Source organism: Trichocoleus sp. FACHB-90 (genome assembly GCF_014695505.1).
GTDB classification, from domain to species: Bacteria; Cyanobacteriota; Cyanobacteriia; order Cyanobacteriales; family FACHB-T130; genus Funiculus; species Funiculus sociatus.
Genome location: NZ_JACJOK010000032.1, coordinates 1 through 56,878, shown reverse-complemented (window position 1 = coordinate 56,878; position 56,878 = coordinate 1). Strand labels below are relative to the sequence as shown.

The window sequence follows — 56,878 nt, the reverse complement described above, 5'->3', positions numbered from 1 at the left end:
GAATTTGAAGAACGTCTCAAGAAAATCATTGAGGAAATTCGCGCCTCCGGAAATATCATCTTGGTAGTTGACGAAGTTCACACCTTGATTGGTACTGGTTCGGCTGAAGGTGGCATGGATGCTGCTAATATCATGAAACCTGCTTTGGCGCGTGGTCAGTTGCAGTGCATGGGGATGACGACTCTGGATGAGTACCGCCAGCATATCGAACGGGATGCAGCTTTGGAGCGTCGCTTCCAACCGATTATGGTAGGTGCGCCCAGCGTGAGTGAAACTATCGAGATTTTAATTGGTCTGCGCGATCGCTACGAGCAGCACCACAAGGTTAAAATCTCTAATGAGGCTCTAGTTGCAGCCGCAAGCTTGAGCGATCGCTACATCTCAGATCGTTACTTACCAGATAAGGCAATTGACCTGATGGATGAGGCTGGTTCTCGCGTCCGTCTGCGAAATACTAAACCTTCTGCAAATGGGGAACTCAAGCGCGAACTGCGTCAAGTTACCACAGCCAAAGAGGAAGCAGTCAAGGCGCAAGATTTTGACAAAGCGGGAGTATTACGCGATCGCGAGTTGGAACTTGAGGCACAATTGAAAGCAACCAAAGACAACAAAAAGTCTGAGGTTATCGCCGCAAACGCCCCTGTTGTTGACGAGGAAGATATCGCTCAAATCGTTGCTTCATGGACTGGCGTACCTGTCAACAAACTCACTGAATCCGAGTCTGAGTTGCTGCTGCACTTGGAAGACACTCTGCACCAGCGTCTCATCGGTCAAGAGGAAGCTGTCACCGCCGCCTCGAAAGCCATTCGCCGCGCACGAGTTGGTCTAAAAGATCCAAATCGTCCTATCGCCAGCTTTATTTTCTCAGGGCCTACCGGAGTTGGTAAGACGGAATTAGCGAAAGCTTTAGCAGCTTACTTCTTCGGTTCTGAAGAAGCCATGATTCGACTTGATATGTCAGAATTCATGGAAAGCCACACCGTTTCTAAGCTGATTGGTTCGCCTCCCGGCTACGTGGGATACGACGAAGGCGGTCAGTTAACCGAAGCTGTGCGTCGTAAGCCTTACACGGTGGTACTATTCGACGAAATCGAAAAAGCTCACCCTGATGTTTTCAATATGTTGCTGCAACTCTTGGACGATGGTCGATTGACTGATTCCCAAGGACGTACAGTAGACTTCAAGAACACTTTGATCATCATGACCTCGAACATCGGTTCTAGAATCATTGAGAAAGGCGGCGGCGGTCTAGGCTTCGAGTTCTCTGACAATCAAGCCGAGTCTAACTATAATCGGGTTCGCGCTTTAGTGAATGAAGACCTCAAGCAACACTTCCGTCCAGAGTTCCTGAACCGTCTCGACGAGATCATTGTCTTCCGTCAGTTGAGTAAGGAAGAGGTGAAGCAGATTGCAGACATTATGATTCGCGAAATTTCCAGTCGCTTGACCGAACAAGGAATTACTCTGGAAGTAAGCGATCGCTTCAAAGAGCGCGTAGTAGCAGAAGGTTATAGTCCTGCTTATGGTGCGAGAAGTCTCCGCCGTTCCATCATGCGACTCTTAGAAGACAACTTAGCTGAAGCCATGCTATCTGGTCAAATCAAAGATGGAGATACCGCCATCCTTGACGTTGACGATGACAATCAGATTCAGGTAGTCAAATCTGAACAGCGAGAGTTACTTCCTGTAAGTTAACCTCACCAGTTACGCGATTGATTAGCTAAGATTTAGCACTTTTATCCCCTGGCATTTCTGCCAGGGGATTTTTTTTATTCAGACACCTTTGCTAAAAAAAACGGCTGGCGAAATATGGAAAAAATCAGCCAATTTTTGAATATGTTCTACCGTTAGCTGGCGCTTGCCGTTCAGCACTGCCGAAACAATAGATTCAGTTTTAAAAATTGGAACTAAATCTTTCTGTCGTAGATTCAATTCAACCATTAGTGCTTTAATTAGCTCTACACCCTGAAGAGTAGGTAAAGGATGATGAAGTTCTTCGTAATCGTGAACTAAGCTACCTAACACATTGAGATAGTCCTGCTCGTCTGGTGTCAGTTTACCGCGATCTATTAAAGAATCTATCACCTGTTGCGTAGCAATAAAATCCTCTTCTGTCGCGATGGGACGCGGAGGGAAAGCCTTGAGTAGTGACATATACTCGCTAGTGCTACGTGTACCAGGGGTCGTTTTTCCAGTCTTGTGTGTCGTATTCTGCATGAGTAAGAATATTGCGAATAAAGACTTTTTTGTATTTATAGTCAACCAAAGTAATCAGGCGATAGTTATTACCACCGATGTTAAAAACGGTCAGATTTTCAACTTGATCGGCTCAAGGGAATATTTCTCTAAGGTCTACAAAATTTTCCCACTGAGCCGCTTTTGTCCGGTCGTACCACAACTGAAGACTTGTTTGAGAATTGGGGTGTTTTTCCCAAAACTCGTTGAGTCTTTTATAGGTGATAATGTGCATGATAGCCTTTTTACAGGCTCATATTAGCAATTTGCGAAGTTAATGTCAAATAAACTGGCGTGGCGATCGCCTAAATGGAATGGGTTACTGATAAGCGATACCTTCGGTGGGCTTCGCCAAAGCATTCCCATGTATGCACAGATGTAAATCTATGTCAAAATTCTATCTAGTATTGCAGGCGATCGCGTTCTGGGAAATTTAAGCAAAAAGGAATTTATATGGTTTCCGATCCAATTTTCTATACCTACATGGATAGCCCTCTGGGACGTATCTTAATCGCGCAAAACTCAGTTGGGCTAGTGGCGATAGACTTTCAAGAAGGGCTGGCTGCAAAGCCTCCAGAAGCCGCTTGGCATTTCCAAAAGAAGCTAGACGGTGACGCCGTTGAGCAACTTCGGGCATATTTCAATGGCGAATTGTATCAATTTACTCTACCACTTGCCCCCATAGGTACGGTGTTTCAACAGCAGGTTTGGAAAGCCCTACAATCGATTCCTTACGGTCAAACGATATCTTATGGAGAAATAGCAAGAAAAATAGGATTACCAACAGCAGCGCGTGCTGTGGGAGCCGCCAACGGTAAAAATCCTCTGTGTATTATTGTGCCTTGCCACCGTGTTATCGGCAGCAACGGCACACTTACAGGTTTCAGAGGTGGAGTCCGTCTTAAAGAAGGTTTACTCGAACTTGAACGTAGACATAGCGCAAAATCTAGTCGGCAATTGACAATGGCTTTAGGCAACAGTTAAAGGCGCGATCGCATTTTTTTCTGTTTCTAGAAGACGTTTTTTGATGCTGTCTTTAATGATGCGATTCTACATGGTAGACGCTTTGCGATCGCCAATGCGAACCAGCTTAAAGACTTGTGACTTATTTTGCTGTCAGTACAGTCGCTCATAACACCTTTTTCAAGCAAGATGTAATTCAACTCATTCTCAATAGACATCAGCTTCCACTCATTGTCGTAAATATAGAAGCAGAGGAAATTACGCAATGGATAAATTAATTGAGTATCCCAAGTTGATTAAACAGATATTGTCTGAGTATGTAGAATTGTGTAACCGCCGCCCGAATCGAGACATCGAGACATTCTTGATTGTGGATGAACCAAAGGGACATTACATCTGGATGAATCTTGGCTGGCAGAAAGGCGATCGGATTGCTGGCATGACCGTCTATGTTCGTATTCGTGATAGTAAGTTTTGGATCGAAGAAGATTGGACTGAAGATGGCATTGCCGCTGACTTAGTTCGTGCAGGTGTCCCTAAAGAAGATATTGTGTTAGCATTCCACGAACCTAAGATGCGACAGTACACAGATTTTGCAGTAGCATCGTAGCGGTGCAGGCTAATAAATTGATGGAGCAAACGAGAGATATCGGTAGGGTTGCAAAAGGAATGCGCCTAGGCGCGATCGCTATCTCTTGTTTCTTCAGAGCAGGCGCGTTACCTAGGAAAAATTTACGGCAGATGCGCTCGCTCTCTCTGTTCCTGATTGCGATCACAACTCCATCCCAAAATACCTCCCACTCTGCTTAAATTACAAATTGGTGAAGCGAAGCAATAAGGATAGCAAGTGATGAAGAATATAAACGAAAATTTGCCTTCGATTCTTATTATTCTGGGTAGTTTGTATTTAGTCTCATTTGTTACATACATTGCTATCTTTCAAGACAAGCTGTTTATCGCTATCGTTAGTTCTTTAGGTACTCTTTTTGTGCAGCGTTATGTAGAGAATCTAAAGAACGAAAGAAAACAGCAAGAGTTTGCCAGACTTACCATTAGCCGAATTAAATGGAGACAGGAAGTTCTGTTTTACTTACGAAAGCATGTTATTCTATCAGCCAATGATAGTACTGAGATTAAAAGATTTATAATTATGAGATATATTAATCAGATCAAGCAAGATGAAGTTTATAAATCAATGCTTAAAGATATTGGCATCCTGCCACTAAATATTCTAAAGTATTTTTCTGAGTATGATTCCAGCTTAAAGAATCTTATTGACTCTTTGGAAGATCATTCGAGTCATGATTCTGGTCAAAGCTTGTATAGCTCAAATGTTCAGGAAAATTTAGCTATTCAAATAATTTACAATGCCATTGATGCAACAGTTACCACAATGCTACTCAGCAAACAAATTCTTAAGGCTCAGAATGAGTTTGAGGCGGATAAGCAATTTTTAATTAGTGAGTATTGGAGGGCTAAAGATGCAATATTACAAGGTGAATATGTCCCTAGTGTTATCCTTAACAGCCTTGCCCAAATTGAAGCAGTATTTAAGGAGCTTGGTATGTCAAACTATATTCAAGTTCCAGCAGCTATCGAAAACCAATAAAGTAATTATTTCTCCCGATAGGCTAGAGAACCCTTAATTGGTGGCATTGTTACGAAGTTAAATCATCTGCCGTAAGCCAAATTACACGAGGTTCCATAAACAGTGACATAGCAGTGAGCCTGGAACAGAAATGGGCGATCGCATTGGTTAGAATAGAAGAAATCTGCTTTCGGACGATCGTTATAATTATGCTCCGAGAAAAGCTCAAACAAGACCTAGACAAGTTAAACGAAGAGCAACTCAAGAAGATTGCTGATTTCATCGCCTTCGTTGAGTTTCAATCCAAACAGGTCGGATCATCTGTTCTATTCTGGCAAAGGGCAACGCCAGCAGAACGGGCTTTCTTCGCCTTCGATGAGTTTCAATCCAGACAGGTCGAATCGTCTGTTCCATTCTTGCAGACTTTGTTGGCCTTCGTTAAGATTCAATCCAGACAGGTCGAATCATCTGTTCCATTCTGGCAAAGGGCAACGCCAGTAGAACGGGCTAGAGAGTTACGTGAATGGGTATCGCAACTTCCCAAAAATAGTCCAAGTCTGCCTGATGAAGCCTTCAGCCGCGACAGCATTTATGAGGAATGACGAGATATCTGCTTGATACTAATGTTGTTTTACGTTTATGCAACCCCTCCGATGTGCAGCATAGCCTTGCAATAGAAGCAATATCCTGTTTACTCACACAGGAAGACGAATGTTTTCTAACAGCGCAAGTGCTTGTTGAACTTTGGGTCGTTGCTACCCGCCCAATTGAAGTGAATGGTTTAGGGTGGGCTGTTGAGCAAACGAGAAACACAGTAGATCAGCTTCTCGATCGCTTTCCGTTGCTAGAGGAAATTCCGCAGATTTTTCCAAATTGGTTAGATTTGGTCACAATTAATAGAGTGATGGGTAAGCGCACTCATGATGTTCGTATCGGTGCAGTGATGCTTGCACATGGAGTTACGCATCTTCTAACTTTCAATCCAAGGGATTTTGCTGGCATATCAGGCATTACAATTGTGCGCCCCCAGGAATTATTAATCCCTGAAACCGATGAGTCCTAGCCTTAACTCTGTTTCTGCAAGGGCAAGAAGTCTATCATTTTTTTTCCTGCCCGTCTTATCTGCGGAATAGTGTATCTTGGTGCGTTGGCAGGATGGGCGATCGCAATCTTGAATATTCCGCAGACAACGCTAGTTTAAGAATATCGTGTTGAGTATTTGCGATCGCTTACGGTGGTTAATCGCTCCTAGAACTCGACAAATTGAAATTTATTGCCCCAGCCAGAGTTTAGATTCAACTACTTAATCAAACAAGCCATCTACCTTTTGACGAAAGGCAATCAAGGCATGATTGCTCGACAACTCCTTCAGGTCTTCTAGCAATTGGTCTGATATCTCTTTTGTGACAACGGTTTTGACTTCAATGTTGGTGTTATAGCCAGCGATATCTCCCATGCGTCTACCGTGACTACCAGCGCCCTTGGCTGGAATAATGGTGTAGCCAGAAGCACCTATTGTGCTGAGCAGCTTAACTAGGCGATCTTGCAATACCGATTCGCAGATGATCGTGACGAGATAGCCCTGGCTGTGAGAAGTGGTCATAAAAATAATAGGAACAGTTGGTGTCCCTATTATTCCACAGAGCAGTTGCAGGCTAGGGAATGGCACCCGAAAATCTGCATAAGGGCTGAGATCCCACTACGATTGAAAAGGCTAGAGGCTGTTTGAAAGGCTAGTTTTCCTGTAAAAAGGCTCTCACAGGCATAAGAGGCAAACTGACAACTCAGCGGTTTGCGATCGCACATCGATAGCGGTTCTCGGTTGGGTGGAATATATCGCGGTTCTTTTGTTTTCCCCACCAAGGCTAGGGACATGGCAATGTGTCCCTACAGATGTATCCTATCCAACCCTTGAATCCCTATATACAACAATCGTGCGAGAAAAGTTTAGATGAGTTAACCTGATTTCAAGTCCCTCTAGATAGTATTTTGCTCAAGATAAATTCAGAGGGATAGAACGCATTCCAGGCTGACGGATGAGTGGCGCTGCATTCAAGAGGAAGCTGTATGGACGCAGAAATTAAACCAGAAGACGCAACTAAAGCAACCAGCAATACTCCAGAAATGGGTGGCGGTTTGCCCGTCGTGCAATATTGGGCAGAGCATACCCTATCACCCGAAGGGCCAAAACTGTGGCAAACGTTGTTGCATAAAAGTGCTTGCTTGTCGTGTGCTTGGGGAACGGGGGGACAAAAAGGCGGCTTTGCGAACGAGTTGGGGGAAACGATGCAACGCTGCGCCAAAAGCGTAGAGGCAATTTCCGCCGAGTTGCAACCAGCCGTCTCGACCCATTTTTTCGACAGCCACAGTATCGCCGAACTTCAAGAGTTAACTTCCTTAGAAGCGGATCGGCTGGGTCGTCTCAGTTTTCCAGTCATTCTGCGCGAGGGGAAATCTCATTACGAGCGGATTTCCTGGGATGAGATTTACGAGATTAGCGAAGCTGGTTTTCGCAAGTCGCCGGAACGAGTCGCCTCCTATAGTTCTGGGAGATCGTCGAATGAAGCGGCTTATCTGCTGCAACTGATGATGCGATCGCTAGGGTCGAATCATTTGGCAGATTGCTCGGATTTGTGCCACGTCCCCTCGACGGTGGGACTGAAGCAGATGTTTGGTTCTGGCACCTCAATGGTGAGTCTGGATAGCCTGAAAAAGGCAGACTGCGTGGTGCTGATCGGGTCAAATGCGCCTGCTAACCATCCGCGCTTGATGAACGAACTGATCGAGTTGCGCGATCGCGGTGGCAAAGTTATTGTCGTTAATCCAGTAGTGGAAGTGGGGTTAGTCAAGTTTGCTTCCCCAGCATTTCCCCTCAAGTCGCTATTTACTGGATCGGAGATTTCCTCACTTTATCTGCAACCGATTCCCGGTAGCGATGTGGCGCTATTTATCGGCATCCAAAAAGCGCTAATTGAACGCAACTTAATTCAAACAGATTATCTTTGCGCCCATGCTGAGGGTTGGGAAGCGGTTGTCGATTATGCTGGCTCTATTTCGTGGGATGCGATCGCGCAAACTTGCGGTATTTCTCTAGCAGAGATCGAAGTCGCCGCAGAAATAATCGCCGCTTCTAAGGGTGTGGTGTTTGCTTGGGCGATGGGTGCAACGCAGCAAGAAAACGGCGTGGATAACATCTATGCGATCGCTAACACCGCTTTGCTGACAGGTAATGCTGGCAAAGAGGGCGGCGGTACGATGCCGATCCGGGGACACTCCAACGTCCAAGGTTTTGGCTCGATGGGAGTGACAGTCCAACTCAAAAAAGAGATTCAAGAAGCGCTAGAGAAATTGCTAGGGCGATCGCTCAACCGCAACCCTGGATATCGCGATCGCGACTTAATTGATGCGGCTGATGCAGGTAAAGTAGACACGTTGATTTGCCTGGGTGGAAATCTGTATGCGGCGAACCCCGACTTAAATCAGGCAAAGCGTGCTTTAGGCAATATTGATACCATTATCTACCTCGCCACTAAACCGAATTTAGGACACTTTCACGGTTTAGCGCAGAAAAATACCATCATCATTCCCGTATTTAACCGCTTTGAAAATCCGCACCAAACTACTACGGAATCGGGCAACAATTTTGTGCGGCTGAATGATGTTGGCAAAACCCATCTCAAGGATGCGGATCTAATTTCGGAGGTGGAATTTCTCACACAATTAGCCCATCGGATTCTTGGCAGCGATCCGGTTGATTGGCGCAAACTGCAAGATACTAAATATGTCCGTCAACTGATTGCCAAAACGATTCCTGGCTTTGAGCAGATGGCAACGATTGATGAAACCAAGGAAGAATTCACCATCGCCGGGCGCATTTTCAACGAACCCAAATTTGCTACAGCGTCCGGTAAAGCGAATATGTTTGTCACGCCATTACCAGAATTGCATTTACCGGAAGCAAAAGAGTTTGGAGTGCCAGAATTTACACAAGGCATTGTATTAGCATTGATGACAGGACGCAGTTACTCGCAACACAACACGGTAGTTTATAAACCAGGCGACAAATATCGAGGAATGCCCCACCGCAACTGCATTTTAATGAACCCCTTGGATGCAAAAAAATCAGGATGGCAGGAGCATGAGCGAGTGACGGTGCAGGGTGATGCAGGCAAGTTAGAGAATGTTGAAATTATCTTTGGTGGTGTGCGTCAAGGAGCAGCAATGATGTTCTACCCTGAAGTTAATGTCATCTTTAAAGCGCATATAGATAAGCAGTCTGGGATACCTGCATTTAAGCGAGTTCCGGTTGTAGTTTACTAATTGTGTCTTATACGGAAAGAGAAAACTCAATTCGTCTCATTAGTGCAAAAGTTGTTACACGCTCCGAGTGATAAGCCTATGAAGAAGGTTAAGCTAGAAATGGAAGATGAGATGCGCTCCGAATATCACTTAAAAAGCCTACGAATCAGAAGGCTTGGTTCTGAAAGAAAGAGTTTTGGCGGGATAAAGATGGTTGATTTACAGCTTGGCAAAGTACAGACTCACTATTGTGACATTTGTAGTAGTTGGTTGGACTTTTGTTTTGACAGATACACGCTGACGTACGATAGCGTAACAATTTACTTATTAAATATTCCTCTCTTACGTTGCGCTCATTGCGTTAAATACTACTTTCCTGAAAAAACAAAATCATTGCTTTTGACTGTTTTAGATCAAGCTAAAAAATCTGGAAATACTGTGGTTAGACTATCTCCTCGACAAGACTATGAGCGGCGCTTTGAGTATGGGCAAGTTGATTTTCTCTATGATCATAGAGATTATGAAAATATACCAGGGTTGCAAAGACCTTGGAATAATGGTTCCCTAACCCCTGTTTTTTTCAATCTTGCAGTCTTAAACAAGTATTCTCAGCATCCTGATTATCAACTTGATTTATTTTCTAAAACTTATGGAATTATTGAGAAAGGTTCTGAATTTTCTATTGCCTTTGGAATCAATCGCAACAGAAAAGTGTTCATGTGGCTGGGTGACATTGACAAGTTACCACTGAATGAGCAATATTATCTTAGATCCGAGAATGTCGAGTCAGACCACGATTTATATTCAGAATTCTATGAATCCCAAATAGAAGTACAGTTTTCAAATCCTTCACCTGAGAATTTTCTATTCCATGTTAGGTCGGAAACTAATCAGACTTGTCGGGAAGAACGGGGAGGATATCTTCACACCTTTGAAGGAGAAATTAGTAAAGTTATAGAGAATCTAGATAGACCAGTCTTTTGGCAAGAAAAGCATGTTAAACCAGTTGTAGAAGCTCTTAATGAAGTTATGGTTGAGAGCTTGGATACACAGTTTCTTAAAGGCGAACTTAAAGATTTGTGTAGGAAAGATGATCTTAAAGGTCTTGGCTCTTTGAAGCTTTTTGAAAAGTGGATAGATAAAGTTCTGAAGTGCCCCAAATTTGCTGATATAGCGCTTCCATTTTATGTGCTGTATGATTTTCGTATTTTAAGCTCACATCTAATTTTAGATGCCAGAAGAGAAGCAACTCTTAGAAGTATTAACCAAAGACTTGGGCTGGCTGAGGATAATGCAAATTATGAGCTAATCTATGATGTATTAATTGGTAAATTGAAAGAATCTTATGAAATTATTTTCGCTCATCTTCAGGCTCAGCCCTCAAAATGACATTTAACACCTCAGTGTAGGCGCATCCATCTTGCAAAAACGCTGAACCTTGCACTCGCCCAATGCTCAGGGATAGGCGGAAAAGAACTAGGTATTTTGTTGAGTTCTTGACATAGAAGAAGGACACAGAAATCAGTTAGATAGCACTGAACCTGAAGCAGAAATGAGCGATCGCTCTTACACTTCATTATTCTCAGCGTGCGATCGCCAGTCCGGAGATGCGATCTGCATGGAAGGTTTCTTAAGCTACTCTAAAAGTGTGACTGGTGAGGCAATGCTGCTATGAGTGTCATAATCTCAGACGAAATCCTGCAAGCATCTGGGCTTACTCCAAGCGAGTTTCGCCAAGAAATTGCGTTGTACCTGTTCCAGACAGGTCGCTTAACCTTGGGCTATGCTAGTCAATTAGTGGATATGCAACCTCATGCCTTTCGCCAACTCCTCAAGCAGCGAAATATCCCGCTTTACTCCTACGATGTTGAAGACTTTGAGCTTGACTTAAAAAACTTGCGGGAGTTGGGACGGCTTTGATTGTTATCAGCGATACATCAGCTATTACAAATTTGGCAGCAATTCAACACTTGCACCTTCTACCTCAACTCTATAATCAAGTCACTATTCCCGAAGCAGTTTATCGCGAACTTGCAGACATCGATCCTCCCGTTCCCGGAACCCTCGAAGTTCAAGCTGCTCCTTGGCTTGAAGTTAGAAAAATTGTAAATCGCAATGCTGTTGAAAGACTTCAGCGCGAAGTGAGGTTAGACCCTGGAGAGTCTGAAGCGATCGCCCTTGCTCTAGAACTTAGCGCAGACTTACTATTAATTGATGAGCGTCGCGGCAGAGCAGAAGCCGATCGCTTAGGGCTAAAGATTACTGGACTGTTAGGTATTTTAGTCGAGGCTAAACACCAAAATCTAATTGTTGCCGTCAAACCCCTACTGGATGCCACGATCGCTACATCAGAATTTAGAGTATCTTCAGCCCTGTACAATCAGATTTTAGAGATGGTGGATGAAGCTTGATTTTAAAGCCAGGTAAGAAGCGATCGCAATTACGCCTTGTTATTCCAGTTAGATGGCAGTGAGCCTGAAGTAGGAATGAGCGATCGCAACTTTGAATATGTCGCAGACTAGCTATCTGACGAACTAATCCGAAGTTAAAACAAATTTCATTAACAATGGTTTGCTAGAATGACCTACACAGGCGCGGGTATTAGAAAAAACAAGTTATATGTCTATAGTTATCTCTCTTAGTCCAGAAGTCGAAGCGAAACTTCGTGAAAAAGCTGCACAACAAGGGCAAGATATTAGTGTTGTTGCTGCCCAATTGCTAGCTCGGATTTTGGAATGGGAGTTGCAAGACTCACAAGAAGCTGTTGCAGGTATTCAGCGTGGCTTAGATGCTTTTGAGGCAGGGCGTTCCCGTTCATTTCAGGAGTTTGCTGAGGAACAACGTCTTGACAACTCTCCGCCCTAGAAGGGCAGAGATTCTTGTATCATTCAGTCCACTTAATAAGTACAGCTTCGGAGTACTTACCAGAGATGGTTCTGTCCTCAAGCTTTCGACTCATTGCAGAGTCTTGTTCCCGTGTGCCCCACGGTACAATTCAAAACCCAAAATACTGGTTTCTCTGGTACTTGTTGCTCGAAGTTTTTACCCGCACAAGCTTTTCTGCGCGGAACCCCATAACTTCAGTTTTCAAGGTGCGTTGCCTTCAGGCGACTGGGTTTTTAATGTGGTTGAATACCCTAGCCACATTACAATATTATCACGACCAAGAATAAAAAGTCGTCCTAAAAGGACGAGGCTTTAGACCCTGTAATTTTCGGTAAGTCAGAAGCAGAAATGAGCGATCGCATTTCAATATTTTTGCCCAATAGACAGTTTAACGTGGGGTTTTCACTCATGTGACCGCCGGTTTGTATGCCTCAAACAGCTCGTTCGGCAGTTCTCCCCCTACTAGCTGAGGCGATCGCAGTTAGTCACCGAGTATTATTATCACTGTCGAACAAAAGGATTGGAGATTTACAGATAATGCCAGCGATCGCTATTTACGGCATTCCTCTCAGCACTTACGTTCGTACTGTCCGGTTGTTGCTTGAGGAAGCAGGTGCAGACTATGACCTCAAAGAAGTCGGTATTTTCAACGGTGAAAACACCTCAGCCGAGTACCTAGCCAAAAATCCGTTCGGTAAAGTCCCGACTCTCGAAGTGGATGGGGAAGTGCTTTATGAGACGGCTGCTATTACCGACTATCTCGATACTGTCGTCGCAAGTAACAAGTTCAGCCCGTCTAATCCGCTGTCTAAGGCTCGGATGCGCCAGATTATGGCAATTATTGATAGCTATTTCTATCCATCTGCAATCAGGACAATTGTCATCCAGCGTCTAATTGTGCCAAGCCAGGGCGGCAAAACAGATGAGGACGCGGTGAAAAATGCGATCGCGCCTGCAAAAACAGCAGCAGAGGCAATTGAGTCGCTGACTGTTGGTAGCCCATATCTGCTAGGCAGCGAATTGAGCATTGCCGATTTCTACCTAATTCCCATCTTCATCTACCTCTCGAAAACGCCAGAGTTTGAGGCAATTACTGCTCAAACTCCTAAACTGAAGACTTGGTGGGATGAAGTGAATAAGCTCAAGAGTGTGAACAAAGTGTGCGCGTAACTTCGTTTTGCATTGTGCGAGACATTTTTATCCCCATCTAAATGCAAGAGCGATCGCTGATTTGTGATTGCGATCGCCAAAAACTTTCTTAGGCTACCCTAAAATTCTGACTGGTGAGGCAATGTTGCTATGAATGTTGTAATCTCAGATGAAATTCTCCAAGCATCTCAACTTACTCCAAGCGAGTTTTGCCAAGAAATTGCCTTGTACCTGTTCCAAACAGGTCGCTTAACCTTGGGCAACGCCAGTCAATTAGTGGATATGCTACCCAATGCCTTTCGCCAGCTACTCAATCAGCGAAATATTCCGCTTTACTCATACGATGTTGAAGACTTTGAGCTTGATTTAAAAAACTTGCGGGAGTTGGGGCGGCTTTGATTGTCATCAGCAATACCTCGGCGATTACAAATTTGGCAGCAATTCAACACTTGCACCTTTTACCTCAACTCTACAATCAAGTCACTATTAGCACAACACAGTATTTACTTACCATAAGTAATCTTCGGCATTAGAAAAACTGATATGGACATACTCTTCAAACAATTAGTTGACTCTACAAAGCCAAGCCTCAACTTAAGTTCTGTAGAGGACTTGACAGGTTTGTATAAGAGCTATGGGATTGAGTATGAGAATAGTTTGACGCCTTATGAGGTTCAGAACCATCTATATAAGACTATTCAAAAGAATCTTGCAGGTAATCAACTGTCCAGAACGCAACTTTTTATTCTTAAAGATCAACTACTTATTACTCACTTTATTAGAAAAGAGCAACTGCAACCTTATTTCGGAATTCTGAAAACTGTTATTGATGCTATCCGTGAGAAAGATAATATTGCAGATGAATCAATTTGTCAAATAGTGAGTTTAGAATTTGAGGATAAATGGCGCACTGCACTCCAAGCCGCCTGGGATTTAACAGTTATCAACCCACAAATACTTGAGTATAATTTGCAGAATTTAGAGCAATCTTATAAAAGACAATTTGTAGTAAGCAACTCTGCAAAATACTTGCAGAGCGAAGGTTGCAATGTCGATATCGAAGATGGAAGAGTTGTAATAAAGGAATCCCAAAAAAGGAGGATAGCTAACCTTATAGAAGCTGATATTAGGTTGTTAGGCGGAATTGAGGCTTTGAGAAGATTATTTGATGTAATAGAGCCTTATCATCACGAGAAACAAGGCAGATATCATCTAGGTAGAACCTTTAATAGTCTAATTCAATCGCATTTCCCATCAATTCCTGTTGGATATCTGCTGAATCTGTGTGTTAAGCATCCACGAAGACAGATACTGATAGCTGTTGAAACTCCTGACAACATTTGGAAAAGAATTTTGCGAAATTCTATTGCATTAACATCTATCCTAGATGTACAACCACACAATCAATTCGCTCTATTGTTCCACAGTACTGACACAATAACTCGCTTCTTACAAGAACTAGCGTTATATGATAACTTATTTTGTCCCACTCAACTACGTCCCTTGGATGTTCCTAAAATGCTACGGGGGCTATTTTCTTGGCTTCCTGAAACCATCCAACAGAATTTAGGATGGACTCCTGAGCAAGCAGCAATGATAGCAGAGAGAATCTTTAAACTAGCTGAGGGTAAACTACATCCAGTAACTTTCCAAGCTGAACAACTATACAAGCTAGCACCAGAATTAGGGAAAGATGAAATTGATAAATTACTTACTGTTTATTCTCATGAAGTAAGTTATGTGAATTATGGCTTTCAGATTCCAGAAGATATTAGTCAGATAAGTGGCGAGAACTTTTTTCAGCATAAGCCCCTAATTCGACTAAATAGAGATGAATATTTATTAATTAGTTCCTCGATTTGTTCCCCCGCTTTTTATGAGGCTATTGTTTCTGAAATTAGAGCAAAAGTGGATTCAAAAGTCAACGATAAAAAACTAGGAGAAGAACTTGAGAACTTTATAAAAAATGAGTTTTCTAAACGAGGTATTAAATTTAACTATGGTTACTATGATGTGCATAGTAAAGGCAAATATCGAGAAATTGATATCGTAGTGGAAGCATCTGAAACCATAATTTTTTTTGAAATAAAGGCAAAAGCTCTGACAAGAAACTCAAGAGCGGGCAGCGACTTAAATCTATTTTTAGATTTGTCAAAATCTCTACTAGATTCACAAATTCAAATCAATGATCATGAAATCTTTATTCGGAAAAATAAATCTATTCCTTTGCAAGATGGCTCTATTTGTGAACTAAACGGTAGAGATATTGCACGAGTATCAGTTACACTTCTCGATTTTGGAAGCTTCCAGGATAGAACTGTCATATTCCAGTTTCTAGAAAATATGTTGTTGGGAAGATTTGATGCCAGTGATGATGCCGATGCAAACAGAGTTATAAGTTTGAATAAGAAGCTTGATAATTTCAAATTGCAGTTTAATGAAATTGTTCTATTAGATCCAAGGAGGACAGGAAATCCTTTCTATAATTGTTGGTTCTTAAGCGTACCTCAATTACTTATACTTCTCGATAATGTAAATTCTAGTGATGACCTAAAACGTGAGCTTTGGAGAACTCGCAGTATCAGTAGAAGTTCCTTAGATTTTTACAGGGAGTATGAATATGCGAGGTAACTTGTAGCGACCGACTAGAGATAACTCTATGAAGGAGTTGATATCGTGAGTCAAGGCTGGAGTAATATAGGTTTCCTTGGTACAGCGCTCGCTACAATAGCTATATTGCGTCCTTAGTTAGTGAAAATGCCGAAATTCGTTGACTAATGTTGTGTAAACAACAGATTCTTCCGAAATAAAATGCTTAAGCAGAAACAGTGAAACTTCGTCCAAACTATATTTAATTGCAGCTAATAATAGCACTATTCCAATAATTTGTAATATGCTAAGTTGCTTAGGTCTGCATGGCTTCTTGGCAGAATCCATAAATTTTCCCTCCAATTTTTTAGGAGAACTGCTGAGAGTAACTTGATAAGTAATTCCAAATACAGAATTGTCATTAAGCCGGAAAGCCTTTGGGTAGGGGCGTTATTGATACACCTCTGTTAAAAACAGGTTTACCTACCCAAAGGAGAAACCCGACAGTTAATAATTTAGGCTGTTACAGGTTGAGGATTGTTTTGTTGATTTTGTTGCAGCATACCGGGGTCAATGTCAATGCTCAACGCCTTGGCAACACGCATACCGTAATCCATATCGGCGCGGAAGAAGTGACAGAGTTGCCGCATTTGAATGTCTTGCCGTGCGCCGCTTAATGCTCCTGCGATCGCTCCATCTGTCAGGGAATTCTGGTTATCAGCAATTGTGCAACCTGTGGCGGTGGTCAACTTTTCGCGATCGCTGCTCATAGATATCCTTACTTAACCTTATTTAACTCAAACTCGTAATGAGTACGTAAAAAAATCATACTCATTACGACTCCGGATTGGCAAGAGGAATTTTGAGAATTTCAGAACCGACCAGCTAGCTTAAGAGCGATCGCTCAAGCGCAAATCACCATATCATCTACGACTGCCTCATCGGAACCAGTTGAGCTACCAGCAGCAATACAATTAGGTAATCCAATTGGCTCAGTAGGTTCCAAGTATATGATGAAAAAGCGTACCTGACCTACCGGAGTGGTTTACATGGTATCAACAGAATTACTTTCTACTCTACGAGGGCTTAACCGGGCAGATAAGTTATATGTTATGCAGGTTTTGATCTCAGAGTTAGCTCAACAAGAAACAGACCTGATCAAGCCCGATCTATCCTACCCCGTATGGTCGCCCTATGATGCGTTTGAAGCAGCAGATATTATGCTAAAAGTTTTACAAGCTGCCAAAACTCAAGACGATGCGTAACGCCCAACGGTATCCGTTTATCTCTGCTGATATTGCATTAGGCGAGGCAGGTTTTCGTCCGTATCTTCCTATCACCTTAGTCAATCAGAAAAGTTCTGTCGCCACGTCCGGTTTATTAGATACCGGAGCAACGGTGAATGTGCTACCTTACCCGGTGGGGGTTGAGCTTGGGTATGAGTGGGAGCAGCAAACAACAACTTTGAGTTTAACAGGTAATTTAGCTCAGTATGAAGCGCGTGTAGTCGTTGTTCAAGCACTGGTTGGGCAATTTCAACCTGTGCAACTCGTATTCGCATGGACACAGGCTGTAAGTGTGCCACTAATATTAGGACAAGTGAACTTCTTTATGGAGTTTGATGCCTGTTTCTACCGTTCGCAGCTACAGTTTGAAGTCAGTCCTAAAGCGGTAGTTTCCGACGCTTAGCCAGTTTGGGGATACAAGATCGAGAAAGTGTTTTGGTGCTAATCTAATGGGTGACATTAAAGCGATCGCCACTTTGAAGATGTCGCCGCAAATCGCTCCTCAAATTGGAAAAATAAAAGCACTGGGTTATTTCTGTTGTAGTTGCCATGAATATAGCAGAGCGACTCCCCACCTTACGGAGCCTGTCTCGTGCAGACAAACTCAAATTCAGGCAGTTTCTTGTTTTAGAATTAGCTAAGGAAGAAGACGTCCTGCTTTTGGAACCAGGAGACTATGGTAAGTCGTAAGATTGTTGTAAACTTAACTGATGAACAAGAAGCACTGATCCCCACGTATCGAAAAAAGTGGCGATCGATCCAGAACTCGGTAAAACCAACTGATCGCGATCAAGTCACCGAAGCGATCAACGCAGCTTACCTTATTAGCGATTATCCAAAACCTAAAATCTTGTTCTATAACAATCCTCTAATAGCAATTCAAGAAGTTGCTCAGATTGAAGATGTTCTGCATTATCTAGGTCGCAGTATTGAAAGCAAATTAAAAAAAAGAGTGTTTGAGCATATTGTAAGCGGATTTAAACAACAGCTTGACAACCGTCTTTTTATTAGATTGCGAAATCAAACCCTATACTCTGATTTTCCCTACTATTCAACACAAGATAAGCCTCAAGCTTTGTACTTTCCGCACACGATAATGAGGTGTTTGAAGAGACAATTATTCGCCGAGCTTGAGAGATTCAATCCTGAACTGGAATTTACTTGTGTTTCCAAGTTTATATATTGTCTCGATAGACCAGCGGAGTGGGCGAGTTGGGGATGTATGTTCGATTTCTGTATTTCAGTTCTTAAGTTGCATCATGACAGCAAGAAATGGCAAGTTGTTCAACAGCTAATTCAAAATTGTGGTTTTTTGTTTCTATACGAAAAAGTTTGTATTGTCTGCGATCGCCCTTGCAAACTATCTTTTGATGAAGAAAATTTACTTCATGCCGAAGGAGAGCCAGCCCTTCAATTTGTAGATGGTTACAGTATTTATGCTAATCACGGTAGATGTCTTTTCGAGATACCCCTCGAAAAATAAGAGCTGATGACCCAGTGGTGTAAAATCCTAGATCCTAGAGATAGTTAACGGCGGTCAACGGAGTCTGAACAGAATGGAATCACATCGGAAGCCAACGGTTGTAATCACGGGTGCCTCGTCAGGGGTTGGTTTGTACGGTGCAAAAGCGCTTGCTAAAAGGGGATGGCACGTAGTGATGGCTTGTCGGGATTTGGAGAAGGGGCAGAAAGCTGCTGAAACGGCGGAAATCCCCCAAGACAGCTACACCCTTATGCAAATTGACCTAGCCTCTTTGGAGAGCGTTCGCCAGTTCGTGAATAACTTCAGAGCCAGCGGCAAGTCCTTGGACGCTTTGGTGTGCAACGCCGCAGTTTATCTCCCTTTATTAAAAGAACCAATGCGGAGCGCCGAAGGCTATGAACTAAGCGTGGCGACGAATCACCTCGGTCATTTCCTGCTGTGCAACCTGATGCTGGAGGATCTGAAAAAGTCCTCTTATCCAGATCGCAGACTTGTGATTTTGGGAACTGTGACGGCAAATCCGAAGGAGTTGGGAGGTAAGATTCCGATTCCAGCGCCTCCAGACTTAGGCAATCTCCAAGGCTTTGAAGCTGGTTTCAAAGAACCGATTGCGATGATTAACGGCAAGAAGTTTAAACCCGGCAAAGCTTACAAAGATAGCAAGCTTTGCAATGTTTTGACTATGCGGGAACTGCATCGGCGCTATCACTCTGCAACAGGCATCACCTTTAATTCCCTCTATCCGGGATGCGTTGCAGATACGCCCCTATTCCGCAACCACTATCCTCTGTTTCGGAAAATTTTCCCGCTGTTCCAAAAGAACATTACCGGGGGATACGTGTCTCAGGAATTGGCAGGAGAAAGGGTTGGCGCGATTGTTGCCGATCCTGAATACAAGGAATCCGGGATGTATTGGAGTTGGGGAAATCGCCAGAAACCAGGTCGTCAGTCTTTTGTGCAAGAGGTTTCTGACGAAGCCAGCGATGATAACAAAGCTCAAAAGCTGTGGGATCTGAGCGCTAAGTTAGTTGGAGTAGCGTAACGAAGGCTGAGCGTTACCATCCGTACAAACCTGTCTTCACGATTGAATTGATCTATAAGAGTGTCGAGTGCTACAGACGCAGGAGAATAGCCTCAAAGTAAATGGCTTTGAGGCTATTCTCCTTCAAACTATTAACGCTTGAATTTATGGCTGTTACTGAGCAGAACTATCTGGACTATCGGCACCAGCATTTTGTGGGCTGCTGCTGGATGTTGTACCTGTTTCTGTTTCAGTTGATTCCCCTTGAGCAGGAGTGCGATCGCTCTCACTTTCGGACTGTGTGGGAGCAGTTTGTGTAGAAGGTGCTTCTTGAGCCTCAGGCTGTTTTGGCTCAGAACCGGGAACAGTAATGTTGATGTCTGGTGCTGGTGCTGCTGGTTGAGGTGCCGGAGCTTGCTTTTGAGGAACTGGAACCAAAACATCCCTAGTTCTTTCAATGATTGTGGTTTCTTTTTTAGGAGCTTGCTTCGCTTCAGGAGCTGGCTTCGCTTCAGGAGCTGGCTTGGCATCTGGTTGTCTAGGAACCACAATATTTGGGATAACCGGAGCGGGTGCCTCATTCCCTTGGTTTAAAAAGAACCAAGTACCAGCGGCTAAGCCCACCAGCGAAGTCAGGAGCAAGCCAATTACTAAGCCACTCGCGGCATTGTTGTTATCCCGAACAGCTAAATTCTCTTCTTGGTAGCTGCGCTCGGAGACTCGACCGTTAACGTAACCATCCCGGTAGGAGTCAGAGTTAGACTTAACAACGCCATTATTAACCGTTTCTTCTGTTCGCGTTACGTTGGTATGAGTATGACCGTTAGCGTCATTGTAAGAATCCTGACGAACTTCACGGTTATAAGTTTGGCGGTCATTTTGATTAGCCATAGCTGTTGATAAACTCCAAAAAAATGTAGATAAATTAAAATTTTGAAAGTCTGTCGGTGTGACGTACTTTCTTTCAAAAAAGAATTCTTAGCTTTGTTGTAGTTTGATTCGCTACTTATGCTTGAATTGTTTTCAGAATAACTTCTGCAAACGCACTAACGGCTCTATCTCAAGAGCGTATTCTTACTTCTATCAAAGGACTGAATGTTTCAATAACTGCTATAAGCTATTAGCGAAAGCTGATAAATATAGAGCAAACTTAATAAAGCGAAACTACTTTCAATAAAATGGGTATCTTTACTAAATCTTCATTTTTATATGAGCAATCTTTACTGAATATTTATAGATAAAAGAAACCAGTTATGCTGAGTATTAAGCCGTTTGTAGGCATAGGCGTTTATAGATGAATGGCACTGACATAAGGAGAAATGCGAAGATTTGTAGGTTTGTTCCATGCGACTAACCGTTACCCAACATTTCAAAGGGTTTAGCTGGGTTCGTCGAATGAAATCCAGCCTATGAGGTTCAGGCTTAAGTCAGTGACTCATAGTAAAAATCAAGCCGTAACCAGCAACGGTAGCGATCGCGTCTGAGAATTCACTATCATCAACGAGTATCTAGATGAAGTATTCCCCGAACCGCCCTTGATGCCAAGCAATCCGGGAGAAAGAGCGATCGCACTCCTCCTCTATTCAAAACACCAACACACCGAGGAAAATATTCTGTCAAAATGATAGATAAATTAGCACTAGATAGATCGCTCATCGGGGCAATTATGGTATGTTTAGAAAATAGCGGAGCTAAAGCTATCTATAGCAGCCAATTGATTGACTAAAGGGAGTATAAGCTCTTATTGGTAAGAAGCTTCAACAACGAAAAGGCATAAAAACAAGCTATGTTGTGTTCCTTTATACTTAAAAATTTTCGTGGTTTCCAGAACTTTACCCTTGAGCCACTAGAACGAATAAACTTAATTGCTGGCAAGAATAACGTTGGCAAAACATCATTACTAGAAGCTATTTTTCTTTTACTCAACCCAACCAATCCTGAATCACTTCTTCAGGTTAATACTGTTCGGGGCATTAATAGAGCTAGCAGATTTGAAGATATTGAAAGAATGAGAGGTTTTTTTCTCAACCAAGATATAGAAAAAGTTGTCAATCTCAGCACTATAGAAAATAACAACGTGCAACGCTCATTAAAAGTTTTTTTTGCTAATTCCGATGAAATTCCTTCGGTACCACCCTTGCACGAGGATAATGATATAACGCCTTTCAAAGCTAATGAATCATTAACAACAGAGGTCGAACAATACGATAGATTAGTGTTTGAGTATCAAGATTCAACTGGTATCCTCCGCACTCCACTGAGAGCTGATGGAAGATTAGTGGGAGTACGCTATCGACGAGAAAAATTTCCTTTGGGCATATATATCACCACCAGCACACGTTCTCCTAGAGAAGATGCTGAGCGCTTTAGTAACCTGGAACGTGTAGGACGGCAAAACGAAGTTTTAGAAACCCTGCGCTTGCTAGAACCCCGCTTGCAACGCCTTACCTTATTGGTTGTAGATCGTGAACCGATCATCCACGGCGATATCGGTATGCGTGAACTTGTACCACTACCACTGATGGGAGAAGGTATGGGACGTTTGCTCTCGATTGTATTGGCTATTGCAAATGCTAAAGGTGGAACCATTCTTATTGACGAGATTGAAAATGGTTTGCATTACTCAGTTTTAACTGATGTTTGGAGAACAATAGCAGATGCTACCCGCCGAGCAGACGCACAGATATTCGCTACTACCCATAGCCGGGAGTGCATCATAGCAGCTCACGAAGCGTTGGAGACTGGTGCAAAATATGATTTCCGTTACCATCGACTTGAGCGGGTAAAAGATGGCATTCAAGCAGTTGCTTACGACAGGGAAACATTGGCAACCTCTGATGAGATGAACTTGGAGATGCGCTGATGCCCAACACCCCGCAACAACTCTTAAAACCTAAACTGCTCATTGGCGAAGGTTCTGAAGAGGTATTATTTTTCACCGCATTGCTAACCCACCTTAATATTACTGATATTCAAGTCGAAGAGTATAGAGGTAAGCAAGGGCTGAGGAATTATCTGAAAACCTTATTAGTACGACCTGGTTATACAGATGTTGTTTCTTTAGCTATTACACGAGACGCAGATAGTTGTGCAAAAAGTGCATTTCAAAGTGTATGCAGCGCTTTAAACTATGCCAGATTAGCTGTACCCAGTAAGTCTGGAGGGATTGCTGGCAATAGTCCCCAAGTCGGTGTAATGATTCTTCCAGATGACCAAAATCCTGGAATGCTTGAAGATGTTTGTCTAGCTGCTGTCGCAACAGATCCGGTTTTGCAATGTGTAGACAAATACTTTGAGTGTGTGACCAACACTACTAGACGACAACCTAACAATATGGGAAAAGCACGTATACGTGCTTGGTTATCGTCACAGATTGACCCGGATAAGCGTTTGGGCGAAGCCGCGAAGGCGGGTTACTTGCCGTGGGATAGCCCCGCATTTGATCGCCTCAAACAATTCTTACAAGCTCTTTGACACTTGCAGATTTTCTTAACTCTTCTAAGGCAGTTTATTGAAGTTTGGTTACATGGCGCGATCTCGCTCCAGCGCCAACTCATTATATCTGTTCTAATAACCAAGCACTAACAGCCGTCCCATCTACCTGACGAGTGTGCTAAGACGCCTGTTTTAGCAACGTCATCGTCAAACTGGTAATAGCTGAGACTGAGTAATTAATTAACTCTAAGCTTCAACAATAGCAAACGCAACTATCGGATAGTAGGAGAGGTTTTATACGGTCGCATTCTCCCCAACCACCCACAAACTCAGCCGCCAGAGGTGACAATCAAGCTATAACTAGCAAAGGATAAAGTCATGGCACAAGTAGAAATCTATAGTGCAAGCGTGTGTCCCTATGCCCATCGGACGCGACTGGCGCTGCTGGAGAAAGGTGTAGAGTTTAAACTGACCGAGATTGATTTGCAAAATAAGCCGGAGTGGTTTGCGGATGTCTCGCCTTATGGCAAAGTGCCAGTTATTAAATACGGTAGCGATCGCGTCTGGGAATCCACTATCATCAACGAGTATCTAGATGATGTATTCCCCGAACCGCCATTAATGCCAAGCGAACCGGGACAAAGAGCGATCGCACGTATCTGGATTGATTTTGCTAATGTCAAATTCGTTCCTACTTTCTACAAATTACTGTTAAACCAGGAACCAGAGAAACAACAGCAATCAGCAGAAATCTTACGCAATCATCTGCTGTTTATGGAAAATGAATGAATTGGCAAAATATCAAGCGGTTCCTATTGGTTAGGAGAATCCCTCACTCTTGTCGATATCGCCTTTTACCCTTGGTTTGAGCGTTGGAGTGTACTGGAACACTATCGCGGTTTTGCCTTCCCTGCTGAATGTGTGCGGCTTCAGAAATGGTGGGATGTGATGAGCGATCGCGACTTAGTGCAAAGCATCAAACACACCGCAGACTTCTACATCGAGCAATACATACAATACGCCAATAACACCGCTTCCGGCATTACTGCCCAGGAAATGCGGCAAAACTGAAATTTGTCAAGTTAAAAGATATAAAAAGAAAGCGATCGCTACCTATGGAATATTAGGCATATGAACTAATTCCAATTTAATTCCATCTGGATCTGCGAAGAAAACGGCATAGTAACCAGGCGCATAATGGTTGTATTCCGCTGGCAAGTCGAGTATGGTAGCACCCATTTCTACCAGCAATTTATAAAGATTGTCTACCTGTTCCCGACTGTCGGCGTTAAAGGCAAGATGGTGCAATCCAGGCGAGTAGCGATCGTGAATTTTATTATCAGAGTTAGGATTACCTGGGTAAATCAAAATTGCTCCAGCATTTTCTAACCACCACATAGTGAAAGCATCAGTTTTCTCCACCTGTTGATAGCCCATGAATCTCAAAACAGAGTCATAGAAAGGCTCTGATTTTTCAATGCTGCTAACCGTCAAACTCAGATGATTTACGCTACCGAGGGTCATACAAAGCTACCGTTGTTCTCTTGAACAACGGTATTATATAATATCTGCCGACTTGTGAGAGGAAAAAGACGCGATCGCTTACTTCAAACCTTACCTAGATTTCATCCCAATTTATTGACAAATTTGGGATTTTGTGCAATTTTAAATTTTAGCGATCGCTATTTTTCTACTACCTCAAACGCCCAGAACGTAGGATACTAACAACTAACCACAACCCCAAAAAACTAGCAGCAGCAAATAGACCATTGCTTAACAAAGATAGTCCACCTCCTGTTTGAGCGTTGCTAGAAATAATCGCCGCCCCGATAATCAGCGAACCCACTACAACACTGAAGGAAAGGCGGTTAGCAGAATTCTCCAAACTGCGACGAAATGGAATGATGTCTGGCGTCTTTATATTCCACTTCAAAGTTTCAGAAGTGATTCTATCTAACAGTAACTCAAGCTGGCGGGGAGATTCCAAAGACAGACTTTTAACATCCAAAGCTGTTTGCAGCAAAGCTTGTAACGGCTCGTCCCCAAATAGCTGACGACGGAACAAATCTGTCATCAAAGGTTTAATTTCCTCGATTAGATTCATTTCCGGGTCAAATCGCCGCGCCGTCCCCTCCAAATTTGCCAAAGTTTTCGAGTATAAACCCATATTGCTAGGCAATCGTATTTTATTATCGCGGGCTACTTGCAGCACCTCATAAAATACTTGACTAAAGTTGATTTGCGACAGGTTGAGGTTGTAGTATTTTCGCAGCAGCTTCTCAAAATCACTCTCCAAGTTTGACACATTTGTCAAAGTAGCTGACTCAGCCAATTGCAGCGTTAATTGACTGCATCGACGTGCATCAATATTGACAATTGCTAACAGCATCTCCGTCACAATTTGCTGAGTGCGGGGGTCTAGTCGCCCCACCATCCCGCAATCAAGCAGCGCTACCCGATCATCTTTAAGATAAAAAATGTTGCCAGGATGCGGGTCAGCGTGAAAGAAGCCGTCAATATACAGCTGTTGAAAGAAAACGCGGCATAGTAATCGGGTAATTTCTCGCCGCCGCACATCGGGAGTTTTACCGTTGCTTTCTTCCCCAAACTCTGCCAACAAAAGCGGTACGCCATCCAGCCATTCCATCACCAATAACTTTTCTGTAGTAAACTCCCAGAAAATCTCTGGAATTACTACTTGGGTGGGATCGTACCAACGACTTTTAGATACATTTTGTCGCAGTTGATTGGTGTTTGCAGCTTCTTTAGTAAAGTCTAATTCTGCCAACAACGCTGTAGAAAATTCATCAGCTAAGGCAACAATATCTATGTCTGGCCCCAAGTCGGTGAATGTCACCAAACTTGCCACACCTTTAATTAAGGAGATATCTTGGGCGATTACCGCATCAATTCCCGGTCGCTGCACCTTCAGCGCCACATCTCGTCCGTCGGCTAAAGTTGCTTTATGAGTTTGGGCAATTGAACCAGCAGCAACGGCTTGGGGATTGATAGTGGCGAAAACTTCCTCCATCGGCCGCGATAACTGTTGCCGAATCACGATTTCAATTTGTGACCAAGGCACAGGCGGAACATCGTCTTGCAATAATGACAGTTCATTAATGTAGTCCGCCGATAGTAGGTCTGGGCGCGTTGAGAGCAGTTGTCCAAGTTTGACGTAGACGGGCCCCAAATCCACTAAAATGTTGCGGAGTACAGCTGGTGTTGGCAGTTTCGGCTCATCAGGTTTGCCGCCACTCAACAGCCGTCGCATATAGTCCCAGCCGTTGCGAAAGACGACTTCAAGAATTTCTCTTTGGCGAGAAGTGGTTTGGGTTAGGGAGTACACGGGTTTTGAAGGATAGCTAATGGCTAATGGCTAATCGCTAATGGCTAATGGTTCTTACACAATTAGCCATTAGCGATTGCCATCCTTATTAATACTTCATAGTTCTAATTTCTGCCTTCCGTTGGAGGATAGATTTAAAGCAGCTTTTCCAATTTGGGATTGCTTCGCAGCAACTCAAGAACCTTTTTGATTTCTTGGGTGCGGTCTTTTTTGACAACCAGGGTGACATTGCGATCGCGTACAATCACCACATCCTCCATCCCAATCGTCACAATTACCTCATCCTCTCCTTCAGCGTAGAGAATCGCCCCCTGCGTATCCATTCCTACATGAGTCGCCAGTTCCACGTTGGGCTTATCCCCTTTCAGCAACCGTTCGATGGCGTTCCAATCTCCCAAATCGTCCCATCCAAAAGACACTGGCAACACATAAGCCAGTTGCGTCTTCTCCATCAGCGCATAGTCAATACTCTTCTTCGGCAACTGAGAGTAAGCGGCTACGCCTTTTTCTTCCAAAAGACTGATGATTTCTGGTGCATAAGTATGCAGCTCCTTTAGCACCACCCCAGCTTGGAAAATGAACATCCCGCTGTTCCAGCTAAAGCGACCCGTCGCCAGAAACTCCTCCGCAGCTTCGCGGTCGGGCTTTTCTGTAAATCTGCTCACCGCGTAAGCAGGAAATCCGCCAAAATTGCCAATTTCTTCCCCTTGCTCAATGTAACCATAGCCTGTGGATGGATAATTCGGCTTAATTCCCAAAGTTACAATCGATGGCTGCGTTGCGGCTAAAGCTGCACCAGCTTCCAGAGTTTCCTGAAAAGCTTTCTCGTCGGCAATCCAGTGATCCGCCGGGAAAAAGCCTACTATACTGTCCTCACCATAAGCTTTCGCAATTTCCAGAGTTGTCCAAGCAACCGCAGGCGCAGTGTCGCGTCCTTCTGGTTCAACGAGCAAATTTTCTACTGGTAGCTGGGGAAGTTGTTCTTTCACACCTTCGGCTAACAAGCTAGAAGTACACACCCACAGCTTTTCCCAACCGCCAGCTAGGGACAGCAGACGGTCAGCTGTAGCTTGCAACAAACTTTTGCCGCTACCATCCAGACTTAAAAACTGCTTAGGTCGCTGCTTGCGACTCAGGGGCCAGAAGCGTTCTCCTTTGCCACCAGCTAGAATCACAGGTATCAAAGATTGAGTCATTTTAGCTACAGCCTATTTATTGTCTGCACTATATTAACGTTGTAGTCATGTGTCAGCAAAAAAAGCATTTCCCTAGAAACAAGATCATTTCCTTTAAGAGAGCGAGTAGCTGAAGTTATAATTCACCTTGGAATACAAGTCTCAGGAACGATACGATTAGGCTGCGATGATCGCGAGGTAAAAGTGGAAGAAGGCATCAAACAGCCTCAAACAAGTGTCGGACAAGAATCATCCAATGGTTCTGACAACGAGCAAGTATATCCCGATACAGAAGATGTGAATAGCGATGCTACCGAAGAGGTTACGTCTGACAAAGGCGGCTTGGGGCGGCGGTTGTTATGGATAGCTGCCGTTGTCCTCACAGCAACAGTTTCTGCAACAGTTGGGGCAACTTTGGCGCTAATTACCCCTTTGTCCCCGATTATCTCTTCTGACGCTTCCGGACAAAACTCACTAAACGATACCTGGGGTAAAGGCTTTCAGTATCGTCTGGCGCGACCTGTAAACATCCTCGTCATGGGGATTGACCGCCTCAACGAGTCCCCAGATAACTCACCCGATGCTTTCACAGGCAACAGCGACACAATGCTGCTTTTGCGCCTAGACCCCACAGACCATTCTGTAAAAATGCTTTCCATCCCACGGGATACGCGAGTAGAAATTCCTGGTGTTGGGGCGCAGAAAATCAACCAAGCGAACGTACACGGAGGGTCTGCTTTAGCGGCAAAAGTTGTTAGTGGCACCCTGAACAACGTGCCAATTGACCGTTACGTGCGAGTTACTACAGATGCCTTTGGGGAGTTGGTCGATTTAGTGGGTGGCGTTGAAGTATTTGTTCCCACCCAGATGTCCTATGAAGACAAAACCCAAAAACTTAAAATCGATCTTTCCCCAGGATGGCAAACTCTGAATGGAGATCAAGCGCAACAGTTCGCCCGGTTCCGTCAGGATCAGTATGGGGATATTGGTCGAGTACAACGTCAGCAAGCGCTGCTAAAGGCGTTGCGACAGCGTTTTACTAATCCAACTGTGCTGGCACAATTGCCTAAACTCATCCAAGTGATGTGGAAGTACATTGACACTAATCTCAGCTTGGAGGAAATGCTGGCGCTGGCAAGTTTTGGCATCAACTTAGAGCAAGATGATTACAAAATGGTGTTGTTACCCGGTCGATTCAGCGATCCTAAAGAGTACATTGCCAGTTATTGGATTCTGGATGAAGTGGGTAAAGACCGGATAGTGCGCGAATATTTTGACCAACAAACGACTGTTTCGGAAGTGGAAACAAGTCGTTCTCTGAGTAATTTGAGAATCGCTATCCAAAATGCTACCGGAGAGCCTAATGTAAGTAATCGCTTTGCTAAATATTTGGCTGACAAGGGATTTACTAATATTTATATCGTGCAGGATTGGCCCGACCAAGAAAGTCAAACTCAAATTATTGTGCAGCAAGGTGACTTAAGGAAGGCAGCGGATTTGAAAAGAGTTTTAGGTGTTGGTCATATTGAGGCTGCTTCCATTGGGGATCTGGAATCTGATATTACCCTGCGAATTGGGGAAGATTGGTTAAATACAGTTAAAGACTAAAATTATATTCTCGTTCTCAGCATCTGACTGAGAGGATGTCTGAAAAGTCATAATCGAGACGCTTAGAGGGTGGCGATCCCCCTTGCATCCCCCTTAAAAAGGGGGACTAAGAGAATCAAACTAACTTTTGACACTTCTTGGACATCCTCTGAAAACGCCTACCAGGAGGCAGAGCCTGGTGGATGTGGAAATAGAGGGTAAAATTAAAAATTGAAACCTTCATCTATTTTTAATTTATAATTTTTTCGATGAAACCTTACAACTTATTCGTTGCCAAACTTAGCCAGGAAACGCTGACTGGGAAGCAATCCCAGAGTCAGCCTGGGAAGGAGAAAAAGAGCTTTTTGATAGGTTTGCTCAGAGCAATTATAGTGCTAGTTCTTGCCTGGTTCTGGGTGATGTTGAGTGCTACTCCAGTTTTGGCTCAGCTAGATGGAATTAATTACACAAATATTAATTTGAATAACCGGGATTTCTCAAATGCAGATTTAGTGGGTGGGGTGTTTGTGTCTGCCGAAATGCGGAAGACAAATTTTCAAGGAGCCGATCTTACTAATGCCATATTGACAAAGGGTGTTTTATTGGGGGCAAATTTGCGAGGTGCAAACTTGACAGGCGCTTTGGTAGATCGGGTGACGTTAGATGAGGCTGATTTAAGTAATGCTATCCTCACGGAAGCGACTTTGATGCGATCGCGTTTTTACAATACCAACATCACTGGTGCTGATTTTACCGATGCTTTGATTGACCGCTATGAAGTGACTAAGTTATGCGATCGCGCTAGCGGGATCAACCCAGTGACTGGTGTCTCGACACGGGATAGTTTAGGGTGTCGTTAAGCTGAATTGCGAAAATTGTTGCATTGGCTCCCAGTTAAGGACATCTTGCAGCAATGCTTGATAGCCTAAAACATTAGGGTGCAGTCCGTCTTGGGTAAGACGCGATCGCCACCAATCTTTACCCCGATCCAGCCACAAATCAAAAATATCCAGATATGGAATCTGTCGCGCCACACACGCTAGGCGAGTCGCTTCTTTATACCGATACTGATCGGCGTGATTGAAGTATAAACAATCGAAAAACGGCATTTTCTCCTCATCCACTGGCACCATTCCCACAAATAAGACGGGACAAAGATGTTGTGCTTTTTCCAGCAAAGCTGCCATTTCAGCTTGAAAAACTTCAAAATCGGTGAAATTTCGCCCTGTAATTCGCGCCAGTCGCGCCGAATCATTTACCCCCACCGACAACGCGATCGCATCCGGGACGCGATTTCTCAATTCACCCCGATGGCGAAACTCCTGCTCTAAACGCTCTTGTACTTGCTTTACGCAGTCACCCCGGACACCCAAATTGTAGAGGACGTGTCCCGGACTATCCGGCAACATCCAGCGCCGCCGCAGCCTTTCCACCCAACCACCGCCTTCAGGATCGCCGTATCCATAAACAATGCTGTCTCCCAGCGCTACAAGCTTCAGGGGATGGCTATTAACTTGACCCAACGGCTTAACACTAGGTGCGACAATGGTTTGCATGAACTGTAATACCCGAAAAGTTTGTTTTCAGAACTCTACACTTTGACAATAATTTACACAATATTAAGCGATTCTTTGCACTTTGAGACATTCCCCCTAAAGCAGATCCACAGTGCTAATAAACCCAAAGGCTTTGAGTCTCCTGTTAAACTGAAGTGTGCAACGCTCGCTTTCATCAAATAACGTGCCTCGTATACCACTACTAACCACTAATAACAAATACAACCCTATGCTTAAGCGTTCCAAGTTTGATTCAGCTTTAATTATGTACCGGGCTGAAGAATTGGTTAGTGCGGCTTCCAATCGCTACCGGATTACGGTTCAGGTGGCGAATCGTGCCAAGCGCCGTCGCTATGAAGACTTTGATAATCTAGACGATCCGATGATGAAGCCAGTGATGCGGGCAATTATTGAAATGTCCGATGAACTGACCCAACCGGAGATTATTGGCGACTAGGAAAGAGGTAGAGGGGAAGGGAGACAAGGGAGAATTTCTTTTCCCTCTTAACTCCTGACTCCTTACTCAGCACTATAAGCCAAGGCACTCAGCAGTATTTTTATGTGAGGGAAAATGAAAAGACAAAGTAGGAGGTTTCTCAACCCAATTGTGCGTTTTACCGTTGTCCTAACAGCAGCGTGTCTATGCCTTTGGGCAAGCATCCTTGATTTTTCCCTTCATCCTACATCCTTCCTGCTTCATCCTGCTAACGCCCAGATAGTGAGGACAGAGAATGTCTGGCAACAAGTCTATCAACGCCTACCGGATTTGCCACGGGAAAATCAATACATCAGTAAGGAAACTGGTAAGGCGGCGACAGAGAACACCTTAGTGGGTCGATTAATCCGGTATCACGTATATGTAAAGTCCCGTCCACCGAACTATCGCCTGGATTGGAAGCTGACTTTGGCTGACTATCTGGGTGCAAATGAATTGATAGTCGAATCGGTGTATCCGGGTTATGATAGTTTGCGGCAAAATCCTTTAGAAGGCGATCGCGCTGCTGTTAGTCGGATGAATCGATCGCAACGAGATGCCTTAGTTCAAGTCTTAGTTAGCTTTTTTGGTGGTAATGCCCAGAACGCAACAACACCACCTTCCACTTCCTCACCTGCACCACAGCCCACACCCCAACGCAGGCAACTGCCCCAACCGGGGGATGCTCAGCTGTTAAAAAATGAAAAATTAAAAATGGAATAGAAGTTCTTCAATTTTTAATTTTTAATGTCTATGGAACGTGTGGTTAAAAGTGGAGTTGGTTGGCGCATTGGCTGGAACCCCGATACCTCTGAATTTAAAGGTTTAGTAGGTGGGGAGGATTGGGCGATTGAGCTGACGGAAGCGGAATTAACTGAATTTTGCCGATTGCTGGAGCAGTTGGCTCAAAGTATCGCTCAGAGTGCCGATGAATTGATGGATGAAGAAAAAATTTCCTGTGAGGCGGAAAGCGATTTACTTTGGATGGAAGTCGAAGGTTATCCCCACGCCTACAGTCTTCGCTTTATCTTGAACACCGGGAGGCGCGCAGAAGGGAATTGGTCGGCGGATGCGGTTCCGGGTTTGGTACAAGCCATCCAAGTTTTAAAGGTTTTCTAAATTGAAGTTGACAATTTAGAAAAAGACATTATACAATTTAAGACTGTGCCGGGGTGTAGCGCAGGTTGGTAGCGCGCAGCTTTGGGGTAGCTGAGGTCGTGGGTTCGAATCCCGCCACTCCGATTAATAAGAGTTAACCTTTGTAGGGTGGGCAAATGCTCACCCTACAAACATATGGCGCGAACCCTCCAAAGGGGTTGTTCCCTTGGGAAATTGCGTCCTTCCCTCCCCAGGAAAAACAGCGATGTTTCAACGCCTTACCAGTCGTACCATACTCGCTCCGGCTGTGTTTTTGCTTCTGGCAGCCGTTAGTCTAATAATTGTGCTATTAACTCCACAGCCAGTTATGACATCCCAAAATCAGCTGCTGACGGCTCCATTTCTGCAACTGCCCAGCGAGACGAGCGTGCGAGTTGTTTGGTTTACTGAATTTGCTGGCACTCGTCATCGTGTCGCCTACGGTGAAAATTTCGCTCAAAGTGTCGTCGCCACTACCACCAAACTCAGCCGCACCAGGGAAGACCAGGAATCAAAGGTAGGGAACCAAACCGAGGATAATCAATACCAGCAGCCAACTAGACGCGACATCTGGAGGCACGAGGCAGAAGTCGCTGAGTTAACTCCAGGCAAACGTGTGCCTTATCGCGTGACCAGCGTACAGGAAGATGGCGCTAGTGTAACTAGCGAGGTGTTCACCCTCGCCCCTAAACCTCCGCAGGGAACGCCGCTGAAAATCTTGCTGACTTCCGACCACCAACTCAAACCGATGACAGCTGCCAATCTTCAGAAGGCAGTTGAGACTATGGGAAAATTCGATGCTGTTTTCATGGTCGGGGACTTGGTAAACGTTCCCGACCGTGCTAGCGAGTGGTTTGATGATAACCGTGGAGGTGCTTTTTTTCCTTGTTTCCAAGGACGGGCGAAAACGATAAGCGATCGCAATGGTATCAAAACAGTTTATCGAGGCGGAGAAATTATTCAACACGCCCCAATTTATACCGCAATTGGCAACCATGAAGTCATGGGACGCTTCTCGATGGATAAAAGTTTAAACGAGCAGTTTGATGACTCGTTTCCCCGGAAAGCTGCTGAGGAAATATATACAAAAAATGCAGCGCAATTAAACAATAGTGACGACCCAAAGGTGCGCGAAGCTTGGTTGAAAGACAATTCTTTTAATACCGACACCTACGAAGAAATTTTTACTTTACCCCAGAGTAAAGAAGGTAGAGAAAAATACTACGCTCTCACCTTTGGGGATGTGCGTTTGGTGGTGTTGTACGCTACGAATATGTGGCGTTATTGGGGACTTGAAGAGAAGACAAGGGGAAGATACCGCGAACGAGGCCAAGATTTGAATAACCCTGAAAATTGGGGTTATGGACAGCACATCTTTGAGCCAATTGCTAAGGGTAGCAAGCAGTATAAATGGTTGGAAACAGAGCTATCGGGTTCGGAGTTTCGCGAAGCTAAATATAAAATGGTGATGTTGCATCATCCGCCCCATTCTCTGGGTGACAATATTGTTCCTGCATATACTGACCCGGTGCAGGTGCGGGAAGTAAATGCGGATGGCAGCATAAAATCGATTCGCTACCAGTATCCCAAGGAAGCCGATTATATTATCCGGGATGTGAAGCCACTGCTAGAGTCTGCTGGGGTGCAGCTGGTGTTTTATGGACACTCGCATTTATGGAATCGTTTTGTGAGTCCTCGCGGGATGCACTTTCTGGAAACTTCTAATGTGGGCAACTCTTATGGTGCTGCTGTTGGCGACAAGAAGCGACCTGTACCAGATGGCTTTAATAAGGAAAATTATGCGGTAACGGGCGATCCGAATGGGTTGGAGGCGGTTGTGCCTACAATTGCGCCGCTGATGGGTGAGGATGGGAAACCGTTGCCGTATGTGGCGAGTAATGAAATTACGGCCTTCAGTATATTGGACACGGGAACGGGTACGGTGAGTAGTTACCGCTTTGATACGGTGGAAGAATCTGAGGTGGTAAAGTTTGATGAGTTTCGGTTGAATTGACTGAATTTGTATGTGTGCTGGGTGGAGCAACGAAACCCAGCACACATACAAATTCAACTACTCTTTAGCTTTCTCGGATTGAACTGGCAGTGGCGAGAGTTTCGGCTGCTTTTTGCATGGTTTCGATATCTGAGGGGAGCCAGGGACGAGGGTGTTGACAGTGATGAGCAACTAGCAAGCCCCACAACCTGGAAGGATTCAGAATCGGTACTACTAAATTAGCGCGAACCTGGATGCTGCGGAGAAAATCGCGGTGGCAAGGGTGGATGGGTTCTAATTCAATATCTGCGATCGCTCTTACCCTTCCCTCTAGGTACATTTCTGCATAGTTATTATTAAAGCAGTCATCAGCTCCTGTCGTTCCGAAGATTGAGAACTCGTCAGAATTTAAAGACTCAAATGTAACTTGACCTTTCCACTGGCGATAAAAGTAATATAAAACTACTCGATCGACCTGAAGAAAATCTCTTAGCTCGTCGGTAGTTTTTTGAACTAAAGCATCTCGCTCCATCGTTTTAGCAAGACGGTTGGCAAATCCTCGCAAACCAGGATCGCCAGAAGGTTTATGTTCACTAGGGTCAGAGTCTCTGTTGAAGTTACTTTGCACAGGGTGAGAAGTCATGCTGAATCAAGACAATTTGCTTTTTTTATGATATCGTTCCGCACAAGCGCCCACAGCAACAAGATTGGGATGCAATTTAAAACTAGAAATTAAAAGTTGTAAAACTTACTTGTCGCTTTTCCCTTTTGGTGAGGTAGGCGGGTGACTTGTGAACAGTCACTGCTAAAAGCGCGATCGCTACAAACGCCACTCAAATTTTAAGACATCATCTGAGTCAGCCCCTGCCGCTTGTTCTGCCCAATCGGAATCTGGATCAGGAATTGTGCGCCCTGTCCTGGCGCTGAAATACACTGCAATTGACCGCCGTGTTTTTCTACCACAATTTGGTAACTAATAGACATCCCTAAACCTGTACCTGCGCCGACAGGTTTAGTTGTAAAGAAAGGATCGAATAACCGACGTTGTACCTCCTCGGTCATACCTGGCCCGTTGTCAACAATCCGAATCAGCACTTGATTGTCATCTTGCACCTCGGTAAAAATCCGAATTTCCGGATTTTGAATTTTCGCCTTCCCCCTTAATAAACAGGAGTTAGAGAGAGTTGGATTTTGGATGGGAAATTCCCTATTCACGAGTCCCCAGTTCCCGTTCCCCATTTCCCGTTCCCCATTCCCCATTTCTAGTACATCAATAGCGTTACTGAGGATATTCATAAACACCTGATTGAGTTGTCCGGCGTAGCATTCTACCTGGGGCAGGTTGCCATACTCTTTAATCACCCCGATAGCAGGACGATCTGGTTTGGCTTTCAAACGGTTTTGCAGAATTAGTAGAGTGCTATCTAACCCATCGTGAATGTCCACCTGTTTCATTTCGGATTCATCCAGTCGCGAGAAGTTACGCAACGATAAGACAATTTGCCGGATGCGGTCGGCTCCCATTTTCATTGATGATAGGATTTTGGGCAGGTCTTCTTGGATGAATTCCAGGTCAATTGCGGCAATAGAAGCTTGAATTTCCTCTGCTGGATGAGGATAGTATTTCTGGTAAAGTTCCAACAAACTGAGTAAGTCTTCGGCATATTCATTAGTATGAATAATATTGCCGTAGATGAAGTTAACGGGATTGTTGATTTCGTGAGCGACACCAGCCACCATCTGTCCCAGACTAGACATTTTTTCACTTTGAACGAGTTGGGCTTGGGTTTGTTGGAGTTCGCGCAGGGTTTGTTCTAGCTGGGTGGCTTGTGCTTGAGCAGCAACAGCAGTGGTGCGACTTTGTTTATAGAGTGCGGCTTGGTCGATAGCGATCGCTAGTTGGTTGCATACTGCTTGTAGCAGTTCCAATTCCCCTTCTGCCCATTGCTGGGCAACCAAGCGCCCACACGTCACCGCACCTAACTTGCCTGATTGCGTCTGAATTGGCAGCGACAACATAGAAGCCGCATTATATGGCTTTAACATCTCCTGCACTGCCAAATCACTCTGAGTAACATCGTCAACTCGGAATATTTCCAGATTTACTAGCGCAGATGTGAACGGATGCCAGTTTTCCAACGGATATAAACCCCGGAAGCTGGGCAAATCGGGATTTTTGGCATTTTTTACGACCATCCAACCAGGACGAGTGCCGTCGGGACGATACCAACTAAACAGGCAAACATCAATCTCTAATTGGCTGTGGATTTCGAGTACGGCTGTTTCCAAAAGCGTATCCAAATCAAGGGAAGCGCGAATCTGACTGGCAAGGCGATTGAGTAGTGCTTCCCTAGTCGCTACTTCGCGAAATTTTCCTTCCGACTGCCGCAGTTTCTCCTCAGCGACTTTGCGTTCGGTGATATCAGTGGAGATCCCACAAATCGCATAAGATACGCCAGCAGAGTCGTATAGAGGAAACTTAATCGACAGGTAGGTGTGGAGTCCATCGTCTAGAGGGGCAACTTCCTCAATTTTTAAACCAGTTCCGCTTTCGAGTACCTTTCGATCGTTCTCCCGAAATGCGATCGCTAATTCATAAGGAAAAAGATCCCAGTCAGTTTTACCTTTGGCTTCCTCTAAAGAGACATGAAACAGGCTTACCCACTGGCGGTTGACCAGAAGGTATCGCCCCTCGTGGTCTTTAAGGTAAATGACTGCTGGGGAGTTATCCAAAATTGCCTGTAGTCGCTGTTGGCTCTCCCGCAGTGCCTCTTCTGCTTGCACTCTGGCGCTGATATCAATCAATAAGCCGATGCTACCAATTACAACGCCACTGCTATTAAACATCGGTGCTGTCCACAGGCTGACATGAATCAATGAACCGTCTTTCCTCTGGCGGCGTAATTCGATACCAGAAGGTACTTGCCCCTGCATCTCAGATTGAAGTAGGGCAAGGGCTTGCTCTTGTTCACTTGGAGGAACGATGGGCAGAGGGCGACCCATAACTTCTTGTTCGCTCCAGCCAAAAAGTCGCTCTGCGGCTGGGTTCCACATCATCACCTTGCCATCAACAGAGATGGTAGCGATCGCTACTGGGGAAGCTTCAATCAGCGTTTCCAAAGTTTGGTTGCTAATTCGTAACGCCTCTTCAGTAGCGGTGCGTTCCGCAATTTCGCGCTGCAATTTCTCGTTAGCATCTCTAAAAAGTGTTGTGCGCTCCTCAACTCGGCTTTCTAGTTCTTCGTTGATTTTTTTTAAGGCATCAAGAGCCTGTTTGCGGGAAGTAACGTTTTGGGCGATACCAACAACACCGATGATGTTTCCTTGCGCGTCGCGGTAGGGACTTTTGGTAAATAGATAAGTTAGTGTAATTCCCCGGAGCGTGAAAACTTCTTCAGATCGCTGGGGAAGTCCGCTAGCGATCGCTCTCCGGTCGATTTCAGCTTGTCGCTGTGCCATTTGGGGCGGAAATAATAATGTGTCATCTTTACCAATAATTTCCGCCGCCGGCTGGCTATATAGATGGGCAGCAGAGGTGTTAACTAATATGTAGCGTCCCTGTATATCCTTGGCAAAGATGACATCTGGAGTGCCATCGATCGCCGCACGCAAGAGGTTATAGCTTTTTTCCAGCTCATCTTTAGCTTTTTCCAAAGCTTCTTGGGCAGCTTTGCGCTCGGTAATATCTGTGTGGGAACCCGCTATGCGGATAGCTCTGCCGTTGGCATCAAATAGTGCCGCTCCCCGCCCGAAAATCCATCGATAAGAGCCATTTTTGTGCTGCAAGCGATATTCTACTTCCGAATGAGAAGTTAGTCCATCCAAACAAGCTTCGATATTGGCTAGTATGCGATCGCTATCATCCGGATGTATCCGATTTCTCCACTCATCCCAATTATTTTGCAGTTCATGCTCCGCAAAACCGAGCATATTCTTCCATTGCGGCGAGAAATAAACTTCGTTGGTTTGAAGATCCCAATCCCACAAGCCATCTCTGGAACCAAGAACAGCCAAATCAAAACGATTCCGGCTTTTACGCAGTTCTTCCTCTGCCAGTTTACGCTCGGTAATGTCTTCGATAGTGCCAAGGATGCCTACAACTTTTCCATTTGCATCATGGAGGGGAACTTTGTTAGTGTCCGCCCACAATTGTTTGCCATCAGCTTGCAGTATGGGTTCAATGATGTGATATTCTGGCTTGTCAGTCTCTATTACACGAGCGTCGCACTTGCGGAAGAATTCTGTTTCCTCCTGCTTCCAAGGCAAGTCGTAGTCTGTCAGCCCGACAATATCTTCTGGATTGTCAATGCCAGCCATTCTAGCAAAACTGCGATTGCAACCTACATAAACTGAATTTCTATCTTTCCAAAAGATGAATTGTGGGATGTTGTCCATTACTAGCTGTAGCATATGTTGCGATCGCACCAGCTGCTCTTCAATACGCGATCGCTCAATGATTTCGGCTTCCAGTTTCCGGTTAACTGCTTCTAGTTGTGTCGAGCTTGGCAACGCTAGGGCTTGGGGAATTATCCCTACCAGTAGCACCGCTGTACACGCGGAAATTCCAGCGGTAATGGCTTTCAGCATACCGGAAAGCCAATAGGTCGGGTGCCAGAGCGTCCACACTTCCATTACATGGGTTGTGCCACAAGAAACTATGAAGGCTCCAAATAACAAGAATATCCAATCGAAGGGTAAATCCCGTCGCTTTTGGACTAAGTTTAAGAGGGTAATAGGAATAGAGTAATAAGCTAAGGCAATTAGAGAATCTGAGGCGATATGCAGCCACACCAAACCAGGCTTCCATAGGTAACAATGGCCGTGGGGAATAAATGAGTTTGAAGTCAAAAAACTTTGTAAAAATTCCCCCATAAATTCTCCTATAGGTGGTGCATAATTCTTGTTATATATGTATTGTATGTATTGATTATTACTAATAAAAGTTATTTTGCTGAGGAAATTATGATGTTTGTGTAAAGTCTTTCGATTACCTAGACGAGCCTAATTGCAGCCAAAGCACTATTGAAGCGGGTGGATACCCTTCTAGCCTGCGGTATGAGCAACAAAGCGATCGCAACTGGAATTACGAGCAAAGTTATCAGTTCTTAACAAGTTTTTTACGTAATTATACGGAACTAAATTTAAAAGATTGGTGATTTATACAATACCTATAAGGTGCATTACCTTTGACTTTGTGCAGGAAGTTGCGCTTAGGGCAGGTGTCTCGCCTACCATACAAATATGCGTTACTGGTATTTTTTTTAAAATAAAATTTTCCTAGGGACGGCTTCAAATTTCAGTAACGCAATTTTTTCAGCCAAAAGAAGGATGCGTAGCACCCAAAAGCCGCCTAGACCAAACTTGCGATCGCGCAGAATTGTAAAGTCGTGTTGCAACTCTTTGAAAAAGATTTAGAAATTGGTCATTACCCAGTCCGAACTTTAACCTAGAAATTTAAAGGAATGTTGCGAGGAAAACGTCATGGATAAAATGCAAAAGTATCGCTTCGTCTGTACCCTCTCTTTTGGCGATATCTACGGTCAAATCATCATTTGGTTGATTGTGATTTTCATTAGTTTAGCCTCGGCACTTGCCCTGTGGAGTAGCACTCGTCAAATCTACGCCCTAGCCACCGTTGGACTTATCCTCGTATTGTCTCTGCCCTTCTTGCTGTTTGCCTTCGTGACTACGTTGTTTAACCACATTGAGGTTGCTGCTATGGATACAGCAGACTCAACTGAGACTGTAGGTGGAAGTTTGCCCTACCAAAAACCTTCTGAAGTAACCAGCTGAACAGTCAATTCGTAGCACAGGCGTCTCGCCTGAGTCAGTAGTCAGTGGGTAAAGCTTTTCGCGTGGCTCCCCGGCTTACCTGACACGCTTACATGGTAGTGGTCAGTGGTTAGTGGGCAGCTATCAACGGACAACGGATTAATTTATAAAAAAACTTCCCTGCTTTCTGGTAGGGAAGTTTTTATTTGCGTTACTCATAGAGATAGGAATTCCAGATATCAGACCAAAGATGCTTGAACACGATGTCATCATTGTGGGAGGTGGATTAGCGGGGTGTCGTGCCGCCCTGGAGATTGTCCGCACCGACCCCAGCTTGAGTGTAGCTCTCGTTGCCAAAACTCATCCGATTCGTTCCCACTCTGTCGCCGCCCAAGGTGGCATGGCGGCAACCCTAAAAAATGTAGATGCCGAAGATAGTTGGGAAGCTCATGCCTTTGATACCGTAAAGGGTTCAGACTACTTGGCGGATCAGGACGCGGTGGCAATCCTTACCCGCGAGGCTCCAGATGTGGTAATTGACCTGGAACACATGGGAGTGCTATTTTCCCGGTTGCCAGATGGTCGCGTTGCCCAAAGAGCTTTTGGAGGACATTCTCACAATCGCACTTGCTACGCAGCAGATAAGACTGGTCACGCAATTCTGCACGAATTAGTTAATAACCTGCGTCGTTGCGGTGTCCGTATCTATGATGAGTGGTACGTGATGCAGTTGATTTTGGAAGATGCCCAGGCGAAGGGGGTGGTGATGTACCACCTTCTAGATGGGCAAATTGAGGTTGTCCGGGCGAAGGCGGTGATGTTCGCCACAGGCGGCTATGGTCGGGTTTATAATACGACCTCAAATGACTATGCTTCGACAGGGGATGGTTTGGCGATGTCTGCCCTGGCTGGGGTGCCGCTGGAAGATATGGAGTTTGTGCAGTTTCACCCAACTGGATTGTATCCGGTGGGGGTGCTGATTTCCGAGGCGGTGCGGGGTGAAGGTGCCTATCTGATCAATAGTGAGGGCGATCGCTTCATGGCGAATTACGCCCCTAGTCGCATGGAACTGGCTCCTAGAGATATTACTTCTCGTGCGATCGCTCTGGAAATTAGCGCCGGACGCGGCATTCATCCCGATGGTAGTGCAGGTGGCCCCTTTGTCTATCTCGACTTGCGCCACATGGGGCGAGAAAAAATTATGAATCGGGTTCCCTTCGCTTGGGAAGAAGCTCATCGCCTACTGAGTATCGATGCCGTAAATCAGCCGATGCCAGTCCGCCCTACCGTTCACTACTCAATGGGCGGCATCCCCGTCAATACTAGCGGTCAAGTGCGTAGTGGCACAGACACCCTAGTTGATGCCTTCTTTGCCGCTGGAGAAGCCGCTTGCGTCTCCGTTCACGGGGCAAATCGACTGGGAAGCAATTCCCTGCTTGAGTGTATCGTTTTCGGGCGAAAAACAGGCGCTTCGCTGGCACAATTTGTCCAAAATCGCAAATTGCCGGATCTAGATGAGCAATCCTATTTGCTAGAAGCTCACTGCAAAATCCAAGCGCTACTGGAGCAATCAGGGCAATACCGGATCAACCAAGTCCGTGAATCCTTCCAAGACTGCATGACTAAGTATTGTGGTGTTTTCCGCACCGAGGAACTGATGCGCGAGGGATTGACAAAGTTGCAAGAAATCCTTTCTCAATCCCAAGATATCTACCTGGATGACAAAGGCAAACTCTGGAACACGGAAGTCATCGAAGCTATGGAACTCCGCAGCCTGATAATTGTCGGTCAGATAATTCTCACATCTGCCCTCAACCGCCAGGAAAGTCGTGGCGCACACTTCCGCGAGGATTATCAAGAGCGAGACGACAGCAATTTCCTCAAGCACACGATGGCTTACTATTCCCCCGCCGGGATTGACCTACAGTATAAACCTGTGACGATTACCATGTTTGAACCGAAAGAGCGCAAGTATTAGGGGGAATGGGGATTAGGGATTAGGGATTAGGGATTAGGGATTAGGGATTAGGGATTAGGAAAAAGTCTTACATAGTCCCCAGCCTCCATTCCCCAGTCCCCAGCCCCTAGTCCCCAATCCCTAATCCCCAGTCCCCAGTCCCCAAACAAAATTTGGGTAATTTCACTACTATCCTTTCGTCTAAGATAGAGGTAAAATTACTTAAATAATGAAGGGGAGTAGCTGCTAGCGAGAGAATTTGCTAGCCCATCTGAATCAACATACTGGCGATAAGCCTGGTTCAGGTGACAAGAAAAGAGAAACTTGACACGGCGCGTAGTGGCACCAGCTAAAGTTTCCCGCCTTGGGAGCGAGACCTTCACTAAGTTCACATAAGATGTGAGCTTGGTGAGGTCTTTATAGTCTTATCAAGCTCACTCAGATGGAATTTAAGTAGAAAATTCTGAGGATCTTGAGACGATGCTGGCAGCTTTTACCGCAGGTTTATTACTAATTACAATTTCAGAATTAGGCGATAAAACCTTTTTTATTGCTGTGATTTTAGCAATGCGCCACTCCCGAAAATTGGTATTTACTGGAGTTGTAGCGGCTTTAGCAGTGATGACGATACTTTCTGTTTTAGTTGGACAAGTAGCGTCTTTACTACCCCAGAATTATGTTAAGTTGGCGGAAATTGCATTGTTTCTGGGTTTTGGGGTGAAGTTACTTTACGATGCTGCCCAAATGCCAGCGGAAGCAGAGTGTGCGGAAGCAGAAGAAGCACTCAGCACCGTGAAAGAAGCTGAGTTGAAAATGCCGAAACACAAAAGCCAGTGGGCGATTGTAATGGAAGCCTTTATGTTGACATTTGTGGCGGAATGGGGCGATCGCACACAGATTGCTACGATTGCGATGGCAGCATCCTATCCAGCTGTGGGTGTCACAGCTGGAGCGATTTTGGGGCATAGTATTTGTGCAGCGATCGCAGTCTTGGGCGGTCGTATGATTGCAGGGCGAATTTCTGAACGGATAATTACAGGAATTGGTGGCTGCTTGTTTTTGGTTTTTGGAGTGATGGCAATTTTAGCAACTTATAAGTTATGAGTTAATAACTCTAACTTTTAGTTTTCAGCTTCTAAATCCTAACTTTTTGCCAACCCAAAAGTCCGGAGATTCAAAGTCTCCGGCTTAGCAAAACTCATAACTCCTAACTTTCTTTAGTCTCTTGTTTCGTCAGGCTGAGGTGGTGGAATAGTAGGCACACTGCTGGGAGCATTAGAGGGAGGGTTAGCAGGAGAATTGGTGGATGTAGGTGTTTGGGTAGCCAACTGTTTAATTCGGTCTTTGACATCCGCTGGCGCTAAAGCAATAGCAGTGTCGAATAAGGGCTTAGCTTCGGCAGTTCTGCCTTGTTGTTGAAGCACATAAGCCTTAGCTACGATGGGGCGAAAATCCTGTTTATTGCCCTTAATCGCCTCATCGTAAATAGCGATCGCTTCCGGAAAACGATTTTGCCCAACATAAACCTTACCCAACTCCAACTGCACCGAAGTTACATCCACACTACCCGGCTGCACTTGATTCACATCTGTCGCCGTTTTCAAAGTATCTTGTAGCAGCCCTATCGCCGCCTCCGGACGGTTTTGTTCGAGCAAAAGACCTACAAGACCTTGCAGAGCATAAATATCTCCCGGTTTAGAAGTCAAAATCGAGCGATAAGTTTGGGCACTCCCTTCAGAATCGCCAGTTTTTTGTTTAGCTTGGGCGAGCAAGACAGCGTACTCAGACTGTTGGGGATTCAGTTTCGCCAGTTTTTCCAAGGGTGCGATCGCGCCCTTAACGTCGCGCAGTTTCAGCCGCGTTTCCAACAACCCTCGCAACGCCGTTTGATTCTCAGGCTCCTTCTGCAAAACCAATTCATAACCTTTCGCCTGAGCTTCTAATTCCGACTGATTGACAGGTGGTTGGCTCGTCTGGCTTGCTACAGGTGTCGCTCCAGTAGAAGGCGGCTTTTGCTCAAAAACCATACCTACCAGCGGAATAATCGACACACCTACAAACACCAGTACCCCTAGCACCAATACCAAATTAACTAACCAGCGACCGCGTTTTTTGGACACACAACTGCATTGAACTCTATTGACATTATCGACTACAAACGGATTTTCCACTTTTGCACTTACGACAAGCCGCGTCACCGCCTCCAAGCTCTAAAATAGTGGCAGCATTGCATTAAATTTGATATTCTGTAGGAGTTTTTGCTTAGTTTCGTGCAAAAACATTGCGGATCTACCAGTCGCATCTCTGCATTCAGTACAATGAGCTGACTGACTCCCCCTGAGGGGATGTGTCTCCGCCGCGAGGAGTAATATGAGTCCTTCTGTGAATCGGTTTTCCGACTTACCTGAGTCTTCTGGCGATCCCAAGCCAGAGCCACCACAAACGCCCAATCCGCTAATACCAGCCGATACAATGCCGAACAGCGATTCGGAAACAACACAAGTGCCTGTCTCTGATGATGCTGCCACAAGGCAGCGACCAATTCCCCCGCCCAGCGAACCCATGCAGTACCGGGCAATTGGCCTGGTACGGGGTAAATACACCTCCTCCGAAGAGCAATTTACGCGAGGAATGCTTCTGGCATCAGATGGAACAGACATCGATGCCGTGCTACTGGGTCGAGTTATGAGTTTGGTGAAAAATCACCTGAACTTAGAGCAAGAACACCTGTGGGTTGTTTATCCCCGAATGCGACAAGAAGACGGCAACTTGCACGTCCAAATCGTGGGTGTCTGGGAGCCTGAAAGACTGAACCAACCGCCGCCTGAGTCTGAGGCAGAATCAACCGAACTAACGGATGCTCAAAGCGAGGAAAGTGTAGCCAACGATGGTTATTTTTCCATTCGTGGCGAGGTGATTTATCAGTCGCGAGAAGAAGAAGACATCGTCATCAAGATCAAGCAGTCTCCCCGCAAGGACGAGGAAAATCCCAAGTTTTTTAAGTTGAAACTCAAGGGCATTGTCCAAGACAAAGCTGTTGGTCACTTCATGGATGTGGAAGTGCAGCGGCAAGGTAACGACTTGGTGATTCAGGAGAGCAAAGATATTGGTCGTCTTCCTCCCAGGAAGATTCCGGGCAAGAAGCCGTTCCGAGGTGGGGGAGGTCGTCCTCCAGGCAAAAGACCAACAGGCAATCGAGAGCGTCCCATGCGTCCCGCAGGAGACAGACCAGCAGCAGCAGCCCCGCAACCCAAACGCCGGGAACCCCTGCCGAAGCCAGTTAAACGCTCAACGCCGCCTCCAGAAAGTAAAAAGTAAAAAGGCAAGCAAACCCTCGTTCCCAGACTGGGACTGGGGACGATAAAAGGAGGGTAGTTTCATTTATTAACAGAAAATTCTGTAACGTTGATTTTGGCTGGCGGTAGGGGCATGGCAATGCTCCTACAAAATGTCGCAATTTTCGATATTTTCTAAGGGTTGTATGAAACCACCCTGAGACTGGGAACGAGAATTAGTCTTTAATGACTATTCCAAGGAAATTTGAGATCCCCAGCGGTCTTGGGGTAAAAAAGACCGATCCATCGGAATCTGGGCAACAGGTTCAGTGAGGGTAAATTCCCCAGCCTCAATCCATTGCTTCAACTCCAGCGCCACTTGACGCGAGAGAAACACAGACGCGAGGGGGGCAACCCGCACGGGTTTACCTTCAATGGAGATCCGTCCCGTTTTCAACTGGGCATAACTCACTAAGCCAAAGGTGGGACGGACGCGCCGGGGAATCGAGAAATCGACAACTGGCGCTACGATGTCTTTGTCTTGAACGGCACAACTAGCGATGACTTGCTCGTGCAACACTGGCAATGGAACGCCGACACCCAGCATTACAGAAGGGCCGTAATTTTTGAAGTAGCAACCGCGCACCCAACGCGGGTTCATTTGTTTGGCATCTCCCATCAAGGCAAGGGTGGCTGCTGGGCCAATTGGTGTCCGATTTGGCAAGCGCTTTTGTAAAGGGAAGTGCTGCGTACCTTCCCAGGAAACGTAACCGATGCCGCCGCCTAAAAAAATCCGGGTGCCGATACCAATCAGTTGCAGGTCGGGATCGTTGAGGAGGGGGGAAATTGCCCCAGCGTTTGAATAGACGGCATTTGCGAGTCGGGGCTGCAATGGGCCGAGATAAGTGAAGAGAGGGCGATCGCCTCCATTCACCCCTACAATAAAATTTTGGTATATATTACGCGGATTAAATAAGTAAAATTGGTTAATCGTGTCGCGGGTGATGGTTGTCTCAAAGGATGCTCGCGGATAGCAATCTGTAACTTGTCCGATGGCGCGTAGTTGCACGGGTTTACCAGCAATCAAGTCTTCTATGATATGACCGCCGCCGCGTTCTCTTGATTCTTCCCCATCGGGTACCTCACCAGTGCTGGCGTATTCCACCATCCCGGTTGCACCCAAATACAAATCCACGGCACCAAATCCCGCGTAAGCTGGCACTCCATCCAACCAACAACGGCGAATTTTCATCGGTGGATCGGTGTGTCCCAGGTTGATGATCGCCCCCGATGACTCCATTGGCTCAAAGGTGCCAGTGGTAATTACATCCACTTCCTTAGCGGCTTGGGTGACTCCCACCTCTGCCACCCGTGCTTTTAATTCTTCTGTTGTCCACACAACAGCCAATTGGCGGCTGATCTTGTCGTTAATTTCGGCGATAGTTCGCATAGGGAAGGTTGAAGGGTGGGATTGCTCATCCTTAGTTTCCTCTATTGCGATGCCCTTTGGGGCGACCCCTTTCAGCGGTTTACGTTATGTGCTGCTGTTGAAATTATGGCTCCTGAGTCGCCAAGTAGCTGACTAAATCGCTTTGGCTGGAGAAATTCAACAGCGCCTCCGCCAAATCTTCTAGCTGAGGGATAGCTAAACCCCGAATCTGTTCTTGCAGTTCCGGATTAATGTCACCAAACCGTAGTGTTAGTAGCCGCAAAATTAACGCCACCTCTCCTTGCTGTCTGCCCTCTTCCCTGCCTTGTTGCAGACCTTGTTGCAGACCTTGTTGCAGACCTCGTTGCTCACCTCTCATCTCCCCCTTTTGGAGGATGTCTTGATAGATAACAGATTCCTGCATAATTTCCTCTCGCAATAGTTGTTGAATCAAATCTTTTTTAAACCGCAAACCAGCCAGAACCCCTGCACAAGCTAGGATATTCTTTCGCTCGGCGGTTCCCTCGATCGTAGCGACCCCAGCGGCAACTTGCTCTAATAAGGCTCTGGGGGAGTCGCTGCGAGCTAAGGTTGCCAGTGGTAAGAGTGCAGGGTTTGCCAGCAGTGGGGCAGGATCTTCTTCCCACAGACGGATAACGCGATATTGGTGTCTGGTATTCGTGTCTACATACTGCTGTCTAAAGACGAGTTCTGAGGTGGTGGCTTGCAAGAAAATCACCACCTGCACGATTTCACACCAATATTGTCGCTTGAGTCGCGTGTAGTAATCGAGCATCCGGAAGTCGAGGGGAGGAGTTGATTGCGCCAAGGTTTGAAATTCTAGGTGCAAGATTTGGTTAGCGACTTGCAGGAAGGTGACAGAATCAGCGCGAATCGGTTCTAAACCCAGTTCAGTTTTGATTACCTCAATGTCTGAATCAACATTAAGTAGCCAGTTGGCAAAGTCAGCTGGGTAATTCTCGGCAAGATATTTACAGGTGTTGTCGTATTCCAAGAGTGCAATTTGAGAGAGCAATATTATTCTCTCATTGAGGAGTGCTGATGATAGCGATCGCTATTTATTACTACTTTTTATTTTTGCCACTCAGATCATCAAGATTTGGCTCGTTATTGATGGGTGGATTCGCTTCTGGCAAAACTCCAGTTTCTTGATCAAATTCAGCAGCTTCATCGGATAAATCTGCACCCTTGGCATCAAAAACCTCTTTGCGATCGCTACGCCATTGATCGAGAACATCTTTGATTAATACTTCTTTTACCCAAATTTGACCAACGACGGTTAAAGGTAGTGCCAAAAATAACCCCAAAAATCCAAAAAAGGTGGCGAAGAACACTTGAGAAAGTAAAGTTACAGCTGGCAATAGCGATACCTGCTGAGCCATGACGTAGGGGGTTAAAAAATTACTTTCAATCTGTTGAATTGCAAAGTAAAGACCGAACACAGCGGCGGATTTCCAAGGAGCTTCCAACAACGCGATCGCCATTGGTGGTATCACACTAATAGTTGGGCCCAGATTGGGAATCAAGTTCAAAACTCCTGCCAAAATTCCTTGCGCCAACGGTGAAGGTATACGCAAAATTGACAGCCCAACCATACTCATCAGCGCTACTACACTCATGCTAATGAGAGCGGCACCAAGCCACCTTCCCAATGCAACTTCGCATTGATCCAGAATTCCATCCACCCGCCGCCGATAGAAAGAGGGGAATAGCCGCACAAATCCCTTGCGATAATCTTGAGGATTTGCTAATAGCATTCCTGTCAAAACTAGCACTAACAAAACCCTGAGAATAACGCCCAAAGAGCTAGAGAAAAAGGCGACCGAACCTCCTAATAGCCGATTTAATAAAGGCTGCACTTGTTGGCTGATGCTGTCCACATCCGGTAGATAGGGAACTAGCTGGGTAGGAACACGCTCTCTCCAGTAATCAGTCCAATTATTCAGGCGCTCAAATCCTTGGGGAACCCGCTGTGTTAGTTCTTCAAACTGGACTGCAAAAGGCGGCACAATCAGCCAGAAAAATCCCACTATCAGGGCTAGTAACAAAGCAATTGAACACAACACAGCTAAGCCATGTTGCATTCCCGATCGTTGCAGCCGTAGCGATAGCCGATTCAAGGCAGTGGCTAACACAATAGCAGCAAACAGTAGCAGTAACAAATCCCGTATTTGCCACAGGATATATAAAGAAACGACTATGGCAAAAAAGCCAATTAGCTGACCTAGTTTCACAAGTTGACGCCTCAAAGCTATCTCAGGCTGTAATTCCCGATCAATGCAGCTAGATTACCCGATATCGGCAACTTCCGCCTAGCTTCGCGGGAGGGATGCCAATTTTGGATTAGGGATTGGGGATTGGGGATTGGGGACTAGGGATTGGGGATTGGGGATTGGGGATTGGGAATTGGGGAAAAGTCTTACCTAGTCCCCAGCCCCTAGTTCCTAGTCCCTAGTCCCTAGTCCCTAATCCCCAGTCCCTAATCCCCAGCCCCCTTATAAAGATATGCCCGCCGCCAGAGGGCAAAAGCCATGATGAGAGGGGGGAGAAAGACGAGTATAAGCGCGATCGCTTGTAATGGATCGTTCCCTAGAAACATCGTTCCTGTTGCTGGAATAGGAATATAAGGCCCAGCGTACTTAATCAAAATCGACAGCACAGCTGAGAGAAGTAGCACCTTGAGAACAAATCCAGCCTGAGTTGTCATACAACTTAATATATAAAGACTAAAGTACGGCTATACGGATGCTTGTAGGGGTAGACACCGAACCCAGGCTTACGCATCCTCTTTTTTACAATAGCTAAGAGAGCCTCACCATATTATCAGTCTCGAAGCTCTAAAAGCTTACTCACCTGAAGACAGCAAAAAGCTTTCAGCAAGTAGAAATCTGAAAGCTACTCTTGTTTTCTTGCAAACATTTAAGAGGTTCGTATCTACAATGCCTGTTGAAAATAATAACAAGCGATCGCTTAAACCCTCCCGACCGAGGCAGATTGGCGGCGGATTACTGATTCTGTTCACAATCCTTGTACTGCTAAACTTTATCATTCCTAGCTTTGGGCCTCGGTTGCCGCAGGCTTCCTATAGCGACTTTATCAATCAAGTACAAAGTGGCAAAGTTGACCGTGCGATTGTTGGCAACGATCGGATTGAGTATTCACTCAAAACCGATGCAAATGCAAATGAATCTGCACCGAGTCAAGTATTTGTCACCACGCCAGTAGCACTCGATTTAGATTTGCCGAAAATTCTGCGCGAACATAACGTAGATTTTGCCGCACCTACACCAAATAATAATGGCTGGATCGGAACACTACTGAGTTGGGTTGTTCCACCGATAATTTTCTTTGGTATCTGGGGTTGGTTGATGAACCGGGGTGGTGGTGCTGGTGGCGCTGCCTTAACGGTAGGAAAAAGTAAAGCGCGAATTTACTCAGAAGGCAGCACTGGCATCAAATTTAATGACGTTGCTGGTGTCGATGAAGCCAAAATGGAACTGCTAGAAATAATAGATTTCCTGAAAAACGCTGGTAAGTACACCCGACTGGGAGCGAAAATTCCCAAAGGCGTGCTGCTAGTCGGCCCTCCGGGAACGGGAAAGACACTTTTAGCGAAAGCGATCGCAGGCGAAGCTGGCGTTCCTTTCTTCAGTATCTCTGGTTCCGAATTCATCGAGCTATTCGTTGGCGTAGGTGCTGCACGAGTCCGCGACTTATTTGAACAAGCCAAAAAACAAGCTCCCTGTATCGTCTTCATCGACGAATTAGATGCACTGGGTAAATCTCGCGGCGGTGCCAATGGTTTTGTCGGTGGCAACGATGAGCGCGAACAAACCCTCAACCAGTTGCTCACCGAAATGGATGGTTTTGATGGCAACACTGGCGTGATTATCGTCGCCGCCACAAACCGCCCAGAAGTGCTTGATCCAGCGTTACGCCGCCCAGGACGTTTTGACCGACAAGTGTTGGTAGATCGACCGGATAAGATTGGTAGAGAAGCGATTTTGAACGTTCACGTCAGAGGTATCAAATTAGCTTCTGATGTCGATTTGGTAACAATTGCCGCTCGTACTCCCGGCTTTGCTGGTGCCGATCTAGCTAACTTAGCGAATGAAGCTGCACTACTGGCGGCACGTCAGAACCGCGATGCTGTAGTGATGGCAGATTTCAACGAAGCAATTGAGCGGGTTGTTGCTGGTTTAGAGAAGCGATCGCGCGTACTCAATGAAATTGAGAAAAAGACCGTCGCCTATCACGAAGTTGGTCACGCGATCATCGCCGCAATGATGCCAGGAGCAGGTAAAGTGGAGAAAATCTCCATCGTGCCGCGTGGCGTGGGAGCGCTGGGTTACACTCTGCAAATGCCGGAAGAAGACCGCTTCTTGATGGTGGAAGATGAAATTCGCGGTCGTATTGCCACTCTCTTAGGTGGACGCTCATCGGAAGAAATAATCTTTGGGAAAGTGTCCACAGGTGCCAGTGACGACATCCAGAAAGCAACAGATTTGGCAGAACGTGCTGTCACTCTCTACGGCATGAGCGATGAATTAGGGCCAGTTGCTTTTGAGAAAACACAACAACAGTTTATCGAAGGTTACAGCAACCCCCGTCGTGCAATTAGTCCCAAGGTGGCTGAAGAAATCGATCGGGAGGTAAAGGAAACAATTGATGCAGCGCACCACATCGCCTTAGCAATTCTGGATAAAAATCGGGATTTGCTGGAAGAAACAGCGCAAACCCTGTTACAGAAAGAAGTTTTGGAAGGTTCTGCACTGCGAGAGCAGCTAAAACTTGCTAAGGTTCCAGCCGAAATGGATGAATGGTTGCGTACTGGCAAACTTCCTGAAGGCACGCAGTTGATGCAAACAGTCATTAGTTAGGATAGCGTTTCTCCGCTGGGTGAAGTATATCGCAATTCAGGCTTTCGGGCGACTTTGGTAGGGACATGGCATTGCCATGTCCCTATAGATTTATTCCACCCAATCCGTGAATTGCTATAGTTAAAACTGACTAATACCAATTCATACCGCTACAGTTTATCTTCTCTTAGCTCCCCTGAAAAAGGGGAGCTGATATGTAACCAAACCAAAGTGAAGTTGTATTGCATATAACTTCACTTAAAGTTAAAAATCCAAACCCAACCTACAACTATTCTTAAGTGAACCGTATGGAAATTGTATGTACAAAAACCAGCTTTTCTCGTAGCCAGACTGAGCTTGGAACAGACACAAGGCTCAGCTTCGTCGCCTAATCAATTTGTTTGATTCTAGCTGTGTTATTCTTTTGTGCAAATCCAACTCGTCACTTTCAGCAGCAATAGTTTCTAAGTTAGCAATTCTTTCTTCTAATTCGTTGACTTTACTAGGTTGCAGTAGGCTATTTTGAGATTTTTTATCAGAAGATTGCCAAACTGCACCCGTGCCAATTGCTGCCCCGGAAATTACAGCTATTGGGAGAATTGCTCCATGTCTAGTAACAGCTGAAAGCGGAATACAAATTCCCAGCATTACTGTCGCAAACCCCCATATTCTAGATGTTGCAGCGATTCGGGCATCTCTATTTTTTTCCTGATCTGGATATGCCATCCGTTCCTCCGAAGTTCCCAAAATAGTTATCAATCTGTCCTGTCGGGTTGCTTGCACCTTGCTGGCAATCCTGATAATGTTGATTAGCCTAAGTGTCCTAAGACAACGCGAACCCCTCATCTTTGTAGACTGCCAGATGTCCCTAAAAGTTCGCTTACTCCGACTGGACTAGATATAATTGGTTATATTTTGAGGATCAGTAGCAATGCTATCCCTACGGCTGCGACGCAATATGAGTTAAAGTAGGAAACAATAAAAGATATATAAATTACGTTATTTTATTAACTAAAATTATAGATTTGCTATTACCAACAGTTTAAATATTTCATGAATTGCTACTATTCGCCCTGTAGGGACACAGCCGTGTCCCTACAGAAGTTCACGAATCATTTAGGATTGCTATAGAGTGAGCAGGGGAAGATGTAAATTTCTAGCGCTCAGTAAGTCTAATCTTGGATTATTCCATTGGGCATTATTGCCCCAGTTAGATTTGCCTGAATCAGTATCGTTCCGCTTAAATCTGCTCCCCTCAAGTCTGCTCCGCTTAGGTTGGCTCCACTTAAATCTGCTCCCTTCAGGTTGGCTCCGCTCAGGTTGGCTCCACTTAAATCTGACCAAGCTAAGGATGTGAGCATGAGGTTTGCCCTTTTAAGGATGGTATTACTGAGGTTTGTCGCCCAAAGGATGGAGCGACATAAGTTTATCCCACTGAGATTTGCACCAGCCAAGTGGGCGTTGCTTAGTTTTGTCTCTGGGAAATCCCGCTCTCCTATTGCATAAAGCTCCAAAAGTTCAAAAGTATCCATTGCATCTGCTCCAATTAAATAGTTTTATATGTATCTTCATGTAAGAAAAGGGCATCAAGATGGTTAGAGGATGTCCCAGAAGTGTCAAAAGTTAGCTTGATCCCCCCAGCCACTGCGCTGGAGAAAAGGGGGGACAATACAAGTCTTATTCCCTTTTTTAAGGGGGATTTAGGGGGATCTCGACCATCTAAGTGTCTCGATTATGACTTTTTAGACATCCTCTTAAGCTACGAGGAATGCACTCAATCTCAACTGGTGTTGTTCCAATGACACCATCTAGTGCCACTTTCTGAGGAGACTCTGTTGTCACCTTAACAGAGCGATAGCAAAGGGCGAATCGCTCCTTTTAGAGAGCCGCAGGTTCACTGAAATCACGTTCATAAAACGAAGAGGAAAGCAATTTGCTTCCTCTTACATTCTTAGCCCACCGATTAATCTTCTGCTGCTGGGAATACAGAGTTGGTAATGAGTACAGGCTTTTGGCTATATTCCGCCTCCAGCTTTTTCTGCACAGTCAAATCCCAGTTTAGATCGTAGTCCCTTTCGATGTCTGCAAAAACAAACGGGCGGAGTACACCAGTTACGACAACCTCCTGACCATCATTGATGGTTTGTCCTGGGGTTCTATTTAAGACCAGCAAGTCTTGGGTGCTGGTCAGCTTATCCTCATCTAGGCTAAACGAAGCTGGACTGATAATGTCTTCAACTTCAGCTTTCACAGCAATGACTTTGCCATAGAAGGCGCTGGGGTTTTTGGTCACTTCACCCGGTTTAGGAGCTAAAGCAATTGATTGGGCAATGATTACTGGTTTGTCTTTGTATTCAACCTCTACCTCTGGTTCTAAGTCCAAGTTGAACTCTCTCTCGACATCAGCAACTATAAACTTTTGAACCTTTCCTGTCACTTGAAGTTCGATGTCATCAGGGAGAACTGTGGGCGCTCCTGAAGCATTAATAACCAGAACTTTGTCATTACCGAAAAGCTCCTCATCAGTAATTGTGAAGGAATTGGCACCAACTTTTTCTCCAACTTCACTTCTGACAGTTACACTTTTGCCAAGGAGTTCGTTTGTTTCTTCAGCAACTTCCTCTGTAGTGACGTTAGTCTGAGCTGTAGGGCCACCTGCGTTTGGATCGGTAGTGGTGCAAGCCGGAAGAAGCAGAGCAAGGAACGCTAGTCCGATTGCTGTTCCTTTGGTGTTCGACAATGCTTGAGCAAAGCCGTTACGACGGACAGATGCGTAACTGGCAACCCGGACTTCATTAAATCTGTTATTCATTGAAAAAATCTCCTTAAATTCTCTATTCATCGGTAGTTATTGAGGGAGAAGCTGCTCCCTTTGTGCAGTAGTTTTTTTCCTACTGCTTCGACGCGATCGCATCTATTTCAACGCCATCAACTGCTCACACAAGCTTCACTTGTGCTAGTTCAAAAAGACTTGACCATCTCTTTGAATTCTCAGTGCGCCCAGGTTATCGTCTAAATTTCTCGATTCATCCAAGGAAATCACTAACATTCCTGCTTGGGAGGTGGATATTGGAGCTACATCCACTAGCCCTTTATCCTGACGAACCGTTGTGATAGTTACCGGGGTTGGCAAGTCTTGCAGGACAATTTCTTCTCCGCCTTGTATAAATCGGCGTTGAGTATGCCCAATTGCCTCATAGGAGATAATCGCGTTGGTGTTATTTTTCAGTTTCACATCTACCTTTCCATCAATAGGTGTGACAAGAGCGATTGCGCTTCGCGCACCGGCAAAGCCGATCGCATTACTACGAGTCTCTGGTAAAGGCGGTTGAATAACACCTACTGGAGCTGGTACGGGGGTCAGAGGTTTAATGAAAACCTCCCGTCCTGTGGTAACTCCTCTGTTAGTAATCCCGCCTGTTTGAACACGCTGTGTAGCAGCATTAAGCGGACATCCCTGGGGAACTAAGTGTGTCCTATTAAAGGGTTCTTCGTAATAAACACCAGGGCAGGGGTTGACCTTGGAAACAGGCATTGCCGATGCCGCTAAAGGAATTGCTGGTAAACCAATAAGTAAGGTTCCACAGATAGCGCCGACTAACCCAGCTGGTTTTTGGCTCTTTGAATTCGGTTGATTCATAAATACCTCCTAAAAGCATCAATTTTGTTCAAAAAATGTTCTTAATCCTGAAGGAATAATGGAGTAAACTGAAATAATTAGTTATTTCTAAAAATGACTAGACACTCACAATTGTAAGTTGCTTAGATTTGACTACTACTTCAGTTATCCAACAAGTCATGAAAAAACAAATCATTTTTGAGTTCAATAACTTAATCATTATTCATCTCATCGCTAAAATCAAGATATAGTTATGCGTTTAGGCAGGAATTAAATGTATTAATATAAAATTTAGAATAGAATGATGTTTAGCAAGTTTAGTTACTATTTATATCTCTAGATATAAATAGTAACTAAACACTTATTTCTTGCCTAAGATAGAATTAAATCTACTTTTATTATGTATCTATTAGTAGTTCAAATTAAATTGGCTTGCAATGTTACAGCGATTAAGAGCAATTTTTAAAATGCCTAGGCTTCAGGAGCAGCACCTCACGAGGGTCTGGCTGATTGTTGGGTTATTCGCAATTATTGTCGTCTTAGATTTTTTTACTCCACCCCCTTATGCCTTGGGTTTTCTCTATACCGGGCCCATCTTGTTGGCTTCTTCACGCCTAAATCGCTCGGCAACAGTTCAAGCTACGGTGATGGCAACCGGCTTCACCCTTCTGAATCTGTTCATCCCTAAAGCAGAATGGATGAACTCCTCAAGCCTGATGAATCGCTTGCTGATGGCGCTGGCACTTATAGTCACAGGTTGGCTGAGCGATCGCAATTTGCGTCATGAAGAAGCGATCGCGCGACACAAAGCCCAGCTACAGGCACAAGAGCAGTTAGCTAGTGCGCGAGAGGATTTCGTGTCAACGTTAACCCACGACCTGAAAACACCGCTCCTGGGAGCAATTGAGACATTGAACTCGTTGCAGCAAGAAAAGTATGGTGCAGTAACAGTCGCACAGCAAAAAGTGTTCTCAGCGATCGCTCGGAGTCACGAGAACTCACTTGCGCTAATAGAGACGCTGTTGGATGTCTATCGCAACGATACAGAGGGGGTGAGATTAAAACTGGCACCTGTTGAGCTAGTCGCTATAGCTGAGGAAGCGATCGCCACAGTATCAGAGTTAGCCGCAAAGCGCCGAGTGGAAATTAACCTCACTTTTGGAGAATCCAACGCTCGCGTCTGGGTAAATGGAGATCCACTACAACTACAGCGAGTGTTTAGCAACTTGTTGACGAATGCAATTAACAATTGCACTCGTGGTGGCAAAGTGGAAATTCTTTTAGAATCTGACTTTAACTATCAGGTGGTGAAGATTCTCGATAATGGACGGGGAATAACACCAGATGAACTCCCGCGCTTGTTTGAGCGCTTTTACCAGGGACATAGCGATCGCCAATCTATGGGGTCTGGGCTGGGGTTATACTTAACTCGACAGCTTATTGAAGCCCACGGCGGTAATGTCTGGGGCAAAAATCGTTTCTCCTCAGACGCTACTTCGCGATCGCAACGCGGTGCTTCGTTTGGATTCAGATTACCTGTGCATCAACGCTCAGAACAATTGTCATCACACTTTGATGAGATTAGTTAACACAGAAGCTTCATGGAAATGACAATCAGCCGCCATATCGGCTCACCGTTCGCTCATTTGGATGACCCAGTAACCAAATAAATAGCTTCAAGTGTAGCCGTACTGGGCAATTCGGCTATGGAGAAGATGCACCAACTACAGACTTAACGGCATC

At 45.1% G+C, this 56,878-nt stretch carries 57 protein-coding genes, 1 tRNA gene and 3 pseudogenes (1 of these 61 cut by a window edge); 40 read left to right on the top strand and 21 right to left on the bottom strand.

Annotated elements, in window-relative coordinates:
• On the top strand, nt 1-1,695 hold the 3' portion of the coding sequence (locus tag H6F74_RS09890; protein ID WP_190439882.1) for an ATP-dependent Clp protease ATP-binding subunit. The gene continues 780 nt to the left of window position 1, outside the view; the window shows 1,695 of its 2,475 coding nt (coding positions 781-2,475); its start codon lies beyond the left edge, outside the window; its stop codon occupies nt 1,693-1,695.
• A gap of 78 nt (nt 1,696-1,773) precedes the next feature.
• Here the strand turns inward: H6F74_RS09890 and H6F74_RS09885 are convergent, their stop codons facing one another.
• From H6F74_RS09885 to H6F74_RS30945, 3 genes are read right to left on the bottom strand one after another with little or no spacing between them, the layout of a single operon-like run.
• Nucleotides 1,774-2,217 (bottom strand): helix-turn-helix domain-containing protein, encoded by a 444-nt coding sequence (locus tag H6F74_RS09885; protein ID WP_190439880.1) that lies wholly within the window; start codon nt 2,215-2,217, stop codon nt 1,774-1,776.
• Nucleotides 2,168-2,272 (bottom strand): type II toxin-antitoxin system HigB family toxin, encoded by a 105-nt coding sequence (locus H6F74_RS30950; RefSeq protein WP_347269500.1) that lies wholly within the window; start codon nt 2,270-2,272, stop codon nt 2,168-2,170. The genes H6F74_RS09885 and H6F74_RS30950 overlap by 50 nt, the downstream gene beginning before the upstream one ends.
• A 57-nt stretch (nt 2,273-2,329) precedes the next feature.
• The gene (locus tag H6F74_RS30945; RefSeq protein ID WP_347269496.1) at nt 2,330-2,470 is read right to left on the bottom strand and encodes a hypothetical protein; all 141 of its coding nucleotides are present in this window, start codon (nt 2,468-2,470) and stop codon (nt 2,330-2,332) included.
• 218 nt (nt 2,471-2,688) lie between these two features.
• Here H6F74_RS30945 and H6F74_RS09875 point away from each other — a divergent pair, with 218 nt between their 5' ends.
• The 6 genes from H6F74_RS09875 to H6F74_RS09850 all read left to right on the top strand — a co-directional run bounded on the left by H6F74_RS09875 (nt 2,689) and on the right by H6F74_RS09850 (nt 5,849).
• Entirely contained in the window at nt 2,689-3,219 is a 531-nt protein-coding gene (locus tag H6F74_RS09875; protein WP_277875788.1) for a methylated-DNA--[protein]-cysteine S-methyltransferase, read from the top strand.
• A gap of 116 nt (nt 3,220-3,335) precedes the next feature.
• Nucleotides 3,336-3,476, top strand: coding sequence for an element excision factor XisH family protein (locus H6F74_RS30475; protein ID WP_190439866.1), 141 nt, complete (start codon nt 3,336-3,338; stop codon nt 3,474-3,476).
• The gene (locus H6F74_RS09865; RefSeq protein ID WP_190439864.1) at nt 3,464-3,808 is read left to right on the top strand and encodes a XisI protein; all 345 of its coding nucleotides are present in this window, start codon (nt 3,464-3,466) and stop codon (nt 3,806-3,808) included. The genes H6F74_RS30475 and H6F74_RS09865 overlap by 13 nt, the downstream gene beginning before the upstream one ends.
• Before the next feature lie 240 nt (nt 3,809-4,048).
• Complete coding sequence (locus H6F74_RS09860) at nt 4,049-4,807, top strand: hypothetical protein (RefSeq protein WP_190439860.1); 759 nt, start codon at nt 4,049-4,051, stop codon at nt 4,805-4,807.
• 395 nt (nt 4,808-5,202) lie between these two features.
• Nucleotides 5,203-5,388 carry a hypothetical protein gene (locus tag H6F74_RS30940; protein WP_190440041.1) on the top strand — a complete coding sequence of 62 codons (186 nt, stop codon included), beginning with the start codon at nt 5,203-5,205 and terminating at the stop codon, nt 5,386-5,388.
• Nucleotides 5,385-5,849: a type II toxin-antitoxin system VapC family toxin gene (locus tag H6F74_RS09850; protein ID WP_190439856.1), complete on the top strand. Its 465-nt coding sequence runs from the start codon at nt 5,385-5,387 to the stop codon at nt 5,847-5,849. The genes H6F74_RS30940 and H6F74_RS09850 overlap by 4 nt, the downstream gene beginning before the upstream one ends.
• A 240-nt stretch (nt 5,850-6,089) precedes the next feature.
• On the opposite strand, the gene H6F74_RS09845 is transcribed toward H6F74_RS09850, so the two are convergent.
• Nucleotides 6,090-6,389 carry a hypothetical protein gene (locus H6F74_RS09845; RefSeq protein WP_190419294.1) on the bottom strand — a complete coding sequence of 100 codons (300 nt, stop codon included), beginning with the start codon at nt 6,387-6,389 and terminating at the stop codon, nt 6,090-6,092.
• Nucleotides 6,390-6,853: 464 nt separating this feature from the next.
• Here H6F74_RS09845 and H6F74_RS09840 point away from each other — a divergent pair, with 464 nt between their 5' ends.
• The 11 genes and pseudogenes from H6F74_RS09840 to H6F74_RS09805 all read left to right on the top strand — a co-directional run bounded on the left by H6F74_RS09840 (nt 6,854) and on the right by H6F74_RS09805 (nt 15,751).
• Nucleotides 6,854-9,106 carry an FdhF/YdeP family oxidoreductase gene (locus H6F74_RS09840; protein ID WP_190439854.1) on the top strand — a complete coding sequence of 751 codons (2,253 nt, stop codon included), beginning with the start codon at nt 6,854-6,856 and terminating at the stop codon, nt 9,104-9,106.
• Nucleotides 9,100-9,177 (top strand): annotated as a pseudogene (locus H6F74_RS30935) (BrnT family toxin); the annotation flags it as partial. The gene H6F74_RS09840 and the pseudogene H6F74_RS30935, both read left to right, overlap by 7 nt.
• A gap of 7 nt (nt 9,178-9,184) precedes the next feature.
• On the top strand, nt 9,185-10,474 hold the full coding sequence (locus tag H6F74_RS09835; protein WP_190439839.1) for a hypothetical protein: 1,290 nt from the start codon (nt 9,185-9,187) through the stop codon (nt 10,472-10,474).
• Nucleotides 10,475-10,637: 163 nt separating this feature from the next.
• Nucleotides 10,638-10,760 (top strand): hypothetical protein, encoded by a 123-nt coding sequence (locus H6F74_RS30470; protein ID WP_277875787.1) that lies wholly within the window; start codon nt 10,638-10,640, stop codon nt 10,758-10,760.
• Complete coding sequence (locus H6F74_RS09830; protein WP_190439836.1) at nt 10,757-11,005, top strand: UPF0175 family protein; 249 nt, start codon at nt 10,757-10,759, stop codon at nt 11,003-11,005. Before H6F74_RS30470 ends, H6F74_RS09830 begins: the two co-directional genes overlap by 4 nt.
• Nucleotides 11,002-11,496, top strand: a complete 495-nt coding sequence (locus H6F74_RS09825; RefSeq protein WP_190439833.1) for a DUF3368 domain-containing protein — start codon at nt 11,002-11,004, stop codon at nt 11,494-11,496. The genes H6F74_RS09830 and H6F74_RS09825 overlap by 4 nt, the downstream gene beginning before the upstream one ends.
• A 208-nt stretch (nt 11,497-11,704) precedes the next feature.
• A complete protein-coding gene (locus H6F74_RS09820) occupies nt 11,705-11,950 on the top strand; it encodes a hypothetical protein (protein WP_190439830.1) in 246 nt (81 codons plus the stop codon).
• 447 nt (nt 11,951-12,397) lie between these two features.
• Nucleotides 12,398-13,141, top strand: a complete 744-nt coding sequence (locus H6F74_RS09815) for a glutathione S-transferase family protein (protein ID WP_242021969.1) — start codon at nt 12,398-12,400, stop codon at nt 13,139-13,141.
• A 129-nt stretch (nt 13,142-13,270) separates the two neighbouring features.
• Nucleotides 13,271-13,519, top strand: coding sequence for a UPF0175 family protein (locus H6F74_RS09810; protein ID WP_190439827.1), 249 nt, complete (start codon nt 13,271-13,273; stop codon nt 13,517-13,519).
• Nucleotides 13,516-13,608, top strand: a pseudogene (locus tag H6F74_RS30930) (DUF3368 domain-containing protein); the annotation flags it as partial. The gene H6F74_RS09810 and the pseudogene H6F74_RS30930, both read left to right, overlap by 4 nt.
• A 55-nt stretch (nt 13,609-13,663) precedes the next feature.
• The gene (locus H6F74_RS09805) at nt 13,664-15,751 is read left to right on the top strand and encodes a hypothetical protein (RefSeq protein WP_190439824.1); all 2,088 of its coding nucleotides are present in this window, start codon (nt 13,664-13,666) and stop codon (nt 15,749-15,751) included.
• 473 nt (nt 15,752-16,224) lie between these two features.
• Here H6F74_RS09805 and H6F74_RS09800 read toward each other — a convergent pair whose 3' ends face one another.
• Nucleotides 16,225-16,479 (bottom strand): catalase-related domain-containing protein, encoded by a 255-nt coding sequence (locus H6F74_RS09800; protein WP_190439822.1) that lies wholly within the window; start codon nt 16,477-16,479, stop codon nt 16,225-16,227.
• Nucleotides 16,480-16,758: 279 nt separating this feature from the next.
• Here H6F74_RS09800 and H6F74_RS09795 point away from each other — a divergent pair, with 279 nt between their 5' ends.
• The 4 genes from H6F74_RS09795 (at nt 16,759) to H6F74_RS09780 (ending at nt 19,520) form a co-directional block, all read left to right on the top strand.
• Nucleotides 16,759-16,974: a hypothetical protein gene (locus tag H6F74_RS09795; RefSeq protein WP_190439818.1), complete on the top strand. Its 216-nt coding sequence runs from the start codon at nt 16,759-16,761 to the stop codon at nt 16,972-16,974.
• The gene (locus H6F74_RS09790) at nt 16,967-17,398 is read left to right on the top strand and encodes an aspartyl protease family protein (protein ID WP_190439815.1); all 432 of its coding nucleotides are present in this window, start codon (nt 16,967-16,969) and stop codon (nt 17,396-17,398) included. The genes H6F74_RS09795 and H6F74_RS09790 overlap by 8 nt, the downstream gene beginning before the upstream one ends.
• A gap of 273 nt (nt 17,399-17,671) precedes the next feature.
• Complete coding sequence (locus tag H6F74_RS09785) at nt 17,672-18,478, top strand: DUF6745 domain-containing protein (protein WP_190439812.1); 807 nt, start codon at nt 17,672-17,674, stop codon at nt 18,476-18,478.
• Nucleotides 18,479-18,551: 73 nt separating this feature from the next.
• A complete protein-coding gene (locus H6F74_RS09780; protein WP_190439810.1) occupies nt 18,552-19,520 on the top strand; it encodes a protochlorophyllide reductase in 969 nt (322 codons plus the stop codon).
• A gap of 153 nt (nt 19,521-19,673) precedes the next feature.
• Here H6F74_RS09780 and H6F74_RS09775 read toward each other — a convergent pair whose 3' ends face one another.
• Nucleotides 19,674-20,390, bottom strand: a complete 717-nt coding sequence (locus H6F74_RS09775; protein ID WP_190439808.1) for a hypothetical protein — start codon at nt 20,388-20,390, stop codon at nt 19,674-19,676.
• 602 nt (nt 20,391-20,992) lie between these two features.
• Here H6F74_RS09775 and H6F74_RS30925 point away from each other — a divergent pair.
• The 5 genes and pseudogenes from H6F74_RS30925 to H6F74_RS29920 form a co-directional block, all read left to right on the top strand.
• Nucleotides 20,993-21,076, top strand: a pseudogene (locus H6F74_RS30925) (glutathione S-transferase family protein); the annotation flags it as partial.
• Nucleotides 21,077-21,285: 209 nt separating this feature from the next.
• Entirely contained in the window at nt 21,286-22,362 is a 1,077-nt protein-coding gene (locus H6F74_RS09765; protein ID WP_190439804.1) for an ATP-binding protein, read from the top strand.
• Nucleotides 22,362-22,973 (top strand): DUF3226 domain-containing protein, encoded by a 612-nt coding sequence (locus tag H6F74_RS09760; protein ID WP_190439802.1) that lies wholly within the window; start codon nt 22,362-22,364, stop codon nt 22,971-22,973. Before H6F74_RS09765 ends, H6F74_RS09760 begins: the two co-directional genes overlap by 1 nt.
• Before the next feature lie 339 nt (nt 22,974-23,312).
• On the top strand, nt 23,313-23,723 hold the full coding sequence (locus tag H6F74_RS29925) for a glutathione S-transferase family protein (RefSeq protein ID WP_242021968.1): 411 nt from the start codon (nt 23,313-23,315) through the stop codon (nt 23,721-23,723).
• The gene (locus tag H6F74_RS29920) at nt 23,724-24,005 is read left to right on the top strand and encodes a glutathione S-transferase C-terminal domain-containing protein (protein WP_347269499.1); all 282 of its coding nucleotides are present in this window, start codon (nt 23,724-23,726) and stop codon (nt 24,003-24,005) included.
• A 42-nt stretch (nt 24,006-24,047) separates the two neighbouring features.
• Here the strand turns inward: H6F74_RS29920 and H6F74_RS09750 are convergent, their stop codons facing one another.
• The 3 genes from H6F74_RS09750 to H6F74_RS09740 form a co-directional block, all read right to left on the bottom strand.
• Complete coding sequence (locus tag H6F74_RS09750) at nt 24,048-24,458, bottom strand: VOC family protein (protein ID WP_190439800.1); 411 nt, start codon at nt 24,456-24,458, stop codon at nt 24,048-24,050.
• Nucleotides 24,459-24,627: 169 nt separating this feature from the next.
• Nucleotides 24,628-26,280 carry an AarF/ABC1/UbiB kinase family protein gene (locus tag H6F74_RS09745; RefSeq protein ID WP_313931378.1) on the bottom strand — a complete coding sequence of 551 codons (1,653 nt, stop codon included), beginning with the start codon at nt 26,278-26,280 and terminating at the stop codon, nt 24,628-24,630.
• Between the two features lie 134 nt (nt 26,281-26,414).
• A complete protein-coding gene (locus tag H6F74_RS09740; RefSeq protein WP_190439783.1) occupies nt 26,415-27,476 on the bottom strand; it encodes a mannose-1-phosphate guanylyltransferase in 1,062 nt (353 codons plus the stop codon).
• 183 nt (nt 27,477-27,659) lie between these two features.
• Here H6F74_RS09740 and H6F74_RS09735 point away from each other — a divergent pair, with 183 nt between their 5' ends.
• A complete protein-coding gene (locus H6F74_RS09735) occupies nt 27,660-29,063 on the top strand; it encodes an LCP family protein (RefSeq protein WP_190439779.1) in 1,404 nt (467 codons plus the stop codon).
• A 248-nt stretch (nt 29,064-29,311) separates the two neighbouring features.
• Nucleotides 29,312-29,902, top strand: coding sequence for a pentapeptide repeat-containing protein (locus H6F74_RS09730; RefSeq protein WP_190439777.1), 591 nt, complete (start codon nt 29,312-29,314; stop codon nt 29,900-29,902).
• Here the strand turns inward: H6F74_RS09730 and H6F74_RS09725 are convergent.
• Nucleotides 29,888-30,598 carry a GDSL-type esterase/lipase family protein gene (locus H6F74_RS09725; protein WP_190439766.1) on the bottom strand — a complete coding sequence of 237 codons (711 nt, stop codon included), beginning with the start codon at nt 30,596-30,598 and terminating at the stop codon, nt 29,888-29,890. The genes H6F74_RS09730 and H6F74_RS09725 overlap by 15 nt on opposite strands.
• Nucleotides 30,599-30,827: 229 nt before the next feature.
• Between H6F74_RS09725 and H6F74_RS09720 the strand changes: the two genes are divergently transcribed.
• From H6F74_RS09720 to H6F74_RS09700, 5 genes are all read left to right on the top strand, one after another.
• Nucleotides 30,828-31,055: a DNA-directed RNA polymerase subunit omega gene (locus H6F74_RS09720; RefSeq protein WP_190420966.1), complete on the top strand. Its 228-nt coding sequence runs from the start codon at nt 30,828-30,830 to the stop codon at nt 31,053-31,055.
• 201 nt (nt 31,056-31,256) lie between these two features.
• Nucleotides 31,257-31,796, top strand: coding sequence for a hypothetical protein (locus H6F74_RS09715; protein ID WP_347269498.1), 540 nt, complete (start codon nt 31,257-31,259; stop codon nt 31,794-31,796).
• 30 nt (nt 31,797-31,826) lie between these two features.
• Nucleotides 31,827-32,192: a DUF1818 family protein gene (locus tag H6F74_RS09710; protein ID WP_190440033.1), complete on the top strand. Its 366-nt coding sequence runs from the start codon at nt 31,827-31,829 to the stop codon at nt 32,190-32,192.
• Nucleotides 32,193-32,241: 49 nt separating this feature from the next.
• Nucleotides 32,242-32,315: transfer RNA gene (locus H6F74_RS09705), tRNA-Pro, on the top strand.
• Between the two features lie 223 nt (nt 32,316-32,538).
• Entirely contained in the window at nt 32,539-34,224 is a 1,686-nt protein-coding gene (locus H6F74_RS09700; protein ID WP_199301045.1) for a fibronectin type III domain-containing protein, read from the top strand.
• 64 nt (nt 34,225-34,288) lie between these two features.
• Here H6F74_RS09700 and H6F74_RS09695 read toward each other — a convergent pair whose 3' ends face one another.
• Together H6F74_RS09695 and H6F74_RS09690 are read right to left on the bottom strand one after the other, a co-directional pair.
• Nucleotides 34,289-34,735: a GAF domain-containing protein gene (locus H6F74_RS09695; RefSeq protein ID WP_347269497.1), complete on the bottom strand. Its 447-nt coding sequence runs from the start codon at nt 34,733-34,735 to the stop codon at nt 34,289-34,291.
• A 308-nt stretch (nt 34,736-35,043) separates the two neighbouring features.
• A complete protein-coding gene (locus tag H6F74_RS09690) occupies nt 35,044-39,075 on the bottom strand; it encodes a PAS domain S-box protein (protein ID WP_190439756.1) in 4,032 nt (1,343 codons plus the stop codon).
• A 609-nt stretch (nt 39,076-39,684) separates the two neighbouring features.
• Between H6F74_RS09690 and H6F74_RS09685 the strand changes: the two genes are divergently transcribed.
• From H6F74_RS09685 to H6F74_RS09675, 3 genes are all read left to right on the top strand, one after another.
• Entirely contained in the window at nt 39,685-39,996 is a 312-nt protein-coding gene (locus H6F74_RS09685) for a hypothetical protein (RefSeq protein ID WP_190439753.1), read from the top strand.
• A 229-nt stretch (nt 39,997-40,225) separates the two neighbouring features.
• Nucleotides 40,226-41,953 carry a succinate dehydrogenase/fumarate reductase flavoprotein subunit gene (locus H6F74_RS09680; RefSeq protein ID WP_190439750.1) on the top strand — a complete coding sequence of 576 codons (1,728 nt, stop codon included), beginning with the start codon at nt 40,226-40,228 and terminating at the stop codon, nt 41,951-41,953.
• A gap of 459 nt (nt 41,954-42,412) precedes the next feature.
• Nucleotides 42,413-43,036, top strand: a complete 624-nt coding sequence (locus H6F74_RS09675) for a TMEM165/GDT1 family protein (protein WP_190439747.1) — start codon at nt 42,413-42,415, stop codon at nt 43,034-43,036.
• Between the two features lie 113 nt (nt 43,037-43,149).
• Here the strand turns inward: H6F74_RS09675 and H6F74_RS09670 are convergent, their stop codons facing one another.
• Nucleotides 43,150-44,052 carry a tetratricopeptide repeat protein gene (locus tag H6F74_RS09670; protein WP_190439744.1) on the bottom strand — a complete coding sequence of 301 codons (903 nt, stop codon included), beginning with the start codon at nt 44,050-44,052 and terminating at the stop codon, nt 43,150-43,152.
• Between the two features lie 250 nt (nt 44,053-44,302).
• Here H6F74_RS09670 and H6F74_RS09665 point away from each other — a divergent pair, with 250 nt between their 5' ends.
• Complete coding sequence (locus H6F74_RS09665) at nt 44,303-45,250, top strand: hypothetical protein (protein WP_190439740.1); 948 nt, start codon at nt 44,303-44,305, stop codon at nt 45,248-45,250.
• A 207-nt stretch (nt 45,251-45,457) separates the two neighbouring features.
• Here H6F74_RS09665 and H6F74_RS09660 read toward each other — a convergent pair whose 3' ends face one another.
• From H6F74_RS09660 to H6F74_RS09645, 4 genes are all read right to left on the bottom strand, one after another.
• Nucleotides 45,458-46,657, bottom strand: coding sequence for a homocysteine biosynthesis protein (locus H6F74_RS09660; protein WP_190439738.1), 1,200 nt, complete (start codon nt 46,655-46,657; stop codon nt 45,458-45,460).
• 103 nt (nt 46,658-46,760) lie between these two features.
• The gene (locus tag H6F74_RS09655) at nt 46,761-47,651 is read right to left on the bottom strand and encodes a DUF4351 domain-containing protein (RefSeq protein ID WP_190440032.1); all 891 of its coding nucleotides are present in this window, start codon (nt 47,649-47,651) and stop codon (nt 46,761-46,763) included.
• A 70-nt stretch (nt 47,652-47,721) separates the two neighbouring features.
• Nucleotides 47,722-48,891, bottom strand: a complete 1,170-nt coding sequence (locus H6F74_RS09650; RefSeq protein ID WP_190439737.1) for an AI-2E family transporter — start codon at nt 48,889-48,891, stop codon at nt 47,722-47,724.
• 245 nt (nt 48,892-49,136) lie between these two features.
• Nucleotides 49,137-49,364, bottom strand: a complete 228-nt coding sequence (locus tag H6F74_RS09645; protein ID WP_190439735.1) for a hypothetical protein — start codon at nt 49,362-49,364, stop codon at nt 49,137-49,139.
• 232 nt (nt 49,365-49,596) lie between these two features.
• Here H6F74_RS09645 and ftsH point away from each other — a divergent pair, with 232 nt between their 5' ends.
• On the top strand, nt 49,597-51,537 hold the full coding sequence (ftsH, locus tag H6F74_RS09640; protein WP_190439733.1) for an ATP-dependent zinc metalloprotease FtsH: 1,941 nt from the start codon (nt 49,597-49,599) through the stop codon (nt 51,535-51,537).
• Between the two features lie 354 nt (nt 51,538-51,891).
• On the opposite strand, the gene H6F74_RS09635 is transcribed toward ftsH, so the two are convergent.
• The 4 genes from H6F74_RS09635 to H6F74_RS09620 all read right to left on the bottom strand — a co-directional run bounded on the left by H6F74_RS09635 (nt 51,892) and on the right by H6F74_RS09620 (nt 55,156).
• The gene (locus tag H6F74_RS09635; protein ID WP_190440028.1) at nt 51,892-52,242 is read right to left on the bottom strand and encodes a hypothetical protein; all 351 of its coding nucleotides are present in this window, start codon (nt 52,240-52,242) and stop codon (nt 51,892-51,894) included.
• Between the two features lie 446 nt (nt 52,243-52,688).
• Nucleotides 52,689-53,048: a pentapeptide repeat-containing protein gene (locus H6F74_RS09630; RefSeq protein WP_190439719.1), complete on the bottom strand. Its 360-nt coding sequence runs from the start codon at nt 53,046-53,048 to the stop codon at nt 52,689-52,691.
• A 431-nt stretch (nt 53,049-53,479) separates the two neighbouring features.
• Complete coding sequence (locus tag H6F74_RS09625) at nt 53,480-54,328, bottom strand: hypothetical protein (protein ID WP_190439716.1); 849 nt, start codon at nt 54,326-54,328, stop codon at nt 53,480-53,482.
• A 144-nt stretch (nt 54,329-54,472) separates the two neighbouring features.
• A complete protein-coding gene (locus tag H6F74_RS09620; protein ID WP_190439715.1) occupies nt 54,473-55,156 on the bottom strand; it encodes a hypothetical protein in 684 nt (227 codons plus the stop codon).
• Nucleotides 55,157-55,602: 446 nt separating this feature from the next.
• Here H6F74_RS09620 and H6F74_RS09615 point away from each other — a divergent pair, with 446 nt between their 5' ends.
• On the top strand, nt 55,603-56,724 hold the full coding sequence (locus tag H6F74_RS09615; protein ID WP_199301035.1) for a HAMP domain-containing sensor histidine kinase: 1,122 nt from the start codon (nt 55,603-55,605) through the stop codon (nt 56,722-56,724).
• Nucleotides 56,725-56,878 lie beyond the last annotated feature (154 nt).

Bases quoted from the DNA above. Each gene is read 5' to 3' on its own strand.
- H6F74_RS09885 (WP_190439880.1), bottom strand. From the start codon at position 2,217: ATGCAGAATACGACACACAAGACTGGAAAAACGACCCCTGGTACACGT.
- H6F74_RS30945 (WP_347269496.1), bottom strand. From the start codon at position 2,470: ATGCACATTATCACCTATAAAAGACTCAACGAGTTTTGGGAAAAACAC.
- H6F74_RS09875 (WP_277875788.1), top strand. From the start codon at position 2,689: ATGGTTTCCGATCCAATTTTCTATACCTACATGGATAGCCCTCTGGGA.
- H6F74_RS09865 (WP_190439864.1), top strand. From the start codon at position 3,464: ATGGATAAATTAATTGAGTATCCCAAGTTGATTAAACAGATATTGTCT.
- H6F74_RS09860 (WP_190439860.1), top strand. From the start codon at position 4,049: ATGAAGAATATAAACGAAAATTTGCCTTCGATTCTTATTATTCTGGGT.
- H6F74_RS09850 (WP_190439856.1), top strand. From the start codon at position 5,385: ATGACGAGATATCTGCTTGATACTAATGTTGTTTTACGTTTATGCAAC.
- H6F74_RS09845 (WP_190419294.1), bottom strand. From the start codon at position 6,389: ATGACCACTTCTCACAGCCAGGGCTATCTCGTCACGATCATCTGCGAA.
- H6F74_RS09840 (WP_190439854.1), top strand. From the start codon at position 6,854: ATGGACGCAGAAATTAAACCAGAAGACGCAACTAAAGCAACCAGCAAT.
- H6F74_RS09835 (WP_190439839.1), top strand. From the start codon at position 9,185: ATGAAGAAGGTTAAGCTAGAAATGGAAGATGAGATGCGCTCCGAATAT.
- H6F74_RS30470 (WP_277875787.1), top strand. From the start codon at position 10,638: ATGAGCGATCGCTCTTACACTTCATTATTCTCAGCGTGCGATCGCCAG.
- H6F74_RS09830 (WP_190439836.1), top strand. From the start codon at position 10,757: ATGAGTGTCATAATCTCAGACGAAATCCTGCAAGCATCTGGGCTTACT.
- H6F74_RS09820 (WP_190439830.1), top strand. From the start codon at position 11,705: ATGTCTATAGTTATCTCTCTTAGTCCAGAAGTCGAAGCGAAACTTCGT.
- H6F74_RS09815 (WP_242021969.1), top strand. From the start codon at position 12,398: ATGCCTCAAACAGCTCGTTCGGCAGTTCTCCCCCTACTAGCTGAGGCG.
- H6F74_RS09810 (WP_190439827.1), top strand. From the start codon at position 13,271: ATGAATGTTGTAATCTCAGATGAAATTCTCCAAGCATCTCAACTTACT.
- H6F74_RS09805 (WP_190439824.1), top strand. From the start codon at position 13,664: ATGGACATACTCTTCAAACAATTAGTTGACTCTACAAAGCCAAGCCTC.
- H6F74_RS09800 (WP_190439822.1), bottom strand. From the start codon at position 16,479: ATGAGCAGCGATCGCGAAAAGTTGACCACCGCCACAGGTTGCACAATT.
- H6F74_RS09795 (WP_190439818.1), top strand. From the start codon at position 16,759: ATGGTATCAACAGAATTACTTTCTACTCTACGAGGGCTTAACCGGGCA.
- H6F74_RS09790 (WP_190439815.1), top strand. From the start codon at position 16,967: ATGCGTAACGCCCAACGGTATCCGTTTATCTCTGCTGATATTGCATTA.
- H6F74_RS09785 (WP_190439812.1), top strand. From the start codon at position 17,672: ATGGTAAGTCGTAAGATTGTTGTAAACTTAACTGATGAACAAGAAGCA.
- H6F74_RS09780 (WP_190439810.1), top strand. From the start codon at position 18,552: ATGGAATCACATCGGAAGCCAACGGTTGTAATCACGGGTGCCTCGTCA.
- H6F74_RS09775 (WP_190439808.1), bottom strand. From the start codon at position 20,390: ATGGCTAATCAAAATGACCGCCAAACTTATAACCGTGAAGTTCGTCAG.
- H6F74_RS09765 (WP_190439804.1), top strand. From the start codon at position 21,286: ATGTTGTGTTCCTTTATACTTAAAAATTTTCGTGGTTTCCAGAACTTT.
- H6F74_RS09760 (WP_190439802.1), top strand. From the start codon at position 22,362: ATGCCCAACACCCCGCAACAACTCTTAAAACCTAAACTGCTCATTGGC.
- H6F74_RS29925 (WP_242021968.1), top strand. From the start codon at position 23,313: ATGGCACAAGTAGAAATCTATAGTGCAAGCGTGTGTCCCTATGCCCAT.
- H6F74_RS09750 (WP_190439800.1), bottom strand. From the start codon at position 24,458: ATGACCCTCGGTAGCGTAAATCATCTGAGTTTGACGGTTAGCAGCATT.
- H6F74_RS09740 (WP_190439783.1), bottom strand. From the start codon at position 27,476: ATGACTCAATCTTTGATACCTGTGATTCTAGCTGGTGGCAAAGGAGAA.
- H6F74_RS09730 (WP_190439777.1), top strand. From the start codon at position 29,312: ATGAAACCTTACAACTTATTCGTTGCCAAACTTAGCCAGGAAACGCTG.
- H6F74_RS09725 (WP_190439766.1), bottom strand. From the start codon at position 30,598: ATGCAAACCATTGTCGCACCTAGTGTTAAGCCGTTGGGTCAAGTTAAT.
- H6F74_RS09720 (WP_190420966.1), top strand. From the start codon at position 30,828: ATGCTTAAGCGTTCCAAGTTTGATTCAGCTTTAATTATGTACCGGGCT.
- H6F74_RS09710 (WP_190440033.1), top strand. From the start codon at position 31,827: ATGGAACGTGTGGTTAAAAGTGGAGTTGGTTGGCGCATTGGCTGGAAC.
- H6F74_RS09700 (WP_199301045.1), top strand. From the start codon at position 32,539: ATGACATCCCAAAATCAGCTGCTGACGGCTCCATTTCTGCAACTGCCC.
- H6F74_RS09695 (WP_347269497.1), bottom strand. From the start codon at position 34,735: ATGGAGCGAGATGCTTTAGTTCAAAAAACTACCGACGAGCTAAGAGAT.
- H6F74_RS09690 (WP_190439756.1), bottom strand. From the start codon at position 39,075: ATGGGGGAATTTTTACAAAGTTTTTTGACTTCAAACTCATTTATTCCC.
- H6F74_RS09685 (WP_190439753.1), top strand. From the start codon at position 39,685: ATGGATAAAATGCAAAAGTATCGCTTCGTCTGTACCCTCTCTTTTGGC.
- H6F74_RS09680 (WP_190439750.1), top strand. From the start codon at position 40,226: ATGCTTGAACACGATGTCATCATTGTGGGAGGTGGATTAGCGGGGTGT.
- H6F74_RS09675 (WP_190439747.1), top strand. From the start codon at position 42,413: ATGCTGGCAGCTTTTACCGCAGGTTTATTACTAATTACAATTTCAGAA.
- H6F74_RS09665 (WP_190439740.1), top strand. From the start codon at position 44,303: ATGAGTCCTTCTGTGAATCGGTTTTCCGACTTACCTGAGTCTTCTGGC.
- H6F74_RS09660 (WP_190439738.1), bottom strand. From the start codon at position 46,657: ATGCGAACTATCGCCGAAATTAACGACAAGATCAGCCGCCAATTGGCT.
- H6F74_RS09645 (WP_190439735.1), bottom strand. From the start codon at position 49,364: ATGACAACTCAGGCTGGATTTGTTCTCAAGGTGCTACTTCTCTCAGCT.
- ftsH (WP_190439733.1), top strand. From the start codon at position 49,597: ATGCCTGTTGAAAATAATAACAAGCGATCGCTTAAACCCTCCCGACCG.
- H6F74_RS09635 (WP_190440028.1), bottom strand. From the start codon at position 52,242: ATGGCATATCCAGATCAGGAAAAAAATAGAGATGCCCGAATCGCTGCA.
- H6F74_RS09630 (WP_190439719.1), bottom strand. From the start codon at position 53,048: ATGGATACTTTTGAACTTTTGGAGCTTTATGCAATAGGAGAGCGGGAT.
- H6F74_RS09625 (WP_190439716.1), bottom strand. From the start codon at position 54,328: ATGAATAACAGATTTAATGAAGTCCGGGTTGCCAGTTACGCATCTGTC.
- H6F74_RS09620 (WP_190439715.1), bottom strand. From the start codon at position 55,156: ATGAATCAACCGAATTCAAAGAGCCAAAAACCAGCTGGGTTAGTCGGC.
- H6F74_RS09615 (WP_199301035.1), top strand. From the start codon at position 55,603: ATGCCTAGGCTTCAGGAGCAGCACCTCACGAGGGTCTGGCTGATTGTT.